Here is a 48446-nt window from a genome sequence, read left to right on the forward strand (position 1 = left end):
GAACACGGAAGTTAAGCTCTCTAGCGCCGATGGTAGTTGGGACCTTGTCCCTGTGAGAGTAGGACGTCGCCAAGCAACTAAAAACACAAGTCATTTGACTTGTGTTTTTTTGTATTGTTAAAAAGAATGGGAAAGAAGTAATGGAAATACAAACACGTTGCCCAAGAGTTAATCATATTATATAAAAGATGGGTGTATATTTTTCTGTAAATTGTTAAGGATTAGAAGTATAAAATAGGTTCACTTAAATAGGGAGGGAAGATTATGAAATTACAAAGTGAAGTTTGTATTGTTTGTGAGACAAAAAGAAAAGAAGGTATATATGTTTATAATAATTTAATATGCCATGAATGTGAAAAGGATATGGTGAATACAGAGACAGATGATCCGAAATATATATATTATTTAAAGCAGCTTCGAAAATTAGAAGTATCATATTTTTAAATAGGCATATGCCTATTATTTTTTTTGTTCTGTATAATAGATAGAGAATGAATAATAAGGAAGAGATGTAGATGAATCAAAATCGTATGCCTTTATATGAGGCGTTAATAGAGTTTAAAGAAAGAGGGCCGTTATCCTTTCATGTTCCTGGTCATAAGAATGGTTTAAACTTCCCTCAGGAGGTAATAAGAGAGTTTAAAGGTATTCTATCTATTGATGTAACTGAATTAGCAGGACTAGATGATTTGCATAGTCCGTTTGAATGTATAGATGAGGCACAACAATTATTGGCTGAAGTTTATAATACAAAGAGAAGTTATTTTTTAATTAATGGTTCAACAGTCGGGAACTTAGCAATGATTTTGTCTTGTTGCGGGGAACATGATATTGTTCTTGTACAAAGAAATTGTCATAAATCAATTATTAATGGTTTAAAACTTGCGGGAGCAAATCCCATTTTTTTAGATCCATGGATTGATGAAGCTTATAACGTACCAGTGGGAGTTCGTAATGAAATTATTAAGAACGCAATTGGAAAGTATCCAAATGCGAAAGCACTTATTTTAACGCATCCTAATTATTATGGTATGGGGATGGATTTAGAGGCAAGCATCGCTTTTGCACATGCACATAAAATCCCTGTTTTGGTAGATGAGGCACATGGGGCACATCTATGTTTGGGAGAACCATTTCCGAAGTCAGCATTAACATATGGTGCAGATATTGTAGTTCATTCTGCACATAAAACATTACCCGCAATGACAATGGGTTCCTATTTACATATAAATAGTCATTTAGTAGACGAAGATAAGGTTACTACTTATTTAAGTATGCTACAATCTAGTAGTCCATCGTATCCAATTATGGCTTCCTTGGATATAGCACGCTTTACAATGGCGCGTATAAAAGAAGAAGGTCACAGTGAAATTGTTGAGTTTTTACGAAGATTTAAGGAACAATTACGTTCTATTCCCCAAATCGCCATTTTAGAATATCCGTTGCAAGATGAGTTAAAGGTCACCGTACAAACTCGTTGTCAGTTATCAGGGTACGAATTACAGTCTGTATTTGAAAAGGTCGGTATATATACAGAGATGGCTGATCCGTACAATGTCCTATTTATTTTACCCTTACAAGTAAATGAGGGATATATGAAGGTTATAGAGATGATCCGAGTAGCATTGCAACATTATGAGGTGAAAGACAAGAGGGAATCTATTCGTTATACTTATAATGGTGAATTCTCTCTTTTACCGTATACGTATAAACAACTAGACGGATATGAAACAAAGATAGTATCTATAGAAGAGGCTGTTGGAATGATTGCGGCGGAAATGGTGATTCCGTATCCGCCTGGAATTCCATTAATTATGTATGGAGAGAGAATTACTTCAGAGCATAAAGAGCAAATTATGTATTTAGAAAGAGCAGGAGCTCGTTTTCAAGGTAATACGAAATATATGAAAGTGTATGATATAGAAAGTAGGTTTTAGGATGAAGGGATTATTTGTAACAATTGAGGGCCCAGAAGGTTCAGGTAAAACAACGTTAATTAAAAGCTTATTGCCATATTTTGAACAAAAAGCACAGAAGGTAATGGCGACAAGGGAACCAGGCGGTATTGCAATTTCTGAGGACATTAGGACGATTTTACATAAACAAGAATATACGATGATGGAAGCACGTACAGAAGCGCTTCTTTATGCTGCTGCGCGCAGACAACATTTAGTAGAAAAAGTTATGCCAGCACTTAATGAGAACTACCTCGTGTTATGTGATCGTTTTATAGATAGCTCTTTAGCATACCAAGGCTATGCAAGAGGATTGGGTATGGATAAGGTATTTGAAATAAATCGTTTCGCAACAGAGGACTGTATGCCTAGTTTAACAATTTATCTAGACATTGAGCCTGAGGTTGGTTTGGCTCGGATTGAAAAAGATGCAGGACGTGAAGTAAATCGACTAGATATGGAAGATATCTCTTTCCATAAAAGTGTGCGCGAAGGGTATTTACAAGTTGTAGAACGTTTCTCGGATCGTATTGTATTGGTAAATGCTGATCAACCGATGGAAAAACTTATAGAAGAAGTTGTTCAGATTATAGAAGATAAATTGTTATAATAGAAGGAAAGAATGAAATAAGTGAGGTATGCATTATGACGAAGACGTGGGAGCAGCTTTCTGCTATACAACCCATCGGTGTAAAAATGTTGATGAATAGCATTGCAAAAGAGCGTATATCCCACGCTTACTTGTTAGAGGGAGGGAAAGGGACAGGAAAGTTTGCGACAGCAATTCAAATGGCAAAGAGTTTCCTCTGTTCTGAGCGGAATGGAGTAGAGCCCTGCCATGTATGTACAAACTGTAAGCGAATTGATTCAGGTAACCACCCTAACTTACATATTGTAAAACCAGACGGATTATCTATTAAGAAGCAGCAAATTCATGATTTACAAGAAGAGTTTTCCAAAACAGGATTAGAGGCAAATAAAAAAATATATATTATTGAGCACGCAGATCGTATGACAGCAAATGCGGCAAATACACTTTTGAAATTTTTAGAAGAACCAAGTAGTGATACAACTGCTATTTTACTTACTGAACAAAGTCATCAAATTTTAAATACGATTTTATCTCGCTGCCAAGTTGTTACGTTTAGACCGTTACCTACGGAATCTTTAATTAGAAGATTACAGGATGAAGGGATTACAGCATCTTTATCGACACTTGCTGCTCAACTTACAAATAGTTTTGATGAAGCTTTAGCTTTATGTAGTGATGAATGGTTTGCACAAGCACGAGCTTTAGTGATAAAATTATGTGAAGCGCTCGAAAAAGATAAAACCTCTATTTTTTTTGTACAAGAAAAATGGGGAAAACACTTTGGAGAGAAAGAACAATTACAGCAAGGTTTAGATATGTTACTCCTTATTTATAAGGATTTATTATATGTTCAACTTGGAGAAGAAGATCGTCTTGTTTTTCATGAGCAGAAAGAGATGTTTGAATCGTTTTCCTATGCTCAGAAGCGCATTGTATCAGCTCTCTTTAATATATTAGAGGCAAAAAATAGAATCAACGCTAATGTAAATGCGCAGCTTGTGTTCGAACAGTTAGTGTTGCGGTTGCAGGAGGGATGACCGTTTTGTATGATGTAGTAGGTGTTCGCTTTAAGAAGGCCGGAAAGGTATATTACTTTGATCCAAACCAGTTCGATATCTCTGAAAATGAGTTTGTCATTGTAGAAACGGTAAGAGGTATTGAATACGGAAAAGTAGTTATTACCAAAAAACAAGTTGATGAAAACGACGTTGTATTACCGCTAAAAAAGGTTATTCGTATTGCAAATGAAAATGATCGTACCATTGTTGAAGAGAACAAACATGCTGCCAAAGAAGCATATCAAGTCTGTCAACAAAAGGTAGTAGAGCATAATCTTGATATGAAACTTGTAGATGTAGAGTATACATTCGATCGTAATAAGATTATTTTCTATTTTACTGCGGATGGTCGGATCGATTTCCGCGAACTAGTGAAGGACTTAGCCGCAATTTTTAGAACAAGAATTGAACTAAGACAAATTGGTGTTCGTGATGAAGCGAAGATGCTAGGTGGTATTGGTCCATGTGGTCGTATGCTTTGTTGTTCTACTTTTTTAGGGGATTTTGAACCTGTATCCATTAAAATGGCAAAGGATCAAAATTTATCATTAAATCCTGCAAAAATCTCTGGTTTATGTGGTCGCTTAATGTGTTGCTTAAAATATGAGAATGATGAATATGAGGCAGCAAAGGAACAACTTCCTGATTTAGATCAACGTATACAAACCCCGCATGGTACTGGCCGTGTTATCGGATTAAATATTTTAGAAAGATTAATTCAAGTGGAACTAGTAGACAAGGAACGGATAGTAGAATATACGTTAGATGAGTTAGTGAATAAAGGGGTCGTTTCGAGTCAAACCACAGATTAATGAGGTGGGTGCTTGTGGAGAAAAAAGATATTTTTGAATCGGTTTCTAGTATGGAAGAGCAAATTGGACATTTATATAAACAGTTGGGAGAGTTAAAACAGCATCTTGCAGAGTTGTTGGAAGAAAACCAGCATATAAAAATGGAAAATAACAATTTGCGACACCGTTTTGAAGAAGTGCAGAATAAAGAAAAACAAAAAACTCAAAAACGTAAAGAAGTGAAGCCGAAAACAGATATTGGTGAAGGCTATGACAATTTAGCGAGACTATATCAAGAAGGTTTTCATATTTGCAATCTACATTATGGAAGTGTACGTAAAGAGGGAGATTGTTTGTTCTGTCTTTCATTCTTAAATAAAAAGTAAAATTACCTTTCCAATTATAATTGGAAAGGTAATTTTTTATACATGAAATAGGGTAGGTTAAGGGTAAGAAAAGGAGCAGTATATGAATTTATATGAAGATGAACGTTTAGATTACTTATTAGCACAAGACATGAAGATTATACAAAGCCCATCAGTATTTAATTTTTCTTTAGATGCCGTTTTACTTGCAGATTTTGCATGGGTACCAATTCAAAAGGGGAATTTACTTGATTTGTGTACAGGTAACGCGGTTGTTCCCCTTCTATTAAGTACAAGAACAAAAGGAAATATTACTGGTGTGGAAATTCAAGAACGCTTATATGATATGGGAGTAAGAAGTGTTCAATACAATGGGTTGGAAGAAAGAATTCACCTCATACATGGAGATTTGAAAGATATGCCAGAGAAACTTGGACGTCATCAATATGATGTTGTTACATGTAATCCACCATATTTTCAAACACCTCAAACTTCAGAGAAAAATATGAATGAACATTTAGCGATAGCTCGTCATGAAATTATGTGTACATTAGAAGATGTTGTATCTGCAAGTAGTCAGTTAGTAAAACAAGGTGGGAAAGTAGCGTTTGTACATCGTCCAGGGCGATTACTAGACATTGTCACATTAATGCGTAAATATAAAATTGAACCAAAGCGTGTGCAATTTGTTTATCCTAAGGTTGGAAAAGAAGCAAATACATTGTTAATTGAAGGAATTAAGGATGGAAATGCAGATTTGAAAATTTTACCGCCTCTCGTTGTATATGAGAACAATAACGAATATACAAAGGAGCTACGTTCAATTTTATATGGAGAAGAATAAGCACTTTTTTTATGTGGTAGAGTGCTCTGATGGAAGTTATTATGCTGGATATACAAACCATATAGAAAAGAGAATTCAGACTCATAATAGCGGCAAAGGGGCTAAGTATACACGCGTCAGGCTTCCTGTCGTTTTAAAATATGTAGAGACCCACGATGATAAGCGTACAGCTATGCAAGCGGAGTATTACTTTAAGCAATTAACGAGAAAACAAAAAGAGGCATATATGCAAAAAGGAGAACGCTATGTGGCAACAAAAAAGCTTTCAACAAAATGAAAAGGGAGTTTTATATTTAGTACCAACTCCTATTGGAAATCTAGAAGATATGACATTTCGTGCAATCCGAATTTTAAAAGAAGTTGATTTAATTGCTGCTGAAGATACGAGACAAACGAAAAAACTTTGTAATTATTTTGAAATTGAAACACCTGTCACGAGTTATCATGAGCACAATAAAGAAGTAAGTGGGAAGAAACTATTAGAGAAATTAGAGGATGGAAAGAATGTAGCACTTGTTAGTGACGCTGGTATGCCGTGTATTTCTGATCCAGGTTACGATATTGTCGTTGAGGCAGTAGCTGAGCAATATCATGTAATTCCGCTTCCTGGAGCAAATGCAGCCCTTACAGCATTAATTGCATCCGGTCTTGAAACAAAGCAGTTTTATTTCTATGGTTTCTTGCAGAGAAACAAAAAGGAACGGAAGATGGAGTTAGAAAAGCTTCGTTATGTACAAACTACAATGATGTTTTATGAAGCACCTCATCGTTTAGATGATACTTTAATTTCGATGCAGGAAGTGTTGGGAAATAGAGAGATTGTATTATGTCGAGAGTTAACGAAAAAATTTGAGGAATTTATTCGAGGAACAATCGAAGAAGCAATTGAGTGGACGAAGCAAAATGAAGTACGTGGTGAGTTTTGTATTTTAGTAGCTGGTTCAACAGAAGAACCTGCTCCAGAAGAACAATGGTGGGAATCTCTTTCGGTATATGATCATATTGAATATTATATAAATGAAAAAAGTATGAATTCAAAAGAAGCGATTAAAACAGTCGCTAAAGATCGAGATTTGTCGAAAAGAGATGTATATCAAATCTATCATGTCGATAAAAAATAAGCTTCTCATAATTGAGAAGCTTATTTTGCTGTTTCGATATAATCTTGAAGTTCGTTTAAGATTTGCTCAGCGCCTTCTTTGCTTAAGATGATTTTACCTTCAGCTAAAGAAAGGTTACCGTCAGATACTTCACCAGTTACTTGGCAAGTCATGTTTGGTTTATATTTCTTTAAGATGATTTTTTCGTCATCAACATAGATTTCAAGAGCGTCCTTTTCTGCAATACCTAAAGTACGGCGTAATTCGATTGGAATTACTACACGACCTAATTCATCAACTTTACGAACAATACCAGTAGATTTCATAATTTTTTTCCTCCTAAATAAATAGTTTATAAGTTTCGAGTCTATTTTTAGATTCGTCATTTTTCGACAAAATACCCTATGGACATATGATACCAATCATTTACATTTCCGTCAATTCTTAAATTCTATATTTTTTAAAAAGATTTATAGATTTCTTATTTCTTATATATAATAGATTGAGAGGAAATTCCACAATTATTTACATTATTTTCTGAAAAAAATAATAAATTAAAAGTGGATATTGTATATTTTTTTGAAATATGAGCAATAGATGATAAAGATATTGAGCATTAAGACCTAAATTGAAAATTAGGTTGGCGTAAAGAAGATAAGTTAGATTTGGGCTGCTCGTAAAAGCCCAATTAACGTGGGCTAATAATTAGTGGGGAGGAACAAAAACCCTACTGATTAAAGTTTCACTTTATATATGAGTTTTTGATATACTGTTTATAAATACATATGAGGTTATTCGGGAGGTCCAAAACAATGACAGAGGAAAATAAGTCCTTTTATATTACTACCCCAATTTATTATCCAAGTGGAAAATTACACATTGGACATGCTTATACGACAGTAGCAGGAGATGCGATGGCACGATATAAGCGTATGCAAGGTTATAATGTGCATTATTTAACAGGAACTGATGAACATGGACAGAAGATCCAAAAGAAAGCAGAAGAGTTAAATATTACGCCACAGGCATATGTTGATAACATTGTTGCAGGAATTAAAGAGCTTTGGGAGAAGATGGATATTTCTTATGATGATTTTATTCGTACAACTGAAGATCGTCATAAAGATGTTGTCGAAAAAATCTTTAAACAATTAGTAGATCAAGGTGACATTTATCTTGATGAATATGAAGGTTGGTATTCTGTACAAGATGAGACGTTCTATACAGAGCATCAATTAGTAGATCCAATTATGGAAGGCGACAAAGTAGTTGGAGGAAAAAGCCCAGATAGTGGTCATGATGTAGAACTTGTTCGTGAAGAATCTTATTTCTTTAGAATGGGTAAATATGTCGACAGACTATTAAAGTTCTATGAAGATAATCCACATTTCATTCAGCCGGAGTCTCGTAAAAATGAAATGATTAATAATTTTATTAAACCGGGATTAGAAGATTTAGCAGTTTCTCGTACTTCATTTGACTGGGGAGTTCGTGTTCCTGGTAACCCAAAACACGTTATTTACGTATGGGTTGACGCATTATCTAACTATATTACGGCGTTAGGTTATGGAACAGCAAATGAAGAGAAATATAAAAAATTCTGGCCTGCAGATGTGCATTTAGTTGGGAAAGAAATTGTTCGTTTCCATACAATTTATTGGCCGATAATTTTAATGGCATTAGATTTACCTCTTCCGAAGAAAGTCTTTGCTCATGGCTGGATTTTAATGAAGGATGGAAAGATGAGTAAGTCAAAAGGAAACGTAGTAGATCCAGTTACATTAATCGATCGTTACGGATTAGATGCATTACGTTATTACCTACTTCGTGAAGTTCCATTTGGATCTGATGGCGTATTTACACCAGAAGGATTTGTGGAGCGTATTAATTTCGACTTAGCAAATGACTTAGGTAATTTATTAAATCGTACAGTAGCTATGATTGATAAGTACTTTAACGGAGAAATCCCTGCATTTAAAGCAAATGTGACGGAATTTGATGAAACGTTAGTAGCGTTTGCACAAGATACTTTGAAAAAAGTAGAAGAAGCAATGGAGAATATGGAGTTCTCTGTAGCGTTAGGATCTATTTGGCAACTAGTTAGTCGTACGAATAAATATATTGATGAAACACAACCATGGGTATTAGCAAAAGATGAGAATGATCGTGAAAAGTTAGCCTCTGTAATGGCTCATTTAGCAGAAGTACTTCGTCAAACAGGTATTATGCTTATGCCATTCTTAACAGTAGCACCAAGCAAGATGTTTGCTCAGCTTGGCCTTACTGATGAAGCTCATAAATCTTGGGAAAGTCTATCTACAATTGGCTGCATTCCAGCTGGAACAAAAGTAGAAAAAGGAAACCCAATTTTCCCTCGTTTAGAAATGGAAGTGGAAGTAGAGTACATTAAAGAACAAATGAAAAGCTCTGCTCCTAAAGTAGAAGAGAAAAAAGAAGAAGAACCGAAGGCAGAAGAAATTACAATTGATGATTTCTTTAAAGTAGAATTACGCGTAGCTGAAGTACTATCTGCTGAACCTGTGAAAAAAGCAGACAAGCTGTTAAAAATTCAACTAGACTTAGGTACAGAAAAGCGTCAAGTTGTTTCTGGAATTGCAAAATTCTATTCGCCGGAAGACTTAAAAGGTAAAAAGGTTATTTGTGTAACAAACTTAAAACCTGTAAAATTACGCGGTGAATTATCGCAAGGTATGATTTTAGCGGGTGAAGAGAATGGCGTATTGTCATTAGCATCAATTGACCAAAATCTACCAAATGGTACAAAAATCAAGTAATTAAGACAAGAAAAGAGATGTTTCACGTGTAACATGTGTGAAGCGTCTTTTTTCTTTTTACACTCTCTATTTTTGCATTAAGATTGTAGTATTGTTATCGTTAAGTTATTAAAGAACTTATTTTTGTAGAATAAACTTGATTTCAATATAAAAGGAGTTATGTATTATGTTGTTTGATACACATTCACATTTGAATGCAGAGCAATTCGAAGGGGATTTGCAAGAGGTTATTGCCCGAATGAAAGAAGCGGGAGTTACTTATACAGTTGTTGTTGGTTTTGATGAAGTAACGATAAAAAAGGCGATGGAATTAGCTGAAGCCTATGATTTTATTTACGCTGCGGTTGGGTGGCACCCAGTTGATGCAATCGACATGACAGAAGAACATTTAGCTTGGTTAGAAGAACTTGCTTCTCATCCTAAAGTCGTTGCACTTGGAGAAATGGGCTTAGATTATCACTGGGATAAGTCTCCAAAAGAAATACAGAAAGAAGTATTCCGTAAACAAATTGCATTAGCGAAAAAAGTAAAATTGCCGATTATTATACATAACCGCGATGCAACTCAAGATATTGTTGATATTCTAGAAGAAGAGAATGCAGCTGAAGTAGGAGGCATTATGCATTGCTTTAGCGGCAGCGTAGAGGTAGCAGAGCGATGTGTTGATATGAACTTTTTAATTTCGTTAGGTGGACCAGTTACATTTAAAAACGCTAAGAAGCCGAAAGAGGTTGCTACGGAGATTCCATTAGAGAAATTGTTAATAGAGACGGATTGTCCGTATTTAACACCGCATCCATTTCGAGGGAAACGAAATGAACCGAGTTATGTAAAACTCGTGGCAGAAGAAATTGCGAATTTAAAAGGAATTTCTTATGAGGAAGTAGCAGAAATGACAACTAAAAATGCAAAAGTTTTATTTGGTGTTGAATAAAAAAGAATGGGGAAACCTGTTCTTTTTTATTTTGAGAAAAACTAGTAGAAGTGATGAAGAAAATAAATGTGAATGATGAAGTGTTACAATAAGGACAGAGAACAAAGATTTTTCTATTCTATTTTTTAAAATATAAGAATGGGGAAAATAATAATGGAAAAGTCGTCATTTTTTTGTTTTACTAAGTAGAGACGAAATGAGTGTGGAGGCAAGCATGAAAATAAAAGAGATTATCGTTGTAGAAGGTAAAGATGATACAGTTGCGATTAAGCGTGCTGTTGATGCGGATACAATTGAAACGAACGGTTCAGCAATCGGTGATCATGTTATTGAGCAAGTTAAATTAGCGCAGCAAAAAAGGGGCGTTATTATTTTCACAGATCCGGATTATCCTGGAGAGCGTATTCGAAAAATTATTTCTGACAAGGTTCCTGGCTGTAAGCATGCCTTTTTACCGAAGGAAGAAGCGCTTGCTAAAAGGAAAAAGGGTGTTGGGATCGAACACGCTTCTAATGAGTCGATTCGCCGCGCTCTAGAGAATATACATGAAGAAATGGAAGCTTACACAAGTGAAATTAGTTGGAGTGATTTAGTCGATGCAGGCTTAGTGGGCGGAGAAATGGCAAAGAGCCGCAGAGAAAGAATGGGTAAGCTATTAAAGATTGGTTATACAAATGCAAAACAGTTACATAAACGATTACAGATGTTTCAAGTTTCAAAGGAATCATTTGCAGAAGCTTATAAGCAAGTAATACAGGAGGAAAAAAAATGAAGGATATCGCAACGCCAAATCGTACAAAAGACATTGTTGAAAAGTATGGATTTTCATTCAAAAAAAGTTTAGGACAAAACTTTTTAATTGATACAAATGTATTAAATCGTATTGTCGATCATGCAGAAATTGGTTCAGAAAGTGGTGCAATTGAAATTGGACCAGGTATTGGTGCATTAACAGAGCAATTAGCAAAGCGTGCTAAAAAAGTAGTGGCTTTTGAAATTGATCAAAGACTATTACCAATTTTAGATGAGACGTTAGCGCCATATGGTAACGTTACAGTTATTAATAAAGACGTACTAAAAGCAGATGTACATGAAGTATTTAATGAGCAATTTGAAGAAGGGCAAGATGTAATGGTAGTAGCTAACTTACCATACTATATTACAACGCCAATTTTATTTAAATTGCTTGAAGAAAAGTTACCAGTTCGTGGATTTGTTGTTATGATGCAAAAAGAAGTTGGAGATCGTTTAGCTGCTAAACCTGGAACGAAAGAGTATGGTTCTTTATCGATTGCTATTCAGTATTATACAGAAGTTGAAACAGTTATGACTGTACCGCGTACAGTGTTTGTACCACAGCCAAATGTTGATTCTGCAATTATTCGCCTTCTAAAGCGTCCGAAACCGGTTGTAGAGGTGACAGATGAAACATTCTTCTTTGAAGTAGTACGAGCAAGTTTCGCACAGCGCCGTAAAACTTTGATGAATAATTTATCAAATAATTTAAATGGTTTCCCGAAAGATAAGGAATTATTGGATCGAATTTTAACAGAAGTAGGAATTGATCCAAAGCGAAGAGGCGAAACGCTATCTATTGAAGAGTTTGCAACATTAAGTAATGCATTAGTTCTTCATAAATTATCATAAGAATATGAAAGGGACAGTTCAAGTTGAACTGTCCCTTTTGTCACCTTTCTCTCTTTAAATTCATACTTTAAAAACAGGTAAGATGGCCTAATGAGTTTGGAGGTAGGAGAATGGTTTTACATGTTGGAGAATTAGTGGAACGATATTCTCATAAGAGGGATATTCTTTTTCGTATTATAGAAATAAAAGGCGAGATAGCTATATTGTTTGGAGAGGAAATTAGACTGGTGGCGGATGCGCCACTTGAAGATTTAATTAGTATAGATCAAAGAGAACATAAAAAAAGGGTGAAGCGTGAGAAAGAAACAATGGAGCGCACGTATCGTTTGTTTCAACAAGATTATGTACTGATGAAACAAAGGCATGAACATACTTCAACTGGTGGATACACAAGTGAGGTGAATTATTTTCAAATGCCGGGACGTGTATTGCATATAGATGGAGACCCTTTATATTTGCGCAAGTGCTTAGATTTATATAATAAAATTGGCGTTCCTGTTCAAGGTATTCATTGTAAAGAAACGGAGATGCATGAAAAAGTAGTAGACTTAATAGATCACTTTCGCCCAGACATTCTCGTTATTACAGGGCATGATGCATATACAAAATCAAAAGGAGTGAAGGGAGATTTAGCGGCATATAGGCATTCAAGACATTTTGTACAGGCTGTTCGTGAAGTGCGAAAAAAATATCCATCATTGGATCAACTTGTTATTTTTGCTGGGGCATGTCAATCACATTTTGAGGCACTAATTCGTGCAGGGGCCAATTTCGCTAGTTCACCATCTAGAATTAATATTCATGCACTAGATCCTGTATATGTAGTTGGTAAAATTAGTTTTACTTCATTTATGGAGAGAGTCAATGTATGGGATGTCGTACGTAATACAATTACTGGTGAAAAGGGACTAGGTGGAATTGAAACGAGAGGGATTTTACGAACGGGATTACCTTTTCAACATTACGAAGAGTAAGCAGGATACATATGTATCTTGCTTTTTTGTATGGAAGGATTTAAATGAATTTGGATAAAAAGAGGTAAGAACGTGCAGACTACGTAATGATACTTTTACAATATAGTATTTCTTCTATCTATTCAAACGCAGGATGATATTAGCTGTGAATCGCGGTTAATAATTAGGATAGATATATCGTGCTTTAAGTGTTCAATCTAAATTACAGCGAGGTGTAGCGAAGTATATGTCAAAACGTTTAGATGAAATTAAAAGCGAATTAGATCACCATCTTGGACAGCGACTTATGTTAAAAGCAAATAGTGGAAGAAGAAAAACTGTGGAGCAATCAGGTGTACTAGCAGAAACATACCGTTCCGTTTTTGTTGTACAATTAGATCAACAAGAAGATGCGTTGCAACGTGTATCTTATAGTTATGCAGATGTTTTAACAGAGACAGTAGAGTTAACATTTTATGGAGACCCTCATAATGAGGTCATTTTATAATCCGTATATCATTACATATATTCCCATAAATGAAAAGCTATATTATTTTGCATACTAACTATACCGTAGCAAAATAAGGAGGGACTCTGCATTGAGTAGACGAAGAGGTGTCATGTCAAACCAATTTAAAGAAGAGCTAGCAAAAGAGCTTGGCTTTTATGATGTTGTTCAGAAAGAAGGATGGGGCGGAATTCGTGCGAAAGATGCTGGTAACATGGTGAAACGTGCTATAGAAATTGCAGAACAGCAATTAATGAAACGAAACCAGTAGTTGTAAGATACTTTCTATGCTACGGTAGCCGAGGAGACATTCCTCGGCTTTTTGTACTCTAAAAGGTGCCATCATTTTACATAAGTAGTTTCATTCTGAATGCTTTTCGTTATAATTAGGGAAGTGTCATCGTCTTACTATAAATTTATGGTAAAATAAACGATAAAAGATTGAGTACATAGAGTGGGTGAATAGATTGAAGCTACTAGTGAAAGCACCAGCAAAGATTAATCTGTCGTTAGATGTACTGGGAAAAAGACAAGACGGATATCATGAAGTGAAAATGATTATGACAACCATTGATTTAGCAGATCGTCTAGAACTAACGGAATTAGCAGAAGACCGTATTGAAATTTTATCCCATAATCGGTATGTCCCAGACGACCAACGAAATTTAGCTTATCAGGCAGCGAAATTATTAAAAGAGAAGTTTAATGTAAAAAAAGGTGTATCTATTACTATTGAAAAAACGATTCCAGTAGCAGCTGGATTAGCAGGTGGAAGTAGTGATGCAGCAGCCACATTACGTGGTCTTAATAAATTATGGAATTTAGGGCTTACAATTGATGAGTTAGCAGAGCTTGGCGCAGAAATTGGATCAGATGTATCGTTCTGTGTATACGGAGGCACAGCAATTGCCACTGGAAGAGGAGAGAAAATTGAGCATATAAAGACTCCGCCTTCTTGTTGGGTTATTTTAGCGAAACCACATATAGGTGTATCTACTGCTGATGTGTATGGAAATTTAAAGTTAAATCGAGTTACACATCCGAATGTAGATAAAATGGTTGATGTCATAAATTCTGGTGATTATAAAGGAATTTGTGATACTGTTGGTAACGTTTTAGAAGATGTAACATTTGGAATGCATCCTGAAGTTGCCCGTATTAAATCACAGATGAAGCGATTTGGAGCGGATGCTGTATTAATGAGTGGAAGTGGTCCAACTGTATTTGGACTTGTACACCATGATTCACGAATGCATCGCATTTATAACGGATTAAAAGGATTTTGTGAACAAGTCTATGCGGTACGTTTATTAGGAGAGCGAGAAACGCTTGAATAAAGACGTATAATACGTTATGATTTGTTTAGAATATTCGTGATTTGAGGTGAGAGTATGAAAATTAGAAGAAGTACAAGATTAGTCGATATGACTTATTACTTGCTACAAAACCCTCGTCAGCTAGTATCTCTCACTTTTTTTGCTGAAAGGTATCAATCGGCTAAGTCTTCCATTAGTGAAGATTTAGTTATTATTAAGCAAACGTTTGAACAACAAGGGGTCGGCACATTGCAAACGATACCAGGAGCAGCAGGAGGAGTGAAATATATACCGTATATAAGTGAAGAAGAGGCAGATCTAATTATTGATGAGCTTTGTGGCTTATTTGAAAACCCAGATCGTATTTTGCCTGGCGGTTACTTATACATGACAGATTTATTGAGTAATCCTCGCCATATTAATGGCGCAGGTCGTTTGTTTGCTTCTGTTTTTGCTAGGCAACCAATTGATGCAGTTATGACGGTGGCAACGAAGGGGATTCCACTTGCTTATGCAGTGGCAAATTACTTAGATGTACCAGTTGTAATTGCAAGGAAAGATAATAAGGTAACAGAAGGTCCGACTGTTAGTATTAACTATGTGTCGGGTTCTTCTAAACGAATTCAAACAATGACGTTAGCAAAACGCAGTCTTCCAGAAGGGTCGAATGTTTTAATTATTGATGACTTCATGAAAGCTGGCGGAACAATTCAAGGTATGATGAGTATGTTAGAAGAGTTCAAGGCTAATGTTGTTGGTATTGGTGTATTAGTAGAATCCACAGATATTGAAGAACGACTAATTAATAATTTTGTATCATTAATTCGTCTATCGGAAGTTGATGTGAAAGAAAAAACGATTCAAGTGGAAAAAGGGAATTATTCTCTTGCGCCATTTGATGAAGGGCTTGTAGAGGCGGAATAAAAGATAGAGCAGATAGCTCTATCTTTTTTTATTTTATTTATAGATTATAAAATAGATGGACAAACTGCCTTTCGTACACTATTTTTAAAGAGTAAAATAAATAATAAAAGGGTGAAAAGTATGAAAGTTGTTCAAACAAGCAAGGCACCACAAGCAATTGGACCTTATTCACAGGGGATTATTGTAAATAACATGTTCTATAGCTCAGGACAAATTCCATTGACGGCAAATGGGGAGCTTGTAACAGGAGATGTAACAGTACAAACAGAACAAGTATTTCAAAATTTACAAGCGGTATTAGAGGAAGCAGGTGCTTCATTTGATACAGTCGTAAAAACAACAGTATTTTTAAAGGACATGGATGATTTTAATGCTGTGAATGAAGTGTATAGCTCTTATTTCTCTACTCATAAACCAGCTCGATCTTGTGTGCAAGTAGCAAAATTACCGAAAGATGTTTCCGTTGAAATTGAAGTAATCGCCCTAGTTAAGTAACCTTTTGTAAGCGATAACCTCCACTAATCTCTATATTCAACTACTTTAAAAATTTTTATCTTAAAAATTTTTAAAAAATTAAAGGGAAAATAGAAAATTTGTGGAATTTATACAAATATATCGCTTATTTAGAAAAGGGTGGTGAACACAAGATGGAAGTGACTGACGTAAGATTACGCCGCGTAAACACAGAAGGCCGCATGAGAGCAATTGCCTCTATTACTCTAGACCATGAATTTGTTGTTCATGATATTCGTGTAATTGATGGTAATAATGGATTATTTGTAGCAATGCCAAGTAAACGTACTCCAGATGGAGAGTTCCGTGACATTGCACATCCAATTAATTCTGGTACACGCTCTAAAATTCAAGATGCGGTTTTAACAGAGTATCATCGTTTAGGCGAGTTAGAAGAGGTTGAGTTTGAAGAAGCGGGTGCTTCGTAAAATTCGAATGAAAAGGGCTTTTGACAAAAAGCCTTATAATTTTGTAGCAAACTCCTGTAAGCATTTACAGGAGTTTGTTTTTTTTGCTTTATATTTGGAAACTGCACAATTTATTAACATAAAAAGAAGAAACTACTAATTTTTTCAAAATCATTTTAAATAGTATAGCTTATTTCTTAAAAAAGATACTAAAGAGTAAAACATCTTATAAGAATTATGGTAAAATTTAATAGTTAAAATGTGTTTCTTGAAATATATGATGATTTAGGATAATATCTTTAATGGATAAATAGGTTGCGATGGAGGGTCTATATGTCAAACAGATTTGCAGTGATTCTAGCTGCAGGTAAAGGCACACGTATGAAGTCTAAGCTATACAAAGTGCTGCATCCTGTATGTGGAAAACCTATGGTACAACACGTAGTCGATCAAGTATCTCAATTAGGATTGCAGAAACTTGTAACGGTTGTTGGACATGGTGCTGAAATGGTACAAGAACAGCTAGGGAACGTAAGTGAATTTGCATTACAAGCAGAACAACTTGGTACAGCACATGCTGTAGATCAAGCTGCAAGTGTACTTGCAAATGAAGAAGGAACAACTTTAGTTATTTGTGGTGATACGCCTCTAATAACTGCTGAAACAATGGAAGCATTACTTCAGCAACATAAAGAAGCAGGAGCAATGGCGACGGTGCTAACAGCATACATAGAAGAGCCTGCTGGATATGGCCGTATTGTTCGTAATGAGAATGGTCATGTTGAAAAGATTGTTGAGCATAAAGATGCAAATGAGAAAGAATTAGCTATTAAAGAAATCAATACAGGTACGTATTGTTTTGATAATAAGGCTTTATTTGCTTCACTTTCTAAAGTTTCAAATGATAACGTGCAAGGTGAATATTACCTTCCAGATGTTATTGAGATTTTAAAAAATGAAGGTCATATCGTATCAGCTTATCAAACAGAGCAGTTCGACGAAACGTTAGGTGTTAACGACAGAGTCGCTCTATCGCAAGCGGAAATTATTATGAAAAACCGTATCAACCGAAAGAACATGGTAAACGGTGTTACAATTATTGATCCAAGTAACACTTATATTTCTGCTGATGCAGTTATCGGTAGTGATACAGTTCTTCATCCAGGAACAATTATTGAGGGGAACACTGTAATTGGCTCTGATTGTGAAATTGGACCGCATACAGTAATTCGCGATAGTGAAATTGGAGATCGTACGACAATTCGACAATCTACTGTACATGATAGTAAGCTTGGTACAGAAGTATCGGTTGGTCCATTTGCACATATTCGCCCAGATTCAGTTATTGGAGACGAAGTACGCGTTGGAAACTTCGTGGAAATCAAAAAAACTGTCTTTGGTAATAGAAGTAAAGCTTCACACTTGAGTTATATCGGGGATGCACAAGTTGGAGAAGACGTGAATCTTGGTTGTGGTTCAATTACGGTGAACTATGACGGTAAGAATAAATTCAAAACTGTGATTGGTAATGGGGTATTTATTGGATGTAATTCAAACCTTGTTGCTCCAGTAACAGTTGAAGATGGTGCTTATGTGGCAGCAGGCTCTACAATTACAGAGAATGTTCCATCAAAAGCATTATCGGTAGCACGTGCACGTCAAGTTAACAAAGAAGACTATGTTGATCAATTGCTGAATAAGAAAAAATCATAATGTGGAGGGTTAATCTAGATGTCGACTCAATATCTAAATTCTAATTTGAAAGTATTCTCTTTAAACTCTAATAAGGAACTTGCTGAGCAGATTGCAAAGCATATTGGAGTAGGGCTAGGAAAATGTTCTGTTGATCGTTTTAGTGATGGAGAAGTTCAAATTAACATTGAAGAAAGTATCCGTGGTTGCGATGTATTCATTATTCAATCTACAAGCTTCCCAGTAAACGAACATATCATGGAATTACTTATTATGATTGATGCATTAAAACGTGCATCTGCGAAAACAATTAATATTGTTATTCCTTACTATGGTTATGCGCGTCAAGACCGTAAAGCGCGTTCTCGTGAACCAATTACATCGAAACTTGTAGCAAACTTGCTTGAAACAGCAGGTGCAACTCGTGTAATCACTCTAGATTTACATGCTCCACAAATTCAAGGGTTCTTTGATATCCCAATCGACCACTTAATGGGTGTACCGATTCTTTCAGATTACTTTGAAACAAAAGGTCTTAAAGATATCGTAATCGTGTCTCCTGACCATGGTGGTGTAACTCGTGCAAGAAAAATGGCAGATCGTCTAAAAGCGCCAATCGCTATTATTGATAAGCGTCGTCCTCGCCCGAACGTATCAGAGGTAATGAACATTATCGGTAATATTGAAGGTAAAACAGCGATTTTAATTGATGACATCATTGATACAGCTGGTACAATTACATTAGCAGCAAACGCTCTTGTTGAGAACGGTGCTTCTGAAGTATATGCTTGCTGTACACACCCAGTATTATCTGGTCCAGCAATTGAGCGTATTCAAAATTCAAATATTAAAGAGTTAGTTGTAACGAACTCTATCGTATTACCAGAAGAGAAGAAAATCGACAAAGTACATGAACTTTCAGTTGCTCCATTAATCGGAGAAGCAATCATTCGTGTATACGAAGAAGAATCTGTGAGTGTATTATTCAATTAATTGGATAGAATGAGACGTAACCAAAATTGGTTACGTCTTTTCGTATCGAAAAAAGAAAGTAGTGGTACAAGAATGAAATTGATAGTAGGACTTGGGAACCCAGGTAGAGAATATGAATTAACAAGGCATAATATTGGATTTATGGCCATTGATGAACTTGCGAAGCGTTGGAACATTTCTTTGAATGAACAAAAATTTAAAGGTGTATTTGGTGCAGGGTTTGTTAATGGAGAAAAGGTAATCTTATTAAAGCCGCTAACATACATGAACTTATCTGGGGAAAGTATTCGTCCACTCATGGATTATTATAAAATTGATGTTGAGGACTTCGTTGTTATGTACGACGATTTGGACATTCCTGTAGGTAAATTGCGTCTTCGCATGAAAGGTAGTGCTGGTGGACATAATGGTGTAAAGTCAACGATTTCGCACCTAGGAACACAAGAATTTCAACGTATCCGTATGGGAATCGATCGCCCGAAAAATGGAATGAAGGTAGTCGATTATGTATTAGGACGCTTTACATCTGAAGAGATTCCGGATGTTAACCATTCTATTGAAAAAGCAGCGGATGCATGTGAAGAGTGGCTAAATAAGCCTTTTCTCCAAATCATGAATACTTTCAATAGTTAAAAATGAGATTGGGAATATTTCTCTTTTGTTTTACCCATACTAGTAGTAATTGAATTTTTAGGAGGCTAGTATGGAAGGGTATTATTATTGCAGACACTGCGGAGGTAATGTAGGCTCCATTAACGCAGAAAAAGTATATAGCGACGTTTTATTTCAACTAACAGAGCAAGAAGTAGTAGAAATGATTCATTTTCATGAGAATGGAAATATATATATAAAAACGATTTGTGAATCGTGTCAAGAAACGCTCGCATCTTATCCTGAGTATTATGAGTATGAAAAATTTCTGCAATAAAATGTTGTCGCTTTGGCATGTCCAAAGCATTTTTCTGTTTTCCTTTTCCAAAATATTTGCATAAAATAGAATGACTTGCTCTTTATGTTGAGAGGAGTTTTAAAAATGATAGGTTTATTAGAGCAATTTTATAAAAATGAAGAGATACAATCGGTTATTAATGGATTAGAAGATGGGTTAAAAGAACAACTTATATCAGGGATGGCAACGTCTTCTCGTTCGTTATTAATGGCGGCTTTATATAAAAAAACAAAAAAATCACAATTAATCGTGACACATAACTTATACCAAGCACAAAAAGTACATGAAGATTTAGTGGCATTACTTGGTGAAAAAGATGTGTGGCTATATCCAGTGAATGAACTGATAGCATCGGAAATTGGGGTTGCAAGTCCAGAATTGAAGGCGCAACGTATAGAAGTGTTAAATCGCTTGGCTGCGGGAGAGAATGGAATCATTGTAGCGCCAGTGGCAGGATTGCGTAGATTTTTACCAATAAAAGAATTGTGGAAGCAAAAGCAAGTTGAAATCAATCTAGGGCAAGAGATTGATTTAGATGCGCTCTTGCATACTTTACATCATATTGGCTATGAACGTAAGTCGATGGTAGAAGCTCCAGGGGAGTTCAGTTTGCGTGGGGGAATATTAGATATTTATCCTTTAACTGAAGAACTACCATTTCGTATTGAATTCTTTGATACAGAAGTCGATTCTATTCGATTATTTGATGTGGATGAACAGCGTTCTCAAGGTAAAAAAGAAAGCGTTAGGTTTGGTCCGGCAACAGAGTTTTTATTTTCACAGGAAGAATTAAAATCAGGAATTCAGCATCTTGAAGAAGGTTTAACTAAGACGATGCAAAAACTTTCTGATGATAAACTAAAGACTACAGTGCTTGAGACGGTAAGTCATGAAATTGAGATGTTGAAAAACGGGCAAAGTATAGAACAGATGTTTAAATACTTATCTATTTTCTATAAAGAACCTGCTAGTCTGATAGATTATTTACCAGAAGACGGTGTTGTAATTTTAGACGAGATTTCCCGTATTCAAGAAACAGCATCGCATCTTGAAACAGAAGAGGCGGAATGGTATATATCACTTCTTGGTGAAGGAACAATTATTCAAGATTTATCTTTCTCTCACCCATTCGAGGGGTTTCTTCATCATAAAAAAAGAAGTTTTGTATATTTAACGTTATTCTTGCGTCATATCGCACACACACATCCGCAAAATATTGTTAATGTAACATGTAAAACAATGCAAGATTTCCATGGACAGATGAATTTGTTAAAAACAGAAATTGATAGATGGAATGAAGGGCATTTTACGACTGTTGTACTTGGAACAGATGATGAACGTGTGAAAAAATTACAACATATTTTAAGTGATTATGATATTGAGGCAGATATTGTAGAAGGTACAGATATCTTATTGCCTGGAAGGTTACAAATTGCTGTAGGTGATTTACATGCAGGATTTGAAATGCCGATGCAAAAGCTTGTTGTCATTACTGAAAAGGAGCTTTTTCATAAGAAAGTTAAAAAATCACAACGTAAACAAAAGTTATCGAATGCTGAACGTATTAAAAGTTATTCGGAATTAAAAGTTGGAGATTATGTAGTTCACGTAAATCATGGTATAGGTAAATTTTTAGGTATTGAGACATTAGAGATTAATGGTGTTCACAAAGATTATTTAAATATTAAATATCAAGGTAATGATAAGCTATACGTTCCAATTGAACAAATTGATCAAGTCCAAAAATATGTGGGATCTGAAGGTAAGGATCCGAAAGTTTATAAATTAGGCGGTAATGATTGGAAAAAGGTTAAAACGAAAGTTGAAAAATCTGTACAAGACATTGCGGATGACCTAATTAAACTATATGCTGAGCGCGAAGCTTCAAAAGGCTATGCATATACGCCAGATACGGCAGAACAACAAGAGTTCGAATCCTCTTTCCCATATCAAGAGACAGAGGATCAGTTACGTTCTATTGACGAGATTAAAAAAGATATGGAACGCGGACGCCCGATGGATAGGCTCCTTTGTGGTGACGTAGGGTATGGAAAGACTGAAGTGGCTATTCGTGCGGCATTTAAAGCAATTATGGATGAAAAACAAGTTGCAATTTTAGTACCGACAACGATTCTTGCGCAGCAACACTATGAAACAATTCGAGAGCGTTTTCAAGATTATCCGATCAATATAGGCTTATTAAGTAGATTCCGTACGAGAAAACAACAAAATGAAACAATTAAGGGCTTAAAGGATGGAACAGTAGATATCGTAATCGGAACACATCGTATTTTATCTAAAGATGTTACGTATAAAGATTTAGGGCTTCTTATTATTGATGAAGAACAAAGATTTGGTGTAACACATAAAGAAAAAATTAAACAATTGAAGGCAAATGTTGACGTATTAACATTAACGGCAACTCCGATTCCGCGGACGCTTCATATGTCTATGCTTGGTGTGCGCGACTTATCTGTTATTGAGACACCACCAGAAAATCGTTTCCCAGTCCAAACGTATGTAGTCGAGTATAATCCAGCGTTAATGCGAGAGGCAATAGAGCGAGAGCTTGCAAGAGGTGGTCAAGTTTACTTCCTATATAACCGTGTAGAGGATATTGAAAGAAAAGCAGATGAAATTTCGATGTTAGTTCCAGATGCCCGCGTAACGTACGCACATGGGAAAATGAACGAAAGCGAATTAGAGTCTGTTATGCTATCATTTTTAGAAGGACAGCATGATGTTCTTGTAAGTACAACAATTATTGAGACGGGTGTAGATATTCCGAATGTAAATACGTTAATTGTATTTGATGCAGATCGTATGGGATTATCACAGTTGTATCAGCTTCGTGGGCGTGTTGGACGTTCTAATCGTGTTGCGTATGCATACTTTGCATATAAACGTGACAAAGTGCTGTCAGAGGTTGCAGAGAAGCGTCTACAAGCAATTAAAGAGTTCACGGAACTTGGATCTGGTTTCAAAATTGCGATGAGAGATTTATCTATTCGTGGAGCAGGTAATTTGTTAGGGGCAGAACAGCATGGATTTATTGATTCTGTCGGATTTGATCTATATTCGCAAATGTTAAAAGATGCAATTGAACAGCGTAGAGGAACAGATGGGGCTGAAAATATAGTTAATGTTGAAATTGACTTAGAGGTAGATGCATATTTACCAGATGCTTATATTTCAGATAGTAAGCAAAAAATTATGATGTATAAACAATTTAGAGGTGTTTCTGCAATTGAGGATATTGAAGAATTGCAGGAAGAAATGATCGATAGATTTGGCGATTATCCACAAGAAGTTGGTTATTTATTACAAATTGCAAATATTAAAGTGTTGGCAATGAAAGAACAAATTGAATTAATTAAGCAGAATAAATTTGAAGTAACATTCCTGTTTTCTGAACAAGCAAGTCAAAATATTGATGGTGGAAAATTATTCATGCTCGGAAATAGTTTTGGACGTATGATCGGTTTAGGAATGGAAGGATCACAATTGAAAATTGTTATGAAAACAAATGGCTTAGAGACATCGAAGTGGTTAACAATTGCTGAAAATTTATTAAAAGGCTTACCAGATGTAAAAAAAGAAGTAATAAATGCCTAAAATAAGATAAAAAAATACAATTCGACGTGCATAGAAGAACTAATGTGTAAAATACTATGTCTAACAGTTGGTGATTTTTACATGAACAGGTAAATTCACCACTTTGATCATCAGTAGAAAGTGAGGCAGCATTAGAATGAAAGCAACTGGAATCGTACGTCGAATTGATGATTTAGGCAGGGTAGTAATCCCGAAGGAAATTCGTAGAACTTTACGTATTCGAGAAGGAGACCCACTAGAAATATTTGTTGATCGCGATGGAGAGGTAATTTTAAAGAAATATTCTCCAATTAGTGAGCTAGGTGATTTTGCAAAAGAATATGCTGATGCTTTATATGACAGCTTAGGACATAATGTGCTTGTGTGTGATCGAGATTCTATCATCGCAGTATCAGGCGTATCGAAAAAAGAATACTTAAATAAAAGTGTTGGCGATCTAATTGAAAAAACGATGGAAGAACGAAAGTCTGTTATTATGACGGATGAAAGTGATATTTCCATTATTGATGGTGTAACAGAAAAGGTTCATTCTTATACAGTTGGACCGATTGTTGCAAACGGAGATCCGATTGGAGCCGTCATTATTTTTTCAAAAGAAGCCATTATAAGCGAGATCGAGCATAAAGCGGTTAATACTGCTGCCAGTTTCTTAGCGAAACAAATGGAACAGTAAGGGTATATTGATTTTAGAAGTAGCAATCTTTCCTAATTATGATCTTTCTTTTTGAGAAATCAATTATTTGGAGATATATGTATATTGAATGAAGGTAGCACTTTGCTACCTTTTTTCGTTGAATATTTTTAACATTTAGGAACTCATTATTACCCGTGTTGGTAAGGGAGTTTGTTCTTTTCTTTATGATATAATACGAGAGGTGAGAATAGAAAAAGGAGTTTTCTTGTATGGAAGCGAAGAAGTATCAAGCCTTTTGGCGTGGGGCTATTATATTAACGATTGCAAGTTTCGTTACAAAAGTATTAAGCGCTTTTTACCGTATTCCATATCAAAATATAGCGGGGGATATTGGGTTTTATATTTACCAACAAATTTACCCGTTTTATGGATTTTGTTTAATTTTAGCTACTTATGGATTTCCTGTTATCATTTCGAAAATGGTTGCAGAACGACTAGAGCGGGGAAAACAAAAAGAAGCAGAAGAAATTATTTGTGTATCTTTTTGGTTCTTATTAGGGATTGGTTTTATAGGCTTCTTTACATTGTTTTTTGGGGCCGAAACAATTGCGGTAGCTATGGGCGATATACACTTAGATAAGTTACTACGTGTTATTTCATTTTCATTCTTATTGATGCCATTTTTGTCTGTAGCAAGAGGGTATTTTCAAGGATTCAATAATATGATGCCAACGGCTGTTTCGCAAGTAATAGAACAAACAATTCGAGTTTCTATTATTGTATTTTTATCGCTATTCCTAATTGCTCACGGATTTGATTTATATACAGTTGGTGCAGGGGCTATGTTAGGCTCAATTGCGGGTGGACTTATTGGGATTATTGTACTTATATTGTATATGCGTCAAGATTTTCGTTCTATATTCTTCAAAAGTGCAGCGAGAATTAAGGGTAAAAGGAAGATAGTTAAAATCCTTTTTTGGCAGGGGTTAGCGATTTGTGTTAGTAATTTAGTGCTTATTTTTATACAGATGGCTGATTCAGTGTCCTTTTACAGCTTACTTATTGGTGCGGGAGAACAGGCTGAAAATGCAAAGGTATTAAAGGGTGTTTATGATAGAAGTATTCCGCTAATGCAATTAGGTACTGTTGTGACGACTTCTTTCTCGTTGTCACTTATTCCGATTATTACAGCGGCGAAGGAAAGAGGAGATCTTTCCTTTATTCAAGAAAAGGTAAAGTTAGCAATGAAAATAACATTTGTTATTGGACTTGCAGCAGCTATTGGACTAACTTGTATTATTCAACCTACCAATATTATGTTGTTTGAAAACAGTGATGGATCAGATGTTTTATCTATTTTATCGTTATCTATTTTATTTAGTTCATTGTCAATTACGACAGCTTCTATTTTACAAGGATTAGGGCAAACGTTTAAGCCAGCGTTATTTGTTGTATTTGGAGGTTGCTTAAAGTTAGCGTTAAATTATATATTCATGCCTTATTTTGGTGTGAAAGGTGCAGCTTTTGCGACTTTATGTGCGTTAATTATAATCTCTGGATTAAATAGTTTGTTGCTTACGAGAGCTGTATCAGGGTCACTTATCAATAAGCGAAATATGTTAGGGATAGTAATTAGTGGTATCTGTATGGGGTTTGTATTAATGATGTTCACACGTGTGTTACAGATGTCTGGATTAGTAATTAATACGGAACATAGAGGAAGCGCGACGCTTGAAGCGTTGTTAGGTGTAGCCATCGGCGGATTGACATATATGTTTTTTATTTTGAAATTACGTGTATTTACAAAAAAAGAATTAGGAACCGTTATGAAACAAGAGAAAAAAGAAGGTTCATTGAAGAAGAGTGGATAGAGGTGACTGGTTGTGAGTGGAATCATTACTATTTTAGGTTTAGGAGCTGGTGAATTAGATCAGCTAACGATGGGTGTATATCGAAAAATAAAAGAAGCAGACCATCTGTTTGTTAGAACGAAGGAACATCCAGTTATAGAAGAATTGGAGAAAGAAGGCGTACAATATACGTCTTTTGATGCTGTATATGAAGCGCATGATACGTTTGAAATTGTATATGAAACAATTGCGAATAAATTGCTAGAACAAGCTGAAGGTACAGAAATTATCTATGCTGTTCCCGGGCATCCACTTGTAGCAGAAAGAACAGTTCAGCTACTGTTAGAAAAAGGAGAAGTTTCAAATGTTGAAGTGCGAATTGAGGGTGGACAAAGTTTCCTTGATCCTATGTTTGCAAGTCTAAAGATTGATCCGATTGAAGGATTCCAATTACTTGATGCTACATCATTTGAAAGAGGGCAATTAGAACTGCGTCAACATTTAATCTTTTGCCAAGTATATGATGCATTCGTTGCATCTGATGTGAAATTAACATTAATGGAGATGTTACCAGATGATTATGAAGTGTATATCGTAACAGCTGCAGGAACTTCATTTGAACAAGTAAAGAAGGTACCGTTGTACATGTTAGATCATGAAACGGAATTGAATAATTTAACGAGTGTGTACGTGCCGCCAGTTCAGGAGCGTGCGTCCTTGTATCAACAGTTTGATGTTCTTAGAGAAATTATTGCGGAACTTCGTGGTCCAAATGGTTGTCCGTGGGATAAAAAGCAAACACATCAATCATTAAAGAAATATTTAATTGAGGAAGCTTATGAAGTGTTGGAAGCAATCGATGAAGAGGATGATGATCACTTAGTAGAAGAATTAGGTGATATATTATTACAAGTTATGCTTCATGCTCAAATCGGAGAAGATGAAGGTTGGTTCTCTATAGATGATATCATTCGAACTCTATCTGAGAAAATGGTTCGTCGCCATCCGCATGTGTTTGGAAATACGGATGTAAACAGCGCTGATGAAGTGATTGCAAATTGGGAAGAAATTAAAAAACAAGAAAAAGGATTCGTGAAAGAATCTGTTTTAAATGGCGTTCCAAAAAGTTTGCCGCAGTTACTACGCGCCTATGAAATTCAGAAGAAAGCTGGTAAGGTTGGATTTGATTGGGTTGATGTGCAACCGATGATAGAGAAAGCTTTGGAAGAATGGCAAGAGTTCCAACAAGAGGTTACAAATATGGATGAGGAAAAGATGCTGGGTGAGTTTGGTGATTTACTATTTGCATTTGTTAATATAGCTCGTCATTACAAAATAGATCCAGAAGAGGCGTTACGTTCAACTAATGAGAAATTTACTGGTCGTTTTTTATACATGGAGGCAAAAGTAGCTGAAATGAATAAAGAGATGAAAGATTTATCATTAGAACAGTTAGATGTTTTATGGGAAGAAGCGAAACAAACAGAGCGTTAATAGGGGGATTTGATATGCGTCTAGATAAGTTTTTAAAAGTATCACGTTTAATTAAAAGAAGAACATTAGCGAAAGAAGTAGCTGATCAAGGAAGAATATCTATTAATGGTCAAGTGGCAAAAGCGAGTTCTGATGTGAAAGTAGCTGATGAATTAACAATTCGTTTTGGTCAAAAAATAGTGACTGTGAAAATAAATGAATTAAAAGAAACAACTAAAAAAGAAGATGCAGCAAATATGTATAGCTTAGTTCGTGAAGAAAAAGTAAAAGCGGAAGAAGGCTTGTTCTAAAATCATGTATCCCCTCATACATTACTATTAGCTAGTAAAAACCTATGGGGGGATTTACGTGAATAATGGTTACTCACCTACGTCTTCTAATCAACAAAATGTTTCTGTAGAGCATGACATTATTATGCGTGGCAGGCGTATAATCGATATTACCGGTGTGAAGCAGGTAGAGAGTTTTGATAGCGAAGAGTTTTTACTAGAGACCGTAATGGGTTTTTTAACGATTCGTGGTCAAAATTTACAAATGAAAAATTTAGATGTGGAAAAAGGTATTGTGTCGATTAAAGGGAAAGTTAATGAGATGCTGTATATTGATGAAAATCAAGGGGAAAAAACTAAAGGTTTCTTTAGTAAGTTGTTTAAATGAGCTTAACAATTCAGTTGTATACAATGCTTTCAATGATTGGGATGGGTGCTTGGATTGGAGCGTCTTTAGATACATATCAACGTTTTTTAAAGCGCCAAGAACGTAAACGTTGGCTTGTATTTATACATGATATATTATTTTGGATTGTCCAAGCATTATTCGTCTTTTATGTATTGCTTCTCGTAAATGAAGCTGAGCTACGTATATATGTGTTTTTGGCATTATTATGTGGTTTTGCGGCATATCAAAGCTTATTGAAGGCACTATACATGAAGCTGTTAAATTTTCTCATCTATATTTTTATGCAAACAACATATTTTTTTGTTCGAATTATACAGCTACTCATGATAAAACCTGTTATTATTATAGCGCAGCTATTTATTGCATTTATATTATTCTTATTTCGTATACTGCTTTCAATTGGACATGTGTTATGGAAAATGGTGATTTGGATATTACTTTTCATATGGAAAGTTTTTTTCTGGCCTGTTCGATTTATTGCTTCGCTCATATGGAAACTTCTCCCTAATCGTGTTAAACTTTTTATAGTGAAACATATAGGGTTCCTGCAATATATAGCAAAATTGAAGGGACATATCTTCCAACTATGGGAGCATATAAAAAAGAAGTTAGGGGGACCTCGGAAATGAGGGAACTGAGACAAAGAACAATCGAAAAACAGAGTCCAAATCCTGTTAAAGAGCATATAATACAAACGGATGAGAACAGGAAGCGACTTTATCGCCGTTTAGCGGTTTTTCTTGTCTTTACTTTTACAATTATTGCGAGTATTAGTGTAACGTTTTATCAACAAAACAGTTCCATTAAAGCAAAAGAAGCAAAAGTTAAGGACATGAAAAAAGAACTGGATTCATTAACGAATAAAGAAAAAAGTCTAAAAGACGAAGTTCAAAAGTTAAATGATGAAGAGTACGTATTAAAGATTGCTAGAAGGGATTATTTCTTCTCTGGTAAAGGGGAGATAATTTTTCCTGTTTCTAAGTAGAGTATGTCTTATTGACACTATATTTTAGGATTATATATAATAAAGTAAAATTTGACTTTTTAACCACTAAGGAGGAGCATTTTTTTTATGTCAATCGAGGTAGGCAGCAAGTTACAGGGTAAAGTAACAGGTATTACAAATTTTGGGGCTTTTGTGGAGCTGCCAGAGGGCTTAACGGGTCTTGTTCATATTAGTGAAGTTGCTGATAACTATGTAAAAGATATTAACGATCACTTAAAAGTGGGCGACCAAGTAGAAGTAAAAGTTATTAATGTTGAAAAAGATGGAAAGATTGGTTTATCTATCAAAAAAGCGAAAGAACGTGAAAAAACAGAAGGAGATCGTCCACGTGGTGAATACCAACGCGGTGGTGATCAACAACGTTCTGGACGTCCACAACGTAATAATCGCTCTTTCAACAGAGATAATCGCGGTGGCGGTAACGACCGAGCTCCGAAAGAAACATTTGAGCAAAAGATGGCACGCTTCTTAAAAGATAGCGAAGATCGTTTAACTTCTTTAAAGCGTAACACAGAGTCTAAACGTGGTGGCCGTGGCGCGCGTCGCGGATAATAAGGACGTTTAGTTTTTAACATATAGAGAGGTACCCAGAGTAATGTCTCAGGGTGCTTTTTTATATGTAAAAAATATTTTCAAAAAAGTTTTTGAGATGTGTTGACTTTAATTAGTATCTGATGTAAGATACTAATTGTCCGTTAAATAAGACGACATGGCGGTGTAGCTCAGCTGGCTAGAGCGTACGGTTCATACCCGTGAGGTCGGGGGTTCGATCCCCTCCGCCGCTATATTTAATTTAACGGCCCGTTGGTCAAGTGGTTAAGACACCGCCCTTTCACGGCGGTAACACGGGTTCGAATCCCGTACGGGTCATCTAAAAAGATCATGCAAATTTGCATGATCTTTTTTTGTTAAATAAATTAAGATATACAACACTTCTACAAAATCACCCTATATTTTCTGAATGTTTAATTAAAATCTCGAAAATAACTTACATACCCTGTATATCTGTAGAGTTATTTCGAATAAAAAGTCGAACGATTATAAAAGTGAAAACTGTTGTTTTGACAAAAAAACCAACAATCATCTTTTATAATGACAGTAATTAAACTATGCAGGTGGTGTTAAAAATATGCCTAAAGCAGGAAGGAATACTATGAATACAAGTGCATTGGCAATGAATGAGAGTCAGCTTGATGGAATAAAGTGGACGAGTAAGTTGCGAATAAAATTTGAGCAAGTTTTCTTTAGATGGGGATTTATTATTGTTGTTATTGGTTTTCTTTTGGGACGAGCATATATATTAACAAATATTTTACCGTTTGCACTGCCATTTTTTGCTGCTGTTTATGTTATGAAGCGGGATAAGATGCCGCTAGCATTTTTAGCTCTAATGGGAGGAGCTCTTTCAGTATCGATAGATAATTTGTTTTTTACCTTTGCATCTATCTTTACCTTCTTCATTTATAATATCTTCTTTAGTCGATTTACACGTAAAACTGTTGGACTTGTTCCATTTCAAGTATTTATCTCCGCATTAACCGCACACTTAGTTGTTGTATATTTTGCACAACAAACTGTCACCATGTACGATTTACTCGTTAGTACCATTGAGGCTGGGCTTAGTTTTGTATTAACTATGATATTTTTACAAAGTGTCCCACTTTTAGTGGAAAGGAAAGGAAAACAACAGGCATTAGAGACGGAAGAAATTGTTTGTTTGATTATATTACTAGCATCTGTTTTAACGGGTACAACAGATTGGTTTGTATATGATGCTTCTATTCAACATATTTTTACAAGGTATTTAGTGCTAGTATTTGCATTTATTGCGGGTGCTGCCACAGGGTCTACAGTGGGGGTTGTAACAGGACTAATATTAAGTTTAGCAAATGTGTCTAGCTTGTCTCAGCTTAGCCTTCTTGCTTTTTCTGGATTGCTTGGTGGATTGTTAAAAGAAGGAAAGCGTTTAGGTGTTAGTTTAGGTTTATTAATTGGGACAAGCTTAATTACATTATATGTAGACAAACAGACAAATATTGTAACAACTTTAATTGAGTCAGGTGTAGCGATTGTTATCTTCTTATTAACACCGAAGCTTGTTTTGGATCGTATTGCTAAATTTATGCCAGGTACACAAGAGCATTCGCAAGATCAACAACAATATTTAAGAAGGATGCGTGATGTTACAGCAAATAAAATCAACCAATTTGCAAATGTATTTGCTGCTTTATCTAATAGCTTTTCTGTATATGGGTATGTAGAGGAAGAAGATAAAGAGACAGAAGCAGATTTGTTTTTGAGTACAATTACTGCGAAAACATGTCAAACATGCTTTAAAAAGGATCAATGCTGGGTAGTGAATTTTGATAAAACGTACGATTATATGAAACAAATAATGAATGAAACGGAAGGAGGAACCCTGCAACATAATCGTAAATTAGTTCGTGAGTGGGACAAGCATTGTGTGAGAGGGAAAAAAGTGACGGATTTAGTAGCCGGTGAATTAGATCACTTCTATGAGGGACAAAAATTACGAAAACAAATGAAGGAAAATCGTAGAATAGTAGCGGAGCAACTATTAGGTGTATCAAAGGTTATGGAGGATTTTGCTAAGGAGATACAACGAGAGCGTGAAAATCATCAAGTGCAGGAAGAACAGATTATGCAAGCGTTCCGAGATTTTGGTGTCGAAGTAGAGCATGTTGATATTTATTGTTTAGATAGAGGAAGTATTGATATTGAAATGTTAATTCCAGTTGCATCTAATGAACATGGTGAGTGTGAAAAGTTAGTTGCACCGATGCTTTCAGATATCCTTAAAGAAAATATTGTCGTTAAACATGAAGAAAAGTCTTCTTATCCAAATGGCCATAGTTTAATATCATTTGGTTCGGCGAAGACGTATTCTCTTGATACAGGATTGGCTACAGCTGCAAAAGGCGGTGGATTTGTTTCGGGTGACTCTTATGCGATGATGGATTTAAGTGTTGGTAAATATGCACTTGCGATTAGTGATGGTATGGGTAATGGGCAAAGAGCTCATATGGAAAGTAAGGAAACGGTGAAATTATTACAAAAAATACTCCAATCAGGCATTGATGAAGAAATAGCAATTAAGTCTATCAATTCAATTCTTTCTTTGAGAACGACAGAAGAAATGTTTACGACATTAGATTTAGCTATGGTAGATTTGCGGGATGCGAGTGCAAGGTTTTTAAAGATTGGATCAACGCCGAGTTTTGTTAAACGCGCAAATAATATTTTGAAAATTGAAGCAAGTAATTTGCCGATGGGAATCATCGAAGATGTTGAAGTTGATGTGGTGGGTGAACAATTAAAAACGGGCGATATTCTTATTATGATGAGTGATGGGATTTTTGAAGGAGCACAGCATGTGGAGAATCATGAATTGTGGATGAAACGAAAAATTAAAGAATTGCAAACCGAAGACCCGCAAGAAATTGCTGATATCATTATGGAAGAAGTGATTCGCTCTTGTGATGGTTATATAAATGATGATATGACTATTGTAGTGGCAAAAGTGAAGAAAAATATGCCGAAGTGGGCTACGATTCCGATTGTAGGAATGCAAGCGCAGTAAAATGTAAGTGGAATGTTTATCTATAATTTGATTTTAAAAACCTAGGTGAATACCTAGGTTTTTTTGTGGGAAAAGGTAATGTTATTAATTTTGTGAATATACACGGAGGATGTAAGATAAAAATGTAATTTTTGTATATCTTTTTTTTGCACAATGTTTGTAAAAGTTGTACCATTGTAGACAAGGTGACTAAGGTTGCTGTTCTTGTTTAATGAAAGGTGATTGCGAAGTTGAAAGATACATTTGTTGAAAAAGTAGATGACTTTGTAAAGCAGCATGATGTATTAAAGAATGATTCAACAATTGTTGTGGGAGTTTCTGGTGGTCCTGACTCGTTAGCGCTTTTATATTATTTATTAGAAAAAAGAGCGGAAAAACAGTTGAAAATTGTAGTTGCTCATGTGGATCATATGTTTAGAGGTGATGAATCTTATGAGGATTTACAGTTTGTGCAGGGCCTTTGTGAAGAACTGGGAATTATTTGTGAAACGATAAGGATTAATGTATCACAATATCAACAGCAATACGGAATGAATGCACAGGTTGCTGCGAGAGAATGCAGATATGCATTTTTGGAAAGAATAATGAAGAAATATGATGCGAGATATGTTGCTCTTGGACATCATGGAGATGATCAAGTCGAGACAATTTTAATGCGTCTTGTAAGAGGGAGTACTCCGAAAGGATATGCAGGAATTGCAGTGAAGCGTCCTTTTCATAATGGATATTTAATTAGGCCGTTACTTGGCGTAACGAAGGAAGAAATTGTTGATTACTGTAATAAGCTAAATTTAATGCCACGTATAGATCCGAGTAATAAAAAGGAAGTATATACAAGGAATCGATTACGTAAATATGTCCTTCCTCATTTGAAAGAAGAAAATCCACAAATGCATGAGAAATTCCAAAAATTTAGCGTGCAGATGCAAGAGGATGAGGCTTATTTGCAGGAATTAGCTTTTGAGAAAATGAATAAAGTAATTACAAAAAAAAGTGATAAACAAATTAGCTTATCAATTCCTGCCTTTGAATCCATGTCTATGCCTTTACAAAGAAGAGGGATTCAACTAATATTAAACTATCTTTATGAATATAAGATTCCATCTTCTCTTTCTTCTATACATATTGACAAGTTGATTGAGTTTTTTAAGCGGACACAACCTTCAGGTTCACTTGATTTTCCGGGTGATTTGAAAATTGTTCGTTCATACGAGGAGTGTAGCTTTAGATTTAAACAAGAAATTGTCTCTCCTTTTTCACAAGATTTATTAGTACCCGGGACCATTACGCTATTGAACGGGGATGAATTTGTAACAGAGGTGAGCGAAGATATACCAAGTAACATGAATGAAACAGTATTTGTTGCTAAGTATAATGATATATCATATCCACTTCGTATTCGTTCTAGAGAAAATGGAGATCGCATGTCAATACAAGGTATGAATGGCACGAAAAAGATAAAAGCTATTTTTATCGAAGCGAAAGTACCGAAAGAAAAAAGAGAAGAATGGCCGGTCGTTTGTGATGCAAGTGGGACTATTATTTGGGTACCCTTGTTGAAACGATCTGCATTTGCAATTTCGAAAGAGATGGCAAAGAAGGATAAATATATGATTATTCACTACAAAAGCAAGGAGTCTTCCGGGAGGATAATGAAATGATGAATCAAGATATCGAAAAAGTATTAATTTCTGAAGAGCAAATACAAGAAAAGGTGCGCGAACTAGGTGCAATTATTGCAGAGGATTATAAAAACACAGTACCTCTTGCAATTGGTGTATTAAAAGGCGCAATGCCATTCATGGCAGATTTATTAAAGAGAACAGATACATATCTTGAAATGGATTTTATGGCTGTATCTAGTTACGGTCACTCTACAGTTTCAACAGGCGAAGTGAAAATTTTAAAAGATCTTGATACTTCTGTAGAAGGTCGCGATATTTTAATCGTCGAAGATATTATTGATAGTGGTCTTACACTAAGCTACTTAGTAGACTTATTCAAATATCGTAAAGCGAAGTCTGTAAAAATTGTTACATTATTAGATAAGCCAACAGGCCGTAAGGTTGATCTGAAAGCGGATTATGTTGGATTTACTGTTCCACATGAATTTGTAGTAGGATATGGATTAGATTATAAAGAGCAATACCGTAATCTTCCTTATGTAGGCGTATTAAAACCAAGCGTTTACTCAAATTAATTAAATATAGGCTTCACAATTGTATAGGAAAGTTTTTCTATGTTACGATTTACTATAGTGTTTATGCCGTGAGAGGAGGTTAGGAATGAATCGTATCTTCCGTAATACCATCTTTTATTTACTGATATTCTTAGTAGTAATTGGAATCGTGAGCTATTTTAATGGTTCGACACAAAAAACGACATCAGTTAGCTACGACAAATTCATTACTAAACTAGAAAGCGGTGAAGTGCGTAATGTGCAACTTCAACCGAAAAATGGTGTATTTGAGGTAAAAGGACAATTTAATAACTCTAGCCAAGGAGAACAATTTGTTACTTATGCACCAAATACTGAGGAATTACAAAAGAAAATTAATGATAAAGCGAAAGGTGCCGAAGTTAAGTATCAACCAGCAGAAGAAACAAGTGCTTGGGTAACATTCTTTACTTCAATCATTCCATTTGTCATCATCTTCATTTTATTCTTCTTCTTATTAAACCAAGCTCAAGGCGGCGGTAGCCGTGTTATGAACTTCGGGAAAAGTAAGGCGAAGTTATATAATGATGAAAAGAAAAAAGTTCGTTTCAGAGATGTTGCTGGTGCGGATGAAGAGAAACAAGAACTTGTTGAGGTAGTTGAATTCTTGAAAGACCCTCGTAAGTTCTCTGAAGTTGGTGCTCGTATTCCAAAGGGTGTCCTATTAGTTGGACCTCCAGGTACAGGTAAAACTTTATTAGCACGTGCTGTTGCAGGTGAGGCTGGCGTTCCATTCTTCTCTATCAGTGGTTCTGACTTCGTAGAGATGTTTGTCGGTGTCGGTGCATCACGTGTACGTGATTTATTTGAAAATGCAAAGAAAAATGCTCCTTGTATCATTTTCATTGATGAAATTGATGCAGTAGGTCGTCAACGTGGCGCAGGTCTTGGTGGTGGTCATGATGAGCGTGAGCAAACATTGAACCAATTACTTGTTGAAATGGATGGATTCGGTGCAAACGAAGGTATTATTATCGTTGCTGCGACAAACCGTCCAGACATTCTTGACCCAGCGTTATTACGTCCAGGTCGTTTTGACCGTCAAATTACAGTAGATCGTCCAGATGTAAATGGCCGTGAAGCTGTACTGAAAGTACATGCGCGTAATAAACCACTTGATGAGCATATTAATTTAAGAGCAATTGCGACTCGTACACCAGGATTCTCTGGTGCGGATCTTGAAAACTTATTAAACGAAGCTGCTTTAGTAGCTGCACGTCAAGATAAGAAGAAAATTGATATGAGTGATATCGATGAAGCGACGGATCGTGTTATTGCAGGTCCAGCTAAGAAAAGTCGTGTTATCTCTGAAAAAGAACGTAATATCGTTGCTTTCCATGAAGCAGGTCATACTGTAATTGGTGTTGTTCTTGATGAAGCAGATGTCGTTCATAAAGTAACAATTGTCCCTCGTGGTCAGGCTGGTGGATATGCGGTAATGCTTCCGAAAGAAGATCGTTACTTCATGACGAAACCAGAGTTACTTGATAAAATCACTGGTTTACTTGGTGGCCGAGTAGCTGAGGAGATTGTATTTGGTGAAGTGAGTACAGGTGCTCATAATGACTTCCAACGTGCGACTGGTATTGCAAGACGTATGGTTACGGAATTTGGTATGAGTGACAAACTTGGACCGATGCAATTTGGTAGCTCGCAAGGTGGTCAAGTGTTCTTAGGAAGAGACTTCCACTCAGAACAAAACTATAGTGATGCGATTGCACATGAAATCGATATGGAAATGCAATCAATTATGAAAGAATGTTATGCTCGTGCAAAACAAATTCTTACTGAAAACCGTGATAAACTAGATATTATCGCACAAACGTTACTTGAAGTAGAAACGTTAGATGCAGAGCAAATCAATCATTTATGTGATTACGGCAGATTGCCAGAACGTCCAACATCTTCAGATGATGTGAAAGTAAACATCAACATGAAGAAAGACGATGAAGATAAAGAAGATAAGTAAGAAGTGAAGGAGTGACTATCGTCACTCCTTTTTTGTTTGTTAAAATCTTTGTTAATTACTATTGAGAACTTAGTGGATAAAGTAATTTAAGTAAAACTAGTATTAAAAATTGAAATAGAGAGCAATCTTTTTGTAAAATGATGAGGATAGGAAAGCTGATTATATAAGTATGTGTGATATGATGTTTTTATAAGTTTTATACATACTGCACAAATATAGATTAAATAAGATAAGTGGTGAGAATATGATTTTTGTATTGGATGTAGGGAACACAAATGCTGTACTAGGTGTGTTTGAAGAGGGGGAACTTCGTCAGCATTGGCGCATGGAAACAGATCGTCATAAGACAGAAGATGAATATGGAATGCTTGTAAAGCAATTGCTTGAGCATGAGGGTCTTTCGTTTGAAGATGTGAAAGGTATTATTGTGTCTTCAGTCGTACCACCAATTATGTTTGCTTTAGAGCGCATGTGTGAAAAATATTTTAAAATTAAACCGCTTGTAGTAGGGCCTGGGATAAAAACAGGACTAAATATTAAATATGAAAATCCGCGTGAAGTAGGCGCAGACCGAATTGTAAATGCAGTAGCAGGAATCCACTTATATGGAAGTCCGCTCATTATTGTTGATTTTGGTACGGCTACTACATATTGTTATATTAACGAAGAAAAACATTATATGGGTGGAGTTATTACGCCAGGAATTATGATTTCAGCAGAGGCTTTATATAGCAGAGCAGCAAAACTTCCTCGTATCGAAATTACAAAACCAAGCAGTGTTGTTGGGAAAAATACAGTAAGTGCTATGCAATCTGGTATTCTTTATGGTTATGTTGGACAAGTGGAAGGTATTGTTAAGCGTATGAAAGAAGAAGCTAGACAAGAACCTAAAGTTATTGCAACAGGTGGATTGGCAAAATTAATTTCCGAAGAATCGAATGTAATTGATATTGTAGATCCGTTTTTAACGTTAAAAGGTTTGTATATGTTATATGAACGTAATGCAAATTTACAGCATGAGAAAGGTGAATAAATACGTATGAAAGATTATTTAGTAAAAGCGTTAGCATTTGATGGAGAAGTGCGTGCGTATAGTGTACGTACAACAAATACAGTAAGTGAGGCGCAAAGACGTCATGATACATGGAGAACAGCTTCAGCGGCACTAGGGCGTTCTTTGACTGCGGGTACAATGATGGGCGCAATGTTAAAGGGTGAGCAAAAGTTAACGATTAAGGTAGAAGGTAACGGTCCAATTGGCCCTATCTTAGTAGATGCTCATGCAAATGGAGATGTACGTGGTTATGTAACGAATCCGCATGTTGATTTTGAAGGAACAGAACAAGGGAAGTTACGTGTATATCAAGCGGTAGGTACAGAGGGGTTTGTAACTGTAATTAAAGATATTGGAATGCGTGAGCCGTTTATTGGTCAATCTCCAATCGTTTCAGGAGAATTAGGAGAAGACTTTACGTATTATTTTGCAGTTTCTGAACAAACGCCTTCTTCTGTAGGTGTTGGTGTTCTTGTAAATGGAGATGATAGCATATTAGCGGCAGGTGGATTCATCCTTCAAATTATGCCGGGTGCGCAAGATGAAACGATTTCATTTATTGAAGACCGTTTACAAAAGATTCCACCTGTATCAACGTTGATTGAACAAGGTCTTTCTCCGGAAGAGCTACTATATGCAGTTCTTGGAGAAGATAAAGTAAAAGTATTAGAAACAATGGATGTTCAATTTAATTGCACATGCTCACGCGAGCGTATTGAGAGTGTATTAATTAGTTTAGGTAAAACAGAGTTAGAGCAAGTTCGTGAAGAAGAGGAAGAGACAGAAGTTCACTGTCATTTCTGTAATGAACGATACAAGTTCTCTAAAGAAGATATTACAAATTTAATCGAGAATTTGTAATAAGGGAATTAAGAGGAGCAATCCTCCAAATGAATTGACAAACAGGGAATTTTCTGACAAAATCTAAATATAGATAAAACCAATAAAAATACTCGGTGTTAGGAGTGACAGGAATGCGAGTGGCACAATCAGTTTCAGAATTAATCGGGAAAACGCCGATCGTTAAGTTGAACCGCATCGTAGAATCAGACAGCGCAGATATATACTTAAAATTAGAATTTATGAATCCGGGGAGTAGTGTTAAAGATCGTATCGCATTAGCTATGATTGAAGATGCTGAAAAAAAGGGATTATTAAAAGAGGGCGATACAATCATTGAGCCGACAAGTGGTAACACAGGAATTGGTTTAGCGATGGTAGCGGCTGCTAAAGGATATAATGCAATCTTAGTAATGCCAGAAACAATGAGTATTGAGCGTCGTAATTTATTACGTGCTTACGGTGCGGAATTAGTATTGACTCCAGGGCCTGAAGGAATGGGTGGAGCAATTCGTAAAGCGACTGAATTAGCAAAAGAACATGGCTACTTTATACCACAACAGTTCAAAAACCAATCGAATCCAGAAATTCACCGTTTAACAACAGGTCCAGAAATTATTGAACAAATGGGCGACCAATTAGATGCGTTTATTGCAGGTATTGGTACAGGTGGAACGATTACTGGTGCTGGTGAAGTACTGAAGGAAGCGTATAAAGATATTAAAATTTATGCAGTAGAACCTGCAGATTCACCAGTATTATCTGGTGGGAAGCCAGGTCCACATAAAATCCAAGGAATTGGGGCGGGATTTGTTCCGGAGACGTTGGATGTAGAAGTATATGATGAAATTATTCAAGTGAAAACAGAGCAAGCATTTGAATATGCGAGAAGAGTGGCTAAAGAGGAAGGTATTTTAGTTGGTATCTCTTCAGGCGCAGTTATTTATGCAGCAACAGAGGTTGCGAAAAAGTTAGGTAAAGGGAAAAAGGTACTTGTTATTATCCCGAGTAACGGTGAACGTTATTTAAGTACACCACTTTATCAATTTGAATCCTAATTAAACGCGATTGAAAAAGCATCCTTGAAAAAGGGTGCTTTTTCTTTTGGGATTGGAAATAGGAAAAGAGTGAATGACTAGAAAACTTCATGTAAAATAAGAGGTAGTATAATTAAATTATTTTCACTAGCCTTCGAGTATAATCAATCTCTATATAAATAACTTATGTAGTTTGAGCTGGTTTATCTAAGAGGGTGGGATAAAAGAAGACGGGGTGTTGATATGCAACGAAGAAAATCTTTAGCGCTTTCTATTCCATATCAGTTAGATTTCTTTAAGCAATATAAATTTCTTTCTCAGGGTAAATCGCAACATATTTTGTTAGAAAGCGGCCGTGGCGGTCGTTATAACATTGTAGGGCTGAACCCAGTAGCGGTAATCCGAGGGAAGGGTGAAACGTTACATATAAGTGAAAGTGGTAAGGAAACAATAAAACGAGGGAATCCGTTAGATTTAATGCAAGAATATATGGAACAATGGAAGACGGACTATAACCCAGAGTATCCGCCTTTTCAAGGTGGTGCAATTGGCTATTTCAGTTATGACTGTATCCGTTATATTGAAAAGCTGCCTTCTCTTGCGGAAGATGATATTGATATACCTGACATCTTCTTTTTATTATTTGATGACGTATTTGTCTATGATCAAAAAGAACAAGTGTTATGGGTTATTACGCATTATGTAGATAAATATGAAGAGGCGAAAGAACGGCTAAATGAGTGGAAGAGTCTTTGGATGACAGAAGCGCCTGAAGTGACCGTGCCCTTTGAAAGTCCTGAAAAGAAAAGTGAAGCAGTTGCTTTTACTGAAGCTGGCTTTATGAAGGCAGTTGAATGTATTCAAGAATATATTGGAGCGGGTGATGTGTTCCAAGTAAACTTGTCGACGAGACAAGAAAGAACGTTACAGACACACCCACTAGAAATTTATACAAGTCTTCGTGAAATTAATCCATCTCCATATATGGGTTACCTGGAGCTTGGGGATTTTCAAATCGTTAGTGGATCGCCAGAGTTGTTAATTAAGAAACAAGGAACTGAAGTAAGTACAAGACCAATTGCTGGAACGAGATCTAGAGGCGCGGATGAGCAAGAGGATGAAGAATTAGCAAGAGAATTAATTGAGAACGAAAAAGAAAGAGCAGAGCATGTAATGCTTGTGGATTTAGAAAGAAATGATTTAGGACGTGTTTGTAAATATGGCACTGTAGAAGTAGATGAATTTATGGTAATTGAGAAATACTCACATGTTATGCATATTGTTTCTAATGTGCGTGGTGAGGTGGAAGAAGATAAAGATGCTTTTGATTTAGTGAAGGCTGTATTCCCTGGGGGAACAATTACTGGTGCCCCAAAAATACGTACGATGGAAATTATTGAGGAATTAGAACCTGTTCGAAGAGGGATTTATACAGGTTCAATCGGTTGGATTGGTTATTCTGGAGATACAGAATTGAATATTGTAATTAGAACACTTCTTGCTAAAGATGGAAAAGCTCATGTACAAGCAGGGGCGGGAATTGTAATTGATTCAAATCCGGAAAATGAATATAAAGAGTCGTTAAAAAAGGCGATTGCTTTATGGCGTGCAAAAGAACGTAGTGAAGAAACGGTTAGGTGAGAGAAATGATATTAATGATTGATAATTATGATTCTTTTACATTTAATTTAGTGCAGTTTCTTGGAGAACTTGGACAAGAGCTCGTTGTTAAACGTAACGATGAAGTGACTATTTCAGATATTGAGAATATGAAACCAGATTTTCTAATGATTTCTCCAGGTCCGTGCAGTCCTAATGAAGCTGGGATTAGTATGGAAGTTATTAAATACTTTGCTGGAAAGATTCCGATTTTTGGTGTTTGTCTAGGGCATCAATCCATTGCACAAGTGTTTGGTGGAGAGGTTGTCCGTGCAGACCGATTAATGCATGGAAAAACGTCGCTTATGCATCATGATGGAAAGACGATTTTTTCGGATATTCCTAATCCGTTTACTGCGACGCGCTATCATTCCCTTATTGTTAAGAAAGAGACGTTACCCGATTGCTTAGAGGTAACATCTTGGACAGAGGAAGGGGAAATTATGGCACTTCGTCATAAGACATTACCGATAGAGGGTGTGCAATTCCATCCAGAATCTATTATGACTTCTCATGGGAAAGAGCTGTTGCAGAATTTCATTCGTAAATACAGTCCAAGTGCGACATTATGTTAATTTACGTAAATGGTCAGTATGTAGAAGCAAGTGAAGCGAGAATTTCTCCTTATGATCATGGTTATTTATATGGTCTTGGAGTTTTTGAAACGTTTCGTATTTATAATGGTCATCCTTTCTTATTGGATGATCATTATAACCGTTTAATAGAGGCGCTGGATACATTGCAAATTAAATGGACAATGACAAAAAATGATGTGATGCTTATTTTGAAAGATTTACTCGCTAAGAATGAATTGAAGCATGCATATGTACGTTTTAATGTATCGGCGGGTATAGATGAAATAGGATTACAAACGGAAATGTATGAAGAGCCTTCTGTTATTGTTTTTATAAAACCTTTAACAGCTCCAGGGGATGTAGTGGAAAAAGAAGGTGTTATTCTAAAACAAGTGCGAAATACACCGGAAGGGACATTTCGCCTGAAGTCTCATCACTATTTAAATAATATTTTAGGGAAGCGTGAAATTGGAAATGTTGTGAGTAAGGAAGGTATTTTCCTCACTGAAGCAGGTTATGTTGCAGAGGGCATTGTTTCGAATCTGTTTTTTGTGAAAGGTGATGTTTTATATACACCTTCGTTAGAGACAGGGATTTTAAATGGTATCACTCGTGCGTTTATTATAAAGAGTGCTGAAGAATTAAATATAGAAGTAAAGGAAGGTTTCTTTACAAAAGATGAGCTACTTTCAGCGGATGAAGTCTTCGTAACAAACTCCATTCAAGAAATTGTTCCGCTTTATCGTATAGAAGCGCAGGATTTCCCGGGTAAAGTAGGAGTGGTTACAAAAAGTTTAATGTACCTTTATGGAATGCAAAGAGAGAAATTATGGAGCAGAAATGAATTACGAAGAGGAGATGTGTAGTTTGAAGTGGGATTATGATTTGCGCTGCGGCGAATATACATTGAATTTAAATGAAAAAACATTAATTATGGGGATTTTAAATGTAACACCAGATTCGTTTTCTGATGGTGGGAGTTACAACGAGGTAGATGCTGCGGTACGTCACGCAAAAGAAATGCAAGGTCAAGGTGCTCATATTATTGATATTGGTGGCGAATCTACTCGCCCAGGTTTTGCTAAAGTATCAGTAGAAGAAGAAATAAAGCGAGTTGTCCCGATGATTCAAGCAGTTTCAAAAGAAGTAAAATTGCCTATATCTATCGATACATATAAAGCTGAAGTTGCAAAGCAAGCAATTGAGGCTGGTGCTCATATTATTAATGATATTTGGGGAGCGAAGGCGGAGCCAAAAATTGCTGAAGTCGCAGCTCATTATGATGTACCCATCATTTTAATGCATAACCGCGATAATATGAATTATCGTAATTTAATGGCGGATATGATTGCTGATTTGTATGACAGTATTAAAATTGCTAAAAATGCTGGTGTGCCAGATGAGAATATTATTTTAGATCCAGGTATCGGTTTTGCTAAAACACCTGAGCAGAACTTAGAGGCGATGCGTAATTTAGAACAGTTAAATGTGCTAGGTTATCCAGTTCTCTTAGGTACTTCGAGAAAGTCCTTTATTGGGCACGTATTAGATTTGCCAGTGGAGGAACGCCTTGAGGGAACAGGAGCTACCGTTTGTCTTGGTATTGAAAAGGGCTGTGAGTTTGTTCGTGTCCATGATGTGAAAGAAATGGCGCGTATGGCTAAAATGATGGATGCGATGATTGGTAAGGGGGTAAGGTAATTGGATAAAATTTATATCCATGATATGGAGTTTTATGGTTATCATGGTGTGTTCCCAGAGGAGAATAAATTAGGTCAGAGATTTAAAGTTGACTTAACGGTGGAGTTGGATTTAAAGCGTGCAGGGGAAAGTGATGACTTAGAGCATTCGGTCAATTATGGAGAGCTTTTCGAATTATGTAGAAAAGTTGTTGAGGATAGAAAGTATAAGCTTGTGGAGAGTATCGCTGAAAATATTGCTGCAGATATATTAAAACAATATGAAAGTATTTCACGCTGTACAATTAAGGTAATTAAGCCGGATCCACCGATACCGGGTCATTATCGTGCTGTAGCAGTAGAAATTACGAGAGAACGTCCATGAACAATATAGCTTACATTGCATTAGGGTCAAATATTGGAGAGCGTTATACGTATCTAACTGAAGCGATTCAGTTTTTAAATAAAAATCCTTATATTCAGGTTGATGATATTTCATCTGTATATGAAACTGAGCCAGTTGGCTATACTGACCAAAGTTGCTTTTTAAATTTAGTTATAAAAATTTCTACCAATTTATCACCACAAGAGTTATTGAAAGTAACACAAAAAGTAGAAAATGACCTAGGAAGAAAAAGGGAAATTAGGTGGGGGCCGAGGACTATCGACCTTGACATTTTACTTTATAATCAAGAGAATATTGAAGCAGAGAATCTTATTGTTCCGCATCCGCGGATGTTTGAAAGAGCTTTTGTTATCGTTCCGTTGTTAGAGATTAATCAAGACATAAAACAAAACATTTCACGTTCACAAGTAGAAGAAATGAAAAGGCGAGAGGGAGTAACGGTATGGAAGCAGAAAAATGGGGAAGACGCATTCGTGCTTTTCGAAAGTTAAAAGGCTATACACAAGAAGGTTTTGCTAAAGAACTAGGGGTATCTGTATCTGTTTTAGGTGAGGTTGAGAGAGGGAATAGATCGCCTTCTCAAGATTTTGTAGTAGAAGTTGCTAAGGCATTAAATGTTTCGATAGAGGAATTAATGCCAAAGTGATTGTACAGGAAGGAGTAGGTTGATTGTTAAAGATTGCAAATATCGAGATGAAAAATCCGGTTGTACTAGCACCGATGGCGGGAGTGTGTAACTCTGCATTCCGTTTAACAGTAAAAGAATTTGGTGCCGGCTTAGTTTGTGCTGAAATGGTAAGTGATAAGGCAATATTACTTAATAATAAAAGAACATTAGATATGTTATATATCGACGAGAGAGAAAAGCCATTAAGTTTACAAATTTTTGGTGGAGAGAAAGAAACTCTTGTAGATGCTGCGAAATATGTAGATAAATATACGACAGCAGACATAATTGATATTAATATGGGTTGTCCAGTGCCGAAAATCGTTAAATGTGATGCGGGGGCAAGGTGGCTTTTAGATCCGAATAAAATATATGAAATGGTAGCAGCGGTTGTAGATGCTGTAGAAAAGCCGGTTACAGTTAAAATGCGTATCGGTTGGGATGAAGAACATATTTTCGCAATAGAAAATGCTAGGGCTGTTGAGCGTGCTGGTGGCCAAGCTGTGGCGGTTCACGGACGTACACGAGTGCAAATGTATGAAGGAAAAGCGGATTGGGATATTATTAAACAAGTAAAACAATCTGTAAATATCCCGGTTATCGGAAATGGTGATGTCGCAACGCCGCAAGATGCAAAGCGTATGCTTGATGAAATTGGTGTAGATGGTGTTATGATTGGTCGTGCGGCTCTTGGAGATCCGTGGATGATTTATCGTACGGTAAAGTATTTGGAGACAGGTGAATTAATGCCGGAACCAACAGTGCGCGAGAAAATTGATGTATGTATGTTACATCTAGATCGTCTTATTGACTTAAAGAACGAAAGTGTCGCTGTAAGAGAGATGAGAAAACATGCAGCTTGGTATTTAAAAGGTGTTCGTGGTAATGCGAGTGTACGTAATGGTATTAATGCTTGTAACACACGGGAAGACCTTGCGAATGTGTTAGGTACATTTGTAGAAGAAGTGGAAGCGAAACAACAAACAATTTACGTTGGTTAATAATGGACATAGGAGATTGACATTCTTCTATACACTTCCTATAATTACGTGAAAGAAAGAAGAGCTGCCAGTTAGTTGCTGGCAGTTTTTCTAGTTGAGTAGAAAATGCTATACTGTATATATTGTAAAATTAAATAGAGCTGGAGTGATATCAATATCATGGATAACATGAACCACGAAGAATTAAACGACCAATTGATTGTTCGTCGTGAAAAGCTACATAATTTACGTGAACAAGGAATTGACCCGTTCGGTAAAAGATTTGAACGCACAAATTCAACAACTGATTTAGTGAGTCTATATGGAGAGTTCTCTAAGGAAGAATTAGAGGAGAAGGAAATCGCTGTTTCTATCGCTGGTCGTATTATGACAAAACGCGGAAAAGGGAAAGCTGGATTTGCACACGTTCAAGATTTACATGGACAAGTTCAAATTTATGTTCGTAAAGATGCTGTTGGAGATGACGAGTACGAATTATTTAAAACAGCAGATTTAGGTGATTTAGTAGGTATTGAAGGTAAAGTGTTCAAAACAAATGTTGGAGAACTTTCAGTAAAAGCAACAGGCTTTACGCTATTAACGAAATCTCTTCGTCCATTACCAGATAAATACCATGGATTAAAAGATGTTGAACAACGCTACCGTCAACGTTACTTAGACTTAATTACAAGTATGGAAAGTCGTGAAACGTTCGTTACTCGTAGTAAAATCATTCGTGAGATGAGAAGATACCTAGATGACAACGGTTATCTTGAAGTGGAAACACCTATGATGCATGCAATTGCAGGTGGAGCTTCTGCGCGTCCTTTCACTACACATCATAATGCGTTAGATATGGAATTATATATGCGTATCGCAATTGAGCTACATTTAAAGCGTCTTATTGTGGGTGGTTTGGAAAAAGTATATGAGATCGGCCGTGTATTCCGTAATGAGGGTGTATCAACTCGTCATAACCCTGAGTTTACGATGATTGAATTATATGAAGCATACGCTGATTATAAAGATATTATGAAGTTAACAGAAGATATGGTTGCTCATATCGCGAAAAAAGTACTGGGTACAACAACAATCCAGTATGGTGATTATGAAATTAATCTAGAACCAGAATGGACACGTCTTCATATGGTAGATGCGATTAAGCAATACTCTGGAGCTGATTTCTGGAATCCGATGAGTGTAGAAGAAGCGCGTGAGCTTGCAAAAGAACATAATGTAGAAATTAAAGATACAATGGAAGTTGGTCATATTATAAATGAATTCTTCGAACAAAAAGTAGAAGATAAATTAATCCAACCAACATTTATTTACGGTCATCCGGTAGAAATCTCACCGCTTGCGAAAAAGAATGATGAAGATCCAAGATTTACAGATCGTTTCGAATTATTTATCGTTGCGCGTGAACATGCAAATGCATTCACTGAGTTAAATGATCCAATCGATCAAAAAGAACGTTTTGAAGCGCAATTAAAAGAGCGCGAACAAGGTAATGATGAAGCTCATATGATGGATGACGATTATATTGAAGCTCTTGAGTACGGTATGCCTCCTACGGGTGGATTAGGAATCGGTATTGATCGTCTAGTTATGTTATTAACAAATGCACCATCTATTCGTGATGTATTATTATTCCCTGCTATGCGCCATAAACAAGACTAAGCTTTGGAGATTTCTCCAAAGCTTTTTTTATTTGAGCATGAGTTGCGTGGGTATAGTAAGTCTTGATAGTGCGAGAAATTATATTTATATAGAAGAAATGTGCTGTTTTTATACTTTTTTACTAAGTTAAAAATTTTATTAGAAAAACTATTGCATTTTAATAATCAAACTGGTATATTTATATTCGTTGCCACGAAAGGTAACAAACAAAACAAACGAAAAACAACTTATTGAAAAAAAGTTGTTGACGAAAATATAACGAAATGTTATATTGATAAAGTCGCTTCCGAGCGATGAAGTAGTTCTTTGAAAACTGAACGAAACAAACAACGTGAAACGTCAATTTTTATTTTAGACGCTAGACAAACTAACTTTATTGGAGAGTTTGATCCTGGCTCAGGATGAACGCTGGCGGCGTGCCTAATACATGCAAGTCGAGCGAATGGATTAAGAGCTTGCTCTTATGAA

50 protein-coding genes, 2 tRNA genes and 1 rRNA gene are annotated in these 48446 nt (G+C 36.0%); 52 read left to right on the forward strand and 1 reads right to left on the reverse strand.

Annotated elements, in window-relative coordinates:
- Positions 1-264 precede the first annotated feature (264 nt).
- From ACTFR3_RS27865 to rsmI, 9 genes are all read left to right on the forward strand, one after another.
- On the forward strand, positions 265-444 hold the full coding sequence (locus ACTFR3_RS27865; protein WP_000776278.1) for a sigma factor G inhibitor Gin: 180 nt from the start codon (positions 265-267) through the stop codon (positions 442-444).
- A gap of 71 nt (positions 445-515) precedes the next feature.
- The gene (locus ACTFR3_RS27870; RefSeq protein ID WP_001075304.1) at positions 516-1937 is read left to right on the forward strand and encodes an aminotransferase class I/II-fold pyridoxal phosphate-dependent enzyme; all 1422 of its coding nucleotides are present in this window, start codon (positions 516-518) and stop codon (positions 1935-1937) included.
- Between the two features lies 1 nt (position 1938).
- A complete protein-coding gene (tmk, locus tag ACTFR3_RS27875; protein ID WP_000677221.1) occupies positions 1939-2565 on the forward strand; it encodes a dTMP kinase in 627 nt (208 codons plus the stop codon).
- Between the two features lie 35 nt (positions 2566-2600).
- Positions 2601-3584, forward strand: coding sequence for a DNA polymerase III subunit delta' (holB, locus tag ACTFR3_RS27880; RefSeq protein WP_000169561.1), 984 nt, complete (start codon positions 2601-2603; stop codon positions 3582-3584).
- A 5-nt stretch (positions 3585-3589) separates the two neighbouring features.
- Complete coding sequence (locus ACTFR3_RS27885) at positions 3590-4417, forward strand: PSP1 domain-containing protein (protein ID WP_000272429.1); 828 nt, start codon at positions 3590-3592, stop codon at positions 4415-4417.
- A 14-nt stretch (positions 4418-4431) separates the two neighbouring features.
- A complete protein-coding gene (yabA, locus tag ACTFR3_RS27890; RefSeq protein WP_000412063.1) occupies positions 4432-4782 on the forward strand; it encodes a DNA replication initiation control protein YabA in 351 nt (116 codons plus the stop codon).
- Positions 4783-4864: 82 nt separating this feature from the next.
- Positions 4865-5605 (forward strand): tRNA1(Val) (adenine(37)-N6)-methyltransferase, encoded by a 741-nt coding sequence (locus tag ACTFR3_RS27895; RefSeq protein ID WP_001055366.1) that lies wholly within the window; start codon positions 4865-4867, stop codon positions 5603-5605.
- Positions 5592-5882: a GIY-YIG nuclease family protein gene (locus ACTFR3_RS27900; RefSeq protein ID WP_000414350.1), complete on the forward strand. Its 291-nt coding sequence runs from the start codon at positions 5592-5594 to the stop codon at positions 5880-5882. The genes ACTFR3_RS27895 and ACTFR3_RS27900 overlap by 14 nt, the downstream gene beginning before the upstream one ends.
- The gene (gene rsmI, locus ACTFR3_RS27905) at positions 5851-6726 is read left to right on the forward strand and encodes a 16S rRNA (cytidine(1402)-2'-O)-methyltransferase (RefSeq protein WP_000267821.1); all 876 of its coding nucleotides are present in this window, start codon (positions 5851-5853) and stop codon (positions 6724-6726) included. The genes ACTFR3_RS27900 and rsmI overlap by 32 nt, the downstream gene beginning before the upstream one ends.
- Before the next feature lie 20 nt (positions 6727-6746).
- Here the strand turns inward: rsmI and ACTFR3_RS27910 are convergent, their stop codons facing one another.
- Positions 6747-7031, reverse strand: a complete 285-nt coding sequence (locus ACTFR3_RS27910; RefSeq protein WP_000843036.1) for an AbrB/MazE/SpoVT family DNA-binding domain-containing protein — start codon at positions 7029-7031, stop codon at positions 6747-6749.
- A 486-nt stretch (positions 7032-7517) separates the two neighbouring features.
- Here ACTFR3_RS27910 and metG point away from each other — a divergent pair, with 486 nt between their 5' ends.
- The 43 genes from metG to ACTFR3_RS28125 all read left to right on the forward strand — a co-directional run.
- A complete protein-coding gene (gene metG, locus ACTFR3_RS27915; protein ID WP_000134132.1) occupies positions 7518-9500 on the forward strand; it encodes a methionine--tRNA ligase in 1983 nt (660 codons plus the stop codon).
- A gap of 166 nt (positions 9501-9666) precedes the next feature.
- Positions 9667-10434 carry a TatD family hydrolase gene (locus ACTFR3_RS27920; protein ID WP_000895851.1) on the forward strand — a complete coding sequence of 256 codons (768 nt, stop codon included), beginning with the start codon at positions 9667-9669 and terminating at the stop codon, positions 10432-10434.
- A 214-nt stretch (positions 10435-10648) separates the two neighbouring features.
- Positions 10649-11206 carry a ribonuclease M5 gene (gene rnmV / locus ACTFR3_RS27925; protein ID WP_000692835.1) on the forward strand — a complete coding sequence of 186 codons (558 nt, stop codon included), beginning with the start codon at positions 10649-10651 and terminating at the stop codon, positions 11204-11206.
- Positions 11203-12081 (forward strand): 16S rRNA (adenine(1518)-N(6)/adenine(1519)-N(6))-dimethyltransferase RsmA, encoded by an 879-nt coding sequence (rsmA, locus tag ACTFR3_RS27930; RefSeq protein ID WP_000651548.1) that lies wholly within the window; start codon positions 11203-11205, stop codon positions 12079-12081. Before rnmV ends, rsmA begins: the two co-directional genes overlap by 4 nt.
- A gap of 110 nt (positions 12082-12191) precedes the next feature.
- A complete protein-coding gene (gene yabG / locus ACTFR3_RS27935) occupies positions 12192-13055 on the forward strand; it encodes a sporulation peptidase YabG (RefSeq protein ID WP_000242868.1) in 864 nt (287 codons plus the stop codon).
- Positions 13056-13281: 226 nt separating this feature from the next.
- Entirely contained in the window at positions 13282-13542 is a 261-nt protein-coding gene (gene veg, locus ACTFR3_RS27940; RefSeq protein WP_000044347.1) for a biofilm formation stimulator Veg, read from the forward strand.
- A gap of 91 nt (positions 13543-13633) precedes the next feature.
- Complete coding sequence (gene sspF, locus ACTFR3_RS27945; RefSeq protein WP_002094215.1) at positions 13634-13813, forward strand: acid-soluble spore protein SspF; 180 nt, start codon at positions 13634-13636, stop codon at positions 13811-13813.
- A gap of 196 nt (positions 13814-14009) precedes the next feature.
- Positions 14010-14879 (forward strand): 4-(cytidine 5'-diphospho)-2-C-methyl-D-erythritol kinase, encoded by an 870-nt coding sequence (gene ispE / locus ACTFR3_RS27950; RefSeq protein WP_000772104.1) that lies wholly within the window; start codon positions 14010-14012, stop codon positions 14877-14879.
- A gap of 54 nt (positions 14880-14933) precedes the next feature.
- Positions 14934-15782 carry a pur operon repressor gene (gene purR / locus ACTFR3_RS27955; protein ID WP_000702466.1) on the forward strand — a complete coding sequence of 283 codons (849 nt, stop codon included), beginning with the start codon at positions 14934-14936 and terminating at the stop codon, positions 15780-15782.
- 120 nt (positions 15783-15902) lie between these two features.
- Positions 15903-16277: a RidA family protein gene (locus ACTFR3_RS27960; protein WP_000869815.1), complete on the forward strand. Its 375-nt coding sequence runs from the start codon at positions 15903-15905 to the stop codon at positions 16275-16277.
- Positions 16278-16429: 152 nt separating this feature from the next.
- Complete coding sequence (gene spoVG, locus ACTFR3_RS27965; RefSeq protein WP_000454041.1) at positions 16430-16723, forward strand: septation regulator SpoVG; 294 nt, start codon at positions 16430-16432, stop codon at positions 16721-16723.
- Positions 16724-17035: 312 nt separating this feature from the next.
- Positions 17036-18415, forward strand: a complete 1380-nt coding sequence (gene glmU / locus ACTFR3_RS27970; protein WP_000071041.1) for a bifunctional UDP-N-acetylglucosamine diphosphorylase/glucosamine-1-phosphate N-acetyltransferase GlmU — start codon at positions 17036-17038, stop codon at positions 18413-18415.
- Positions 18416-18433: 18 nt separating this feature from the next.
- On the forward strand, positions 18434-19387 hold the full coding sequence (locus ACTFR3_RS27975; protein WP_000107420.1) for a ribose-phosphate diphosphokinase: 954 nt from the start codon (positions 18434-18436) through the stop codon (positions 19385-19387).
- 72 nt (positions 19388-19459) lie between these two features.
- Positions 19460-20020 (forward strand): aminoacyl-tRNA hydrolase, encoded by a 561-nt coding sequence (gene pth / locus ACTFR3_RS27980; protein WP_000767702.1) that lies wholly within the window; start codon positions 19460-19462, stop codon positions 20018-20020.
- Between the two features lie 70 nt (positions 20021-20090).
- Entirely contained in the window at positions 20091-20315 is a 225-nt protein-coding gene (locus ACTFR3_RS27985; protein ID WP_000399438.1) for an anti-sigma-F factor Fin family protein, read from the forward strand.
- 105 nt (positions 20316-20420) lie between these two features.
- A complete protein-coding gene (gene mfd / locus ACTFR3_RS27990; RefSeq protein ID WP_000579688.1) occupies positions 20421-23951 on the forward strand; it encodes a transcription-repair coupling factor in 3531 nt (1176 codons plus the stop codon).
- A 136-nt stretch (positions 23952-24087) separates the two neighbouring features.
- Positions 24088-24624 (forward strand): stage V sporulation protein T, encoded by a 537-nt coding sequence (spoVT, locus tag ACTFR3_RS27995; RefSeq protein ID WP_000648302.1) that lies wholly within the window; start codon positions 24088-24090, stop codon positions 24622-24624.
- A 230-nt stretch (positions 24625-24854) separates the two neighbouring features.
- The gene (locus ACTFR3_RS28000; protein ID WP_000387586.1) at positions 24855-26456 is read left to right on the forward strand and encodes a putative polysaccharide biosynthesis protein; all 1602 of its coding nucleotides are present in this window, start codon (positions 24855-24857) and stop codon (positions 26454-26456) included.
- Positions 26457-26468: 12 nt separating this feature from the next.
- Positions 26469-27929: a nucleoside triphosphate pyrophosphohydrolase gene (gene mazG, locus ACTFR3_RS28005; protein ID WP_000014239.1), complete on the forward strand. Its 1461-nt coding sequence runs from the start codon at positions 26469-26471 to the stop codon at positions 27927-27929.
- 14 nt (positions 27930-27943) lie between these two features.
- Entirely contained in the window at positions 27944-28219 is a 276-nt protein-coding gene (locus tag ACTFR3_RS28010; protein ID WP_001234876.1) for an RNA-binding S4 domain-containing protein, read from the forward strand.
- Positions 28220-28277: 58 nt separating this feature from the next.
- On the forward strand, positions 28278-28586 hold the full coding sequence (gene yabP / locus ACTFR3_RS28015; RefSeq protein ID WP_001059104.1) for a sporulation protein YabP: 309 nt from the start codon (positions 28278-28280) through the stop codon (positions 28584-28586).
- A complete protein-coding gene (yabQ, locus tag ACTFR3_RS28020) occupies positions 28583-29236 on the forward strand; it encodes a spore cortex biosynthesis protein YabQ (protein WP_000059772.1) in 654 nt (217 codons plus the stop codon). Before yabP ends, yabQ begins: the two co-directional genes overlap by 4 nt.
- Complete coding sequence (gene divIC / locus ACTFR3_RS28025) at positions 29233-29592, forward strand: cell division protein DivIC (protein WP_001208739.1); 360 nt, start codon at positions 29233-29235, stop codon at positions 29590-29592. The genes yabQ and divIC overlap by 4 nt, the downstream gene beginning before the upstream one ends.
- A gap of 87 nt (positions 29593-29679) precedes the next feature.
- Positions 29680-30165, forward strand: a complete 486-nt coding sequence (locus ACTFR3_RS28030) for a S1 domain-containing RNA-binding protein (RefSeq protein ID WP_000021451.1) — start codon at positions 29680-29682, stop codon at positions 30163-30165.
- A gap of 159 nt (positions 30166-30324) precedes the next feature.
- Positions 30325-30398, forward strand: a tRNA-Met gene (locus tag ACTFR3_RS28035).
- A gap of 13 nt (positions 30399-30411) precedes the next feature.
- Positions 30412-30483: transfer RNA gene (locus tag ACTFR3_RS28040), tRNA-Glu, on the forward strand.
- A 259-nt stretch (positions 30484-30742) separates the two neighbouring features.
- The gene (gene spoIIE / locus ACTFR3_RS28045) at positions 30743-33214 is read left to right on the forward strand and encodes a stage II sporulation protein E (RefSeq protein WP_001123540.1); all 2472 of its coding nucleotides are present in this window, start codon (positions 30743-30745) and stop codon (positions 33212-33214) included.
- Positions 33215-33444: 230 nt separating this feature from the next.
- The gene (gene tilS / locus ACTFR3_RS28050) at positions 33445-34875 is read left to right on the forward strand and encodes a tRNA lysidine(34) synthetase TilS (protein WP_100651293.1); all 1431 of its coding nucleotides are present in this window, start codon (positions 33445-33447) and stop codon (positions 34873-34875) included.
- Positions 34872-35414 (forward strand): hypoxanthine phosphoribosyltransferase, encoded by a 543-nt coding sequence (hpt, locus tag ACTFR3_RS28055; protein WP_000981842.1) that lies wholly within the window; start codon positions 34872-34874, stop codon positions 35412-35414. The genes tilS and hpt overlap by 4 nt, the downstream gene beginning before the upstream one ends.
- Positions 35415-35499: 85 nt before the next feature.
- Entirely contained in the window at positions 35500-37401 is a 1902-nt protein-coding gene (ftsH, locus tag ACTFR3_RS28060) for an ATP-dependent zinc metalloprotease FtsH (RefSeq protein WP_001079674.1), read from the forward strand.
- 244 nt (positions 37402-37645) lie between these two features.
- Positions 37646-38434 (forward strand): type III pantothenate kinase, encoded by a 789-nt coding sequence (locus ACTFR3_RS28065; RefSeq protein WP_000578368.1) that lies wholly within the window; start codon positions 37646-37648, stop codon positions 38432-38434.
- Between the two features lie 6 nt (positions 38435-38440).
- Positions 38441-39316 (forward strand): redox-regulated molecular chaperone HslO, encoded by an 876-nt coding sequence (gene hslO / locus ACTFR3_RS28070; protein WP_000656372.1) that lies wholly within the window; start codon positions 38441-38443, stop codon positions 39314-39316.
- Positions 39317-39429: 113 nt separating this feature from the next.
- Complete coding sequence (gene cysK / locus ACTFR3_RS28075; protein WP_001261712.1) at positions 39430-40353, forward strand: cysteine synthase A; 924 nt, start codon at positions 39430-39432, stop codon at positions 40351-40353.
- Between the two features lie 222 nt (positions 40354-40575).
- Positions 40576-41973: an aminodeoxychorismate synthase component I gene (gene pabB / locus ACTFR3_RS28080; RefSeq protein ID WP_001189728.1), complete on the forward strand. Its 1398-nt coding sequence runs from the start codon at positions 40576-40578 to the stop codon at positions 41971-41973.
- A 5-nt stretch (positions 41974-41978) separates the two neighbouring features.
- The gene (gene pabA / locus ACTFR3_RS28085) at positions 41979-42566 is read left to right on the forward strand and encodes an aminodeoxychorismate/anthranilate synthase component II (protein ID WP_000602293.1); all 588 of its coding nucleotides are present in this window, start codon (positions 41979-41981) and stop codon (positions 42564-42566) included.
- Positions 42560-43432, forward strand: a complete 873-nt coding sequence (gene pabC / locus ACTFR3_RS28090; RefSeq protein WP_000909884.1) for an aminodeoxychorismate lyase — start codon at positions 42560-42562, stop codon at positions 43430-43432. Before pabA ends, pabC begins: the two co-directional genes overlap by 7 nt.
- Entirely contained in the window at positions 43407-44267 is an 861-nt protein-coding gene (gene folP / locus ACTFR3_RS28095) for a dihydropteroate synthase (RefSeq protein WP_002164656.1), read from the forward strand. Before pabC ends, folP begins: the two co-directional genes overlap by 26 nt.
- Positions 44268-44630: a dihydroneopterin aldolase gene (folB, locus tag ACTFR3_RS28100; RefSeq protein ID WP_000358062.1), complete on the forward strand. Its 363-nt coding sequence runs from the start codon at positions 44268-44270 to the stop codon at positions 44628-44630.
- Positions 44627-45142, forward strand: coding sequence for a 2-amino-4-hydroxy-6-hydroxymethyldihydropteridine diphosphokinase (gene folK / locus ACTFR3_RS28105; RefSeq protein ID WP_001059450.1), 516 nt, complete (start codon positions 44627-44629; stop codon positions 45140-45142). The genes folB and folK overlap by 4 nt, the downstream gene beginning before the upstream one ends.
- On the forward strand, positions 45094-45297 hold the full coding sequence (locus tag ACTFR3_RS28110) for a helix-turn-helix domain-containing protein (protein ID WP_000387031.1): 204 nt from the start codon (positions 45094-45096) through the stop codon (positions 45295-45297). Before folK ends, ACTFR3_RS28110 begins: the two co-directional genes overlap by 49 nt.
- 23 nt (positions 45298-45320) lie before the next feature.
- Entirely contained in the window at positions 45321-46319 is a 999-nt protein-coding gene (gene dusB / locus ACTFR3_RS28115) for a tRNA dihydrouridine synthase DusB (protein WP_000912251.1), read from the forward strand.
- Between the two features lie 159 nt (positions 46320-46478).
- Positions 46479-47978 carry a lysine--tRNA ligase gene (gene lysS, locus ACTFR3_RS28120; protein WP_000369668.1) on the forward strand — a complete coding sequence of 500 codons (1500 nt, stop codon included), beginning with the start codon at positions 46479-46481 and terminating at the stop codon, positions 47976-47978.
- 373 nt (positions 47979-48351) lie between these two features.
- Positions 48352-48446, forward strand: a 16S ribosomal RNA gene (locus ACTFR3_RS28125); the annotation flags it as partial.

Origin of the sequence: Bacillus cereus group sp. MYBK14-1 (assembly GCF_051916885.1) — a bacterium.
Taxonomy (GTDB): domain Bacteria; phylum Bacillota; class Bacilli; order Bacillales; family Bacillaceae_G; genus Bacillus_A; species Bacillus_A cereus.

Coding starts and splice junctions, on each gene's coding strand:
- veg (WP_000044347.1), top strand. CDS start 13,282: ATGTCAAAACGTTTAGATGAAATTAAAAGCGAATTAGATCACCATCTT.
- ACTFR3_RS27865 (WP_000776278.1), top strand. CDS start 265: ATGAAATTACAAAGTGAAGTTTGTATTGTTTGTGAGACAAAAAGAAAA.
- ACTFR3_RS27985 (WP_000399438.1), top strand. CDS start 20,091: ATGGAAGGGTATTATTATTGCAGACACTGCGGAGGTAATGTAGGCTCC.
- hslO (WP_000656372.1), top strand. CDS start 38,441: ATGAAAGATTATTTAGTAAAAGCGTTAGCATTTGATGGAGAAGTGCGT.
- ACTFR3_RS27960 (WP_000869815.1), top strand. CDS start 15,903: ATGAAAGTTGTTCAAACAAGCAAGGCACCACAAGCAATTGGACCTTAT.
- spoVT (WP_000648302.1), top strand. CDS start 24,088: ATGAAAGCAACTGGAATCGTACGTCGAATTGATGATTTAGGCAGGGTA.
- ACTFR3_RS28110 (WP_000387031.1), top strand. CDS start 45,094: ATGGAAGCAGAAAAATGGGGAAGACGCATTCGTGCTTTTCGAAAGTTA.
- rnmV (WP_000692835.1), top strand. CDS start 10,649: ATGAAAATAAAAGAGATTATCGTTGTAGAAGGTAAAGATGATACAGTT.
- ACTFR3_RS27870 (WP_001075304.1), top strand. CDS start 516: ATGAATCAAAATCGTATGCCTTTATATGAGGCGTTAATAGAGTTTAAA.
- holB (WP_000169561.1), top strand. CDS start 2,601: ATGACGAAGACGTGGGAGCAGCTTTCTGCTATACAACCCATCGGTGTA.
- pabC (WP_000909884.1), top strand. CDS start 42,560: ATGTTAATTTACGTAAATGGTCAGTATGTAGAAGCAAGTGAAGCGAGA.
- ACTFR3_RS28000 (WP_000387586.1), top strand. CDS start 24,855: ATGGAAGCGAAGAAGTATCAAGCCTTTTGGCGTGGGGCTATTATATTA.
- spoVG (WP_000454041.1), top strand. CDS start 16,430: ATGGAAGTGACTGACGTAAGATTACGCCGCGTAAACACAGAAGGCCGC.
- yabQ (WP_000059772.1), top strand. CDS start 28,583: ATGAGCTTAACAATTCAGTTGTATACAATGCTTTCAATGATTGGGATG.
- ACTFR3_RS27900 (WP_000414350.1), top strand. CDS start 5,592: ATGGAGAAGAATAAGCACTTTTTTTATGTGGTAGAGTGCTCTGATGGA.
- cysK (WP_001261712.1), top strand. CDS start 39,430: ATGCGAGTGGCACAATCAGTTTCAGAATTAATCGGGAAAACGCCGATC.
- rsmI (WP_000267821.1), top strand. CDS start 5,851: ATGTGGCAACAAAAAAGCTTTCAACAAAATGAAAAGGGAGTTTTATAT.
- glmU (WP_000071041.1), top strand. CDS start 17,036: ATGTCAAACAGATTTGCAGTGATTCTAGCTGCAGGTAAAGGCACACGT.
- ACTFR3_RS28065 (WP_000578368.1), top strand. CDS start 37,646: ATGATTTTTGTATTGGATGTAGGGAACACAAATGCTGTACTAGGTGTG.
- purR (WP_000702466.1), top strand. CDS start 14,934: ATGAAAATTAGAAGAAGTACAAGATTAGTCGATATGACTTATTACTTG.
- pabA (WP_000602293.1), top strand. CDS start 41,979: ATGATATTAATGATTGATAATTATGATTCTTTTACATTTAATTTAGTG.
- rsmA (WP_000651548.1), top strand. CDS start 11,203: ATGAAGGATATCGCAACGCCAAATCGTACAAAAGACATTGTTGAAAAG.
- folK (WP_001059450.1), top strand. CDS start 44,627: ATGAACAATATAGCTTACATTGCATTAGGGTCAAATATTGGAGAGCGT.
- ACTFR3_RS28010 (WP_001234876.1), top strand. CDS start 27,944: ATGCGTCTAGATAAGTTTTTAAAAGTATCACGTTTAATTAAAAGAAGA.
- ACTFR3_RS27920 (WP_000895851.1), top strand. CDS start 9,667: ATGTTGTTTGATACACATTCACATTTGAATGCAGAGCAATTCGAAGGG.
- ACTFR3_RS27975 (WP_000107420.1), top strand. CDS start 18,434: ATGTCGACTCAATATCTAAATTCTAATTTGAAAGTATTCTCTTTAAAC.
- mfd (WP_000579688.1), top strand. CDS start 20,421: ATGATAGGTTTATTAGAGCAATTTTATAAAAATGAAGAGATACAATCG.
- spoIIE (WP_001123540.1), top strand. CDS start 30,743: ATGCCTAAAGCAGGAAGGAATACTATGAATACAAGTGCATTGGCAATG.
- ACTFR3_RS28030 (WP_000021451.1), top strand. CDS start 29,680: ATGTCAATCGAGGTAGGCAGCAAGTTACAGGGTAAAGTAACAGGTATT.
- metG (WP_000134132.1), top strand. CDS start 7,518: ATGACAGAGGAAAATAAGTCCTTTTATATTACTACCCCAATTTATTAT.
- lysS (WP_000369668.1), top strand. CDS start 46,479: ATGGATAACATGAACCACGAAGAATTAAACGACCAATTGATTGTTCGT.
- hpt (WP_000981842.1), top strand. CDS start 34,872: ATGATGAATCAAGATATCGAAAAAGTATTAATTTCTGAAGAGCAAATA.
- folP (WP_002164656.1), top strand. CDS start 43,407: ATGAATTACGAAGAGGAGATGTGTAGTTTGAAGTGGGATTATGATTTG.
- pabB (WP_001189728.1), top strand. CDS start 40,576: ATGCAACGAAGAAAATCTTTAGCGCTTTCTATTCCATATCAGTTAGAT.
- tmk (WP_000677221.1), top strand. CDS start 1,939: ATGAAGGGATTATTTGTAACAATTGAGGGCCCAGAAGGTTCAGGTAAA.
- pth (WP_000767702.1), top strand. CDS start 19,460: ATGAAATTGATAGTAGGACTTGGGAACCCAGGTAGAGAATATGAATTA.
- ACTFR3_RS27895 (WP_001055366.1), top strand. CDS start 4,865: ATGAATTTATATGAAGATGAACGTTTAGATTACTTATTAGCACAAGAC.
- ftsH (WP_001079674.1), top strand. CDS start 35,500: ATGAATCGTATCTTCCGTAATACCATCTTTTATTTACTGATATTCTTA.
- yabG (WP_000242868.1), top strand. CDS start 12,192: ATGGTTTTACATGTTGGAGAATTAGTGGAACGATATTCTCATAAGAGG.
- divIC (WP_001208739.1), top strand. CDS start 29,233: ATGAGGGAACTGAGACAAAGAACAATCGAAAAACAGAGTCCAAATCCT.
- ACTFR3_RS27910 (WP_000843036.1), bottom strand. CDS start 7,031: ATGAAATCTACTGGTATTGTTCGTAAAGTTGATGAATTAGGTCGTGTA.